Annotated in this window: 46 protein-coding genes (1 of these 46 running past the window's edge); 34 read left to right on the forward strand and 12 right to left on the reverse strand. The window is 35.8% G+C overall.

What is annotated here, in order from left to right:
- Positions 1–342: 342 nt before the first annotated feature.
- The gene (locus tag CWS31_RS13745) at positions 343–963 is read left to right on the forward strand and encodes a transglycosylase SLT domain-containing protein (RefSeq protein ID WP_101343627.1); all 621 of its coding nucleotides are present in this window, start codon (positions 343–345) and stop codon (positions 961–963) included.
- 585 nt (positions 964–1,548) lie between these two features.
- Here the strand turns inward: CWS31_RS13745 and CWS31_RS13750 are convergent.
- From CWS31_RS13750 to CWS31_RS13760, 3 genes are all read right to left on the reverse strand, one after another.
- A complete protein-coding gene (locus tag CWS31_RS13750; RefSeq protein ID WP_101343628.1) occupies positions 1,549–2,835 on the reverse strand; it encodes an HlyC/CorC family transporter in 1,287 nt (428 codons plus the stop codon).
- 140 nt (positions 2,836–2,975) lie between these two features.
- The gene (locus CWS31_RS13755; protein WP_101343629.1) at positions 2,976–3,761 is read right to left on the reverse strand and encodes a cytochrome C assembly family protein; all 786 of its coding nucleotides are present in this window, start codon (positions 3,759–3,761) and stop codon (positions 2,976–2,978) included.
- Between the two features lie 266 nt (positions 3,762–4,027).
- The gene (locus CWS31_RS13760) at positions 4,028–5,260 is read right to left on the reverse strand and encodes an SO_0444 family Cu/Zn efflux transporter (RefSeq protein WP_101343630.1); all 1,233 of its coding nucleotides are present in this window, start codon (positions 5,258–5,260) and stop codon (positions 4,028–4,030) included.
- Positions 5,261–5,582: 322 nt separating this feature from the next.
- On the opposite strand from CWS31_RS13760, the gene ffh reads away from it, so the two are divergent.
- The 8 genes from ffh (at position 5,583) to CWS31_RS13800 (ending at position 13,468) form a co-directional block, all read left to right on the forward strand.
- On the forward strand, positions 5,583–6,965 hold the full coding sequence (ffh, locus tag CWS31_RS13765; protein ID WP_101343631.1) for a signal recognition particle protein: 1,383 nt from the start codon (positions 5,583–5,585) through the stop codon (positions 6,963–6,965).
- 397 nt (positions 6,966–7,362) lie between these two features.
- Complete coding sequence (locus CWS31_RS13770) at positions 7,363–8,115, forward strand: sterol desaturase family protein (RefSeq protein ID WP_342780243.1); 753 nt, start codon at positions 7,363–7,365, stop codon at positions 8,113–8,115.
- 363 nt (positions 8,116–8,478) lie between these two features.
- Positions 8,479–10,104, forward strand: coding sequence for a putative bifunctional diguanylate cyclase/phosphodiesterase (locus tag CWS31_RS13775; protein ID WP_101343633.1), 1,626 nt, complete (start codon positions 8,479–8,481; stop codon positions 10,102–10,104).
- A 279-nt stretch (positions 10,105–10,383) separates the two neighbouring features.
- On the forward strand, positions 10,384–10,629 hold the full coding sequence (gene rpsP / locus CWS31_RS13780; protein WP_101343634.1) for a 30S ribosomal protein S16: 246 nt from the start codon (positions 10,384–10,386) through the stop codon (positions 10,627–10,629).
- Positions 10,630–10,656: 27 nt separating this feature from the next.
- Positions 10,657–11,184: a ribosome maturation factor RimM gene (gene rimM, locus CWS31_RS13785; RefSeq protein WP_101343635.1), complete on the forward strand. Its 528-nt coding sequence runs from the start codon at positions 10,657–10,659 to the stop codon at positions 11,182–11,184.
- A gap of 39 nt (positions 11,185–11,223) precedes the next feature.
- Positions 11,224–12,006, forward strand: coding sequence for a tRNA (guanosine(37)-N1)-methyltransferase TrmD (gene trmD / locus CWS31_RS13790; RefSeq protein WP_101343636.1), 783 nt, complete (start codon positions 11,224–11,226; stop codon positions 12,004–12,006).
- 34 nt (positions 12,007–12,040) lie between these two features.
- The gene (gene rplS, locus CWS31_RS13795; protein WP_101343637.1) at positions 12,041–12,394 is read left to right on the forward strand and encodes a 50S ribosomal protein L19; all 354 of its coding nucleotides are present in this window, start codon (positions 12,041–12,043) and stop codon (positions 12,392–12,394) included.
- 450 nt (positions 12,395–12,844) lie between these two features.
- A complete protein-coding gene (locus tag CWS31_RS13800) occupies positions 12,845–13,468 on the forward strand; it encodes a PEP-CTERM sorting domain-containing protein (protein ID WP_101343638.1) in 624 nt (207 codons plus the stop codon).
- Positions 13,469–13,636: 168 nt separating this feature from the next.
- Here the strand turns inward: CWS31_RS13800 and CWS31_RS13805 are convergent, their stop codons facing one another.
- From CWS31_RS13805 to CWS31_RS13820, 4 genes are all read right to left on the reverse strand, one after another.
- Positions 13,637–14,953 (reverse strand): O-antigen ligase family protein, encoded by a 1,317-nt coding sequence (locus CWS31_RS13805; RefSeq protein WP_101343639.1) that lies wholly within the window; start codon positions 14,951–14,953, stop codon positions 13,637–13,639.
- A gap of 115 nt (positions 14,954–15,068) precedes the next feature.
- Positions 15,069–15,569 carry a hypothetical protein gene (locus CWS31_RS13810; protein WP_101343640.1) on the reverse strand — a complete coding sequence of 167 codons (501 nt, stop codon included), beginning with the start codon at positions 15,567–15,569 and terminating at the stop codon, positions 15,069–15,071.
- A gap of 97 nt (positions 15,570–15,666) precedes the next feature.
- Positions 15,667–17,730: a bifunctional diguanylate cyclase/phosphodiesterase gene (locus tag CWS31_RS13815; RefSeq protein ID WP_101343641.1), complete on the reverse strand. Its 2,064-nt coding sequence runs from the start codon at positions 17,728–17,730 to the stop codon at positions 15,667–15,669.
- A gap of 1,141 nt (positions 17,731–18,871) precedes the next feature.
- Positions 18,872–19,537 carry a transglutaminase-like cysteine peptidase gene (locus CWS31_RS13820; RefSeq protein WP_101343643.1) on the reverse strand — a complete coding sequence of 222 codons (666 nt, stop codon included), beginning with the start codon at positions 19,535–19,537 and terminating at the stop codon, positions 18,872–18,874.
- 615 nt (positions 19,538–20,152) lie between these two features.
- On the opposite strand from CWS31_RS13820, the gene CWS31_RS13825 reads away from it, so the two are divergent.
- The 19 genes from CWS31_RS13825 (at position 20,153) to CWS31_RS13915 (ending at position 41,537) form a co-directional block, all read left to right on the forward strand.
- Entirely contained in the window at positions 20,153–21,556 is a 1,404-nt protein-coding gene (locus tag CWS31_RS13825) for an undecaprenyl-phosphate glucose phosphotransferase (RefSeq protein WP_101343644.1), read from the forward strand.
- 68 nt (positions 21,557–21,624) lie between these two features.
- Complete coding sequence (locus tag CWS31_RS13830; RefSeq protein ID WP_101343645.1) at positions 21,625–22,806, forward strand: nucleotide sugar dehydrogenase; 1,182 nt, start codon at positions 21,625–21,627, stop codon at positions 22,804–22,806.
- Positions 22,807–22,840: 34 nt separating this feature from the next.
- On the forward strand, positions 22,841–23,284 hold the full coding sequence (locus CWS31_RS13835; protein ID WP_170252882.1) for a glycosyltransferase family protein: 444 nt from the start codon (positions 22,841–22,843) through the stop codon (positions 23,282–23,284).
- On the forward strand, positions 23,281–23,772 hold the full coding sequence (locus tag CWS31_RS13840; protein ID WP_170252883.1) for a glycosyltransferase: 492 nt from the start codon (positions 23,281–23,283) through the stop codon (positions 23,770–23,772). Before CWS31_RS13835 ends, CWS31_RS13840 begins: the two co-directional genes overlap by 4 nt.
- A 156-nt stretch (positions 23,773–23,928) precedes the next feature.
- Positions 23,929–24,969, forward strand: coding sequence for an acyltransferase family protein (locus tag CWS31_RS13845; RefSeq protein WP_101343648.1), 1,041 nt, complete (start codon positions 23,929–23,931; stop codon positions 24,967–24,969).
- A 91-nt stretch (positions 24,970–25,060) separates the two neighbouring features.
- A complete protein-coding gene (locus CWS31_RS13850; RefSeq protein ID WP_101343649.1) occupies positions 25,061–26,986 on the forward strand; it encodes an acyltransferase family protein in 1,926 nt (641 codons plus the stop codon).
- Positions 26,987–27,073: 87 nt separating this feature from the next.
- Positions 27,074–28,162, forward strand: a complete 1,089-nt coding sequence (locus tag CWS31_RS13855) for an acyltransferase family protein (RefSeq protein ID WP_101343650.1) — start codon at positions 27,074–27,076, stop codon at positions 28,160–28,162.
- A 638-nt stretch (positions 28,163–28,800) separates the two neighbouring features.
- Positions 28,801–29,778 (forward strand): O-antigen ligase family protein, encoded by a 978-nt coding sequence (locus CWS31_RS13860; protein WP_101343651.1) that lies wholly within the window; start codon positions 28,801–28,803, stop codon positions 29,776–29,778.
- Entirely contained in the window at positions 29,768–31,090 is a 1,323-nt protein-coding gene (locus CWS31_RS13865; protein WP_101343652.1) for a flippase, read from the forward strand. The genes CWS31_RS13860 and CWS31_RS13865 overlap by 11 nt, the downstream gene beginning before the upstream one ends.
- On the forward strand, positions 31,090–32,046 hold the full coding sequence (locus CWS31_RS13870; RefSeq protein WP_101343653.1) for a glycosyltransferase family 2 protein: 957 nt from the start codon (positions 31,090–31,092) through the stop codon (positions 32,044–32,046). Before CWS31_RS13865 ends, CWS31_RS13870 begins: the two co-directional genes overlap by 1 nt.
- Position 32,047: 1 nt before the next feature.
- Positions 32,048–33,196, forward strand: a complete 1,149-nt coding sequence (locus CWS31_RS13875; protein ID WP_101343654.1) for a glycosyltransferase — start codon at positions 32,048–32,050, stop codon at positions 33,194–33,196.
- Entirely contained in the window at positions 33,186–33,746 is a 561-nt protein-coding gene (locus tag CWS31_RS13880) for a serine O-acetyltransferase (RefSeq protein ID WP_101343655.1), read from the forward strand. Before CWS31_RS13875 ends, CWS31_RS13880 begins: the two co-directional genes overlap by 11 nt.
- The gene (locus CWS31_RS13885; RefSeq protein ID WP_101343656.1) at positions 33,743–34,777 is read left to right on the forward strand and encodes a glycosyltransferase family 4 protein; all 1,035 of its coding nucleotides are present in this window, start codon (positions 33,743–33,745) and stop codon (positions 34,775–34,777) included. The genes CWS31_RS13880 and CWS31_RS13885 overlap by 4 nt, the downstream gene beginning before the upstream one ends.
- Positions 34,755–35,531: a heparin lyase I family protein gene (locus CWS31_RS13890; protein WP_170252885.1), complete on the forward strand. Its 777-nt coding sequence runs from the start codon at positions 34,755–34,757 to the stop codon at positions 35,529–35,531. The genes CWS31_RS13885 and CWS31_RS13890 overlap by 23 nt, the downstream gene beginning before the upstream one ends.
- A gap of 451 nt (positions 35,532–35,982) precedes the next feature.
- On the forward strand, positions 35,983–37,188 hold the full coding sequence (locus tag CWS31_RS13895) for an outer membrane beta-barrel protein (protein WP_101343658.1): 1,206 nt from the start codon (positions 35,983–35,985) through the stop codon (positions 37,186–37,188).
- A gap of 9 nt (positions 37,189–37,197) precedes the next feature.
- Entirely contained in the window at positions 37,198–37,722 is a 525-nt protein-coding gene (locus tag CWS31_RS13900; protein ID WP_101343659.1) for a polysaccharide biosynthesis/export family protein, read from the forward strand.
- Positions 37,723–37,766: 44 nt separating this feature from the next.
- Positions 37,767–40,067, forward strand: coding sequence for a GumC family protein (locus tag CWS31_RS13905; protein ID WP_101343660.1), 2,301 nt, complete (start codon positions 37,767–37,769; stop codon positions 40,065–40,067).
- Complete coding sequence (locus CWS31_RS13910) at positions 40,064–40,792, forward strand: tyrosine-protein phosphatase (RefSeq protein ID WP_101343661.1); 729 nt, start codon at positions 40,064–40,066, stop codon at positions 40,790–40,792. The genes CWS31_RS13905 and CWS31_RS13910 overlap by 4 nt, the downstream gene beginning before the upstream one ends.
- Before the next feature lie 13 nt (positions 40,793–40,805).
- Positions 40,806–41,537, forward strand: coding sequence for a VpsP family polysaccharide biosynthesis protein (locus CWS31_RS13915; RefSeq protein WP_148747771.1), 732 nt, complete (start codon positions 40,806–40,808; stop codon positions 41,535–41,537).
- A 38-nt stretch (positions 41,538–41,575) separates the two neighbouring features.
- Here the strand turns inward: CWS31_RS13915 and CWS31_RS13920 are convergent, their stop codons facing one another.
- Positions 41,576–41,992 (reverse strand): 3-phosphoshikimate 1-carboxyvinyltransferase, encoded by a 417-nt coding sequence (locus CWS31_RS13920; protein WP_101343663.1) that lies wholly within the window; start codon positions 41,990–41,992, stop codon positions 41,576–41,578.
- A gap of 399 nt (positions 41,993–42,391) precedes the next feature.
- On the opposite strand from CWS31_RS13920, the gene CWS31_RS13925 reads away from it, so the two are divergent.
- Both CWS31_RS13925 and CWS31_RS13930 read left to right on the forward strand, forming a co-directional pair.
- A complete protein-coding gene (locus CWS31_RS13925; protein WP_101343664.1) occupies positions 42,392–43,816 on the forward strand; it encodes a mannose-1-phosphate guanylyltransferase/mannose-6-phosphate isomerase in 1,425 nt (474 codons plus the stop codon).
- 97 nt (positions 43,817–43,913) lie between these two features.
- On the forward strand, positions 43,914–45,374 hold the full coding sequence (locus CWS31_RS13930; protein WP_101343665.1) for a phosphomannomutase: 1,461 nt from the start codon (positions 43,914–43,916) through the stop codon (positions 45,372–45,374).
- Positions 45,375–45,593: 219 nt separating this feature from the next.
- Here the strand turns inward: CWS31_RS13930 and CWS31_RS13935 are convergent, their stop codons facing one another.
- Positions 45,594–46,331 (reverse strand): dienelactone hydrolase family protein, encoded by a 738-nt coding sequence (locus tag CWS31_RS13935; RefSeq protein WP_101343666.1) that lies wholly within the window; start codon positions 46,329–46,331, stop codon positions 45,594–45,596.
- Between the two features lie 268 nt (positions 46,332–46,599).
- Between CWS31_RS13935 and arfA the strand changes: the two genes are divergently transcribed.
- Complete coding sequence (arfA, locus tag CWS31_RS13940; protein WP_101343667.1) at positions 46,600–46,815, forward strand: alternative ribosome rescue factor ArfA; 216 nt, start codon at positions 46,600–46,602, stop codon at positions 46,813–46,815.
- Positions 46,816–48,072: 1,257 nt separating this feature from the next.
- On the opposite strand, the gene hemF is transcribed toward arfA, so the two are convergent.
- The gene (gene hemF / locus CWS31_RS13945) at positions 48,073–49,023 is read right to left on the reverse strand and encodes an oxygen-dependent coproporphyrinogen oxidase (protein ID WP_101343668.1); all 951 of its coding nucleotides are present in this window, start codon (positions 49,021–49,023) and stop codon (positions 48,073–48,075) included.
- Between the two features lie 366 nt (positions 49,024–49,389).
- On the opposite strand from hemF, the gene CWS31_RS13950 reads away from it, so the two are divergent.
- Positions 49,390–50,706, forward strand: a complete 1,317-nt coding sequence (locus CWS31_RS13950) for an ammonium transporter (protein WP_101343669.1) — start codon at positions 49,390–49,392, stop codon at positions 50,704–50,706.
- A gap of 33 nt (positions 50,707–50,739) precedes the next feature.
- Here the strand turns inward: CWS31_RS13950 and CWS31_RS17590 are convergent, their stop codons facing one another.
- Positions 50,740–50,904, reverse strand: a complete 165-nt coding sequence (locus tag CWS31_RS17590; RefSeq protein WP_170252887.1) for a hypothetical protein — start codon at positions 50,902–50,904, stop codon at positions 50,740–50,742.
- Between the two features lie 129 nt (positions 50,905–51,033).
- On the opposite strand from CWS31_RS17590, the gene CWS31_RS13955 reads away from it, so the two are divergent.
- Together CWS31_RS13955 and CWS31_RS13960 are read left to right on the forward strand one after the other, a co-directional pair.
- A complete protein-coding gene (locus tag CWS31_RS13955; RefSeq protein ID WP_101343670.1) occupies positions 51,034–53,883 on the forward strand; it encodes a hypothetical protein in 2,850 nt (949 codons plus the stop codon).
- A gap of 124 nt (positions 53,884–54,007) precedes the next feature.
- Positions 54,008–56,698, forward strand: a complete 2,691-nt coding sequence (locus CWS31_RS13960) for a TonB-dependent receptor domain-containing protein (protein ID WP_101343671.1) — start codon at positions 54,008–54,010, stop codon at positions 56,696–56,698.
- A gap of 144 nt (positions 56,699–56,842) precedes the next feature.
- Here CWS31_RS13960 and pdsS read toward each other — a convergent pair whose 3' ends face one another.
- On the reverse strand, positions 56,843–57,671 hold the final stretch of the coding sequence (pdsS, locus tag CWS31_RS13965) for a proteobacterial dedicated sortase system histidine kinase (RefSeq protein ID WP_101343672.1). The gene runs 1,559 nt beyond the window's last position; the window shows 829 of its 2,388 coding nt (coding positions 1,560–2,388); the start codon falls outside the window, past its right edge — the gene reads right to left on this strand; it ends in the stop codon at positions 56,843–56,845.

The raw sequence follows: 57,671 nt of genomic DNA on the forward strand, positions 1-57,671 counted from the left end.
TACATATTTTCTATATAAATGGCTAAATGGCTAAATGACTTATAATTCTGATATTAAAGAAATTTAAGGAAAAAAAAAGCGCTCAACTAAAAATAGAGAGCGCAATAAACAACATAAAACTTATAACATCAGGGAATAATATTACTATTAAGTAAGAGTGTGCTTTTTCTATTTAGTTCACTTTATTTTAATTTTTGTTAGTCATTAGATAAATTAAATGATCTGATGAGGCAATTATATTGTTGTAATGGCTATAACTATCATTAAATTCCTTTATTAATCACTGCCATTAATTAGTGGATTCTGGCATTATAAAAAGCAAATATAACAATCATTATTTCTATGCCTTCATGTAAAACTATATTGTTAACATTGGCAAGCGTATTCTTGCTTACAAGTTGTGCTACGCCTCCACCGAAAAACCCTGAAAATATTTGTGAAATATTCCGCGAACATCATGATTGGTACTTCGACGCTAAAGATGTACGCGAGCGTTGGGGTGTGCCTATTCATGTACCCATGAGTATGATGTATCAAGAAAGTTCATTTCGACATAATGCTGCGCCGCCAATGGACTATCTATTTGGTTTTATCCCCTGGGGACGCGTAAGCACTGCATACGGTTATTCACAAGCTAAAACCATGACCTGGAAAGATTACATTAAAGAAACAGGTAACTCTGGTGCCGACCGTGATGACTTTGCTGATGCAATCGACTTTATGGGTTGGTTTATTTATAAAACTCAAAAAGTGAACGGTGTTTCTAAGTGGGATGCGTACAATCAATATTTAAACTACCACGAAGGTTGGGGTGGGTTTAGAAAAAAAACTTACTTAAAGAAACCTTGGTTAATAAAAGTGGCTAGAAAAGTTGATGATCGTGCTCGCCGATATAGTAGCCAATTAAAAAGTTGTGAAGAAGAATTGAACCATGGTTGGTTATGGCGATTATTCTTTGGTTAGCGATAATACTAGATTCTAGAACTTAGATTCTAGGAACTAGGTAGCTAGGGTTTAAGAAATAGGCTTTAGGATCTAAGTTTTAGAAGCTAGGAGTTTAGATATTAGAAATCTAACTGCTAGGGTTAGGTTAGGTATATTAGGGGGCGGCTTTTGTGCAATGCATTGCTGTTTCCCCCTTTACGCTAGCAAAGTGAAAGTGTAAAAAATCTGCTGATACAGATGCTTTAATAAACGCTATCAATAGTGCGCTGTTTAAGCGTTCCAGATCATCACTAGAGACATTTTTTATCCTACCAAGTTTACTGATTAATAAAAAAACACTCGCATAAATCTTGCCAAGATGCTCTTTTTACGACAAAAATGCGGCCAAGCTAGCTAGGATAATAGCTCCAGAAATAGCTAGTTAATTTATCAAATTCAGATGAAAAAAAGTCAGTTTATTTAGTAAATAAATGTTGAAATAGCAAAATGCTGCTGCTGATAGGGGTAGCAATTGTTATCCACAGAAATTGTGGAAAGTTGATAAGGTTATTGGTAAACCTCTATCTGTGGATAACTTTGTGATTAACTATTAAGGAAAATAAATTAGTCTTCTTCTACTTTTTCGCCAATGAAATGTTCAGGCATAACGCGTACCGATTTTATCATATTGCCGGCCACATCAATTATTTCGACAGGGTAACCAGAGATACGTAAACTAATATTACTTTCTGGTATCTCTTCTAAATATTCAATAATTAAGCCGTTCAGGGTTTTAGGGCCATCTGTTGGCAATTCCCATGACATTTCTTTATTAATATCTCTAATATTCGCACTACCATCAACCAAGTAACTGCCATCTGACTGCAAGGTAACAGTATCACTTGTTGTCGGTGCCATAGTTGTTGTGAAATCGCCAACAATCTCCTCAAGAATATCTTCTAAGGTCACTAAACCTTGAATATCACCATATTCATCAACAACAAGACCTAGACGCTCTTTTGCATGCTGAAATTTAATTAATTGAATATTAAGCGGCGTACCTTCGGGAATAAAATATAATTCACGTACTGAACGCAATAGGGTTTCTTTAGTGAATTCTTTCTTAGACAATAGTCTTAACGCATCACGTACATGAATATAACCAACTACATCATCAATAGTGTCGCGGTATAGTAGTACACGTGTGTGATTGGCTTGGGTAAGTTGCTTTTGAATCTTCTTCCAATCATTATTGATATCAATACCCACTAGTTCACTACGTGGGATCATAATATCTTCAACTGACACTTTTTCTAAGTCTAAGATACTAACTAACATATCTTGATCGCGAGGTTGCAATAATGCGCCTGATTCATTCACTACAGTTCTTAACTCTTCACTACTTAGACTATGTTGCTCTCGTTGATCAGCATTAATACCTAATAGCATTAAAAAGCCGTTGGTGATCCAGTTGACAATAACAACCAATGGGAAAAGTATTTTAAGCAATATAATTAATAATATTGAACTAGGAAAGGCTATTTTTTCAGGATATAAAGCCGCCAATGTTTTTGGCGTTACTTCCGCAAAAATAAGAATAATTAAGGTTAAAGCTACAGTGGCGATTAAAATCCCCATATCACCGAATAAACGTAAACCTATAACGGTAGCAATAGCAGAGGCGGCTATGTTAACTAGGTTGTTACCAATAAGAATTAAACCGATAAGACGATCTGGGCGGGCAAGCAGCTTACTTACCCGTTTAGCACCTTTGTGCTTTTCTTTTTCTAAGTGGCGTAAGCGATATCTATTTAAAGACATCATGCCTGTTTCTGAGCCTGAAAAATAAGCAGACATAAGTATTAAGATGCCAAGAATAGTAAAAAGCATCTGGGTGGATATACTGTCCAAAAAGGATATTTCCTATATTAGTTACCATTTAAACACTATTAAAATGACAACAAAAACTAAAATTTAATTAACCGTGTTGCATTATACATACAGGGTTATAAACATAATAAGGTTAAAAAAAAATTTTTAAAGTACTGTCTTTATAAAATGAACTCTTTAACCAAACGACTACCAAAGTAAGCTAGGGTTAGTAAACCGCTTGCAGTTAACATCAGTACTAAAACTCGATGACCGCGCCAGCCTTTTACAAAATGCCCCCAAAGGATAACACTATAAATTGATAAGGCGAGTAGGGATAATAAAGTTTTATGAGCATTAGCTTTTGCTAGAAAGCCATCTAAAAAAGCAAAACCAATAACTTCACTAATAAATAATATTACGGTACCCAGCGTTAAAATTTTAAATAATTGTGTTTCAACTTGCATTAGCGGAGGTAAATGCGCAACTGCAGCCAAATTTTTACTCTTCAGCTTTACGTTGATATAAGTCACTTGAAAAGCAAATAAAGTGGCGATAATTAAAATTGAATAAGCAACTAAAGCAAGACTTATGTGGCTAAGCAAAACAAATTTACTGTTTACTAAGGGGATTGAATCTATTGGAGGTAGGAAGATAATAACTAATTGCCATAATCCGGTAAAACCGTAAATAACAGGTAATAACAGGTTCACTTTAAATTTCAACGCTACTAGGGTTACGACAATAGTAATGGTTAAACTCACTAGCGAAACAACATGAGGTAAATTAAAGTTTAGCGTTTGCTGTGAAAATAATAAAGCCGCATGAACTAAAATTGCAGCACAAGCCAAACCTAAAACGAGTTTATTATTAGGACCTTCGGGGTGAAATAAGCGTGTAACAACGGCTAACGTTGCAAGCAAATATAATAAAAAATCTAAACTTGATCCTATAACCAAAAAATCCACTAACAACCCCTAACGCAACAGAAAAAGAACAGTAAAAAATTGATTCTATCAGATAAAATCTTTAGTGCTATGTGAATAGCGCAAAGTATTGACTTAAATTAAAAGTATTGACTTAAATTAAAAGTATTGACTTAAATTAACAATACTTTTATTAACTTATATATTAACTTATATATTAACTTATATATTAACTTTCGATATTAACTTAAACCCTCAGGCTAATTAATCAGTTTTCCATCAAGTACATTAATAGAGAACTAAAGTCGCTACTTTATCAATAAGCGTCTTAATGGTTTGATCGATAAAAAGACAATAAGCCCTGCACAGCCTAGCCCAAACCATTGTGGTAACATTTCATGACTATGCGCCATTTGCTCGGTAATATTAATGTCATAAAACTCAAGTCCAAAATCAAGCAATAAAGCAAAGCCGATAGCGCTTACTGAAACGCCGAGTAAATAACGAATTAATACTGCGCTGCCCATTTCATTACGAATAACCCCTAAAGTTGAAATGTTAGTTGCAGGGCCTGCCATCATAAATACTAACGCTGTACCAGGTGATAACCCGGCCATAATGAAACCTGCGGCAATAGGCGTTGAAGCTGTAGCACAAATATACATAGGAATTGAGATAACAATCATCAATAACATAGCAGGTAAACCACTACCGTAACTTAATAAAAACTCTTCAGGTAAAAAGGTACGGATTAATGAAGCAAAAACGAGGCCTATTAATAACCAGACAATAATATCGTCTATAAGTTTGGTTGATGCGTAATAAACACCTTGCTTTGTTTTACTGATAAAATCTTGTTTATCTTTAGCGGCAGATTTTTTTTCACTGGGGCAACACGATGAACTTGTCTTTTCTGATCCTGAGTGCGTATGAGTATCGCTTGTTGCTTTAGCAACTTCATTATTGCTACTACAGCAAGACTCTTTTATCAGTGGCTTTTCATCAGAGAGAACTTTTTTAGTACCACAGCACGATTCTTTAACCGTAGGCTCTTCAGCAGGAACAGTTTTCTTACTGCCACAACAAGAAGCTGCTTCAGTGAGCTTATGTGCATGAGGCGATTTTACATCTTGCTCTTTTATTGTCGCTACTAATAAACCAGTGATAATAGCTGACATAATTGCGGCAATAGGGCGGTAAATAGCAAAAATAGGGCCTAATAAAGCATAAGATACTGATACAGAGTCGATACCTGTTTCTGGAGTAGCTACTAAAAATGATGAAGTAGCAGAGGCTGAAGCACCGCTTCGTCTTAACTCTGCGGCAACAGGAATTACACCACATGAACATAATGGTAGTGGTGCACCAATTAGCGCGGCTTTAACTATGGCTGATTTACCACTACCTAAATGTTTAGTGAGCATTTTACTTGGTACCCAAGCTTTCATTAAGCCGGCGATAAGTAGGCCTAATAATAACCAAGGGCTTGCTTCTGCGCTAAGATCTAAAAAATTTATAGCTAAAGCGGATAACTGTTCCATTTATAATTTACCTATAGTTAAAACTGTATTTATCAATATGTTTACTAGAACTTTTACGTGAACAGATACGAAGTAATTATTCTTGAAGAATAAAAGCATACTCTTACTTTTACTTATTTCGTACTCAGGTTACTTAGTATCTGCATCATTAAAATCAACCTTACTATAGCATGGCAATCTTTTTCATCGCACGATTAGTTAACCTAGAAAGCCAATTTTCTAACGACTAAATTGTATGTAAGAGTATCTGCTGTCGCATCTTCTATATATTTGCGTATAATAGCAGCATTAAATTTTCCAATATTAGCTGTTAGAGTATTTCATGTTTGACAATCTTTCCGAACGCTTAAGTAAAACGCTTAAAAATATTAGTGGCCGTGGCCGTTTAACCGAAGACAATATCAAAGATACTTTACGTGAAGTACGCATGGCATTGCTTGAAGCTGACGTAGCTTTACCGGTAATTCGAGAATTTGTAGCCAAAGTTAAAGAGCAAGCCGTTGGCACCGACGTTTCTAAAAGCCTTACTCCTGGGCAAGTTTTTGTAAAAATAGTACAAAAAGAACTTGAATCAGCGATGGGTGAAATCAACGAAGGTCTTGATTTAAGAGCCGCACCACCTGCTGTTGTATTAATGGCGGGTTTACAAGGTGCAGGTAAAACTACCTCCGTTGCTAAGCTAGCTAAATTTTTAACTGAGCGTGAGAAGAAAAAAGTATTGGTGGTGAGTGCCGATGTTTATCGTCCAGCGGCTATTAAACAACTTGAAACCTTAGCAAATGAAATTAATGTCGGCTTTTTTCCAAGTGACATAAAACAAAAACCTATTGATATTGCTAATGCGGCAATTGATCACGCTAAGAAAAATCATTATGACGTATTAATTGTTGATACCGCGGGTCGCTTACATATTGATGCAGATATGATGAGTGAGATTCAACAACTTCATGCGGCAATCAACCCGATAGAAACATTATTTACTGTTGATGCAATGACGGGTCAAGATGCGGCAAATACCGCTAAAGCCTTTAATGATGCATTACCACTTACCGGTGTAATATTAACTAAAACTGATGGTGATGCTCGCGGTGGTGCGGCGTTATCAATTCGTCATATTACTGGCAAACCTATTAAATTTATGGGTGTTGGTGAGAAAATAGAAGCACTTGAGCCGTTCCACCCAGACCGTATAGCCTCACGTATCTTAGGTATGGGTGATGTACTATCACTTGTTGAAGAAATAGAACAAAAAGTTGATAAACAACAAGCTGAAAAACTTGCCAAGAAAATGCAAAGCGGTAAAGGTTTTAGCTTAGAAGATTTCCGTGATCAACTCGTGCAAATGAAAAGCATGGGCGGCATGATGGGCATGATGGACAAATTACCAGGTATGGGTAATATGGCTGATAAAGTTAAAGACGGCATGGGCGATAAAGTTACTGTACAAATGGAAGCCATCATTAATTCGATGACACCAGGTGAGCGTGAACGTCCTGATATTATTAAAGGCTCTCGTAAACGCCGTATTGCGCTAGGCTCAGGTACGCAAATTCAAGACGTAAACAAGTTACTTAAACAGTTTACGCAAATGCAAAAAATGATGAAAAAAATGTCAGCTAAAGGCGGCATGAAAAAAATGATGCGTGGCATGCAAGGTATGATGCCACCAGGTATGGGCGGCGGTGGCGGTATGTTCGGTCGTTAATCTCCGTTGACATAATATCTTATTTTAAAGGCTGCACTTGCAGCCTTTTTGAACAACAGACTAAAATATTGTTAACGACTGCAAGTAATCTACTATTCATTAGACTCACGTTAACTAGGCTCTAAATAAAGCCAACACAAACATAAAGTTTAATTATTTTGTTATTGTTTTGTTACACCTTTAAATTTTTCTATCAAGTAATTTAACAGAGCTCAGTAACTATTTTTTTGATGCAAACAAACGCATCTATTTTGTTTATTTACTCTCTGCACTGTTATTAACCTTACCTGTATTTATAGCACAGAGTTCTGGGTATTCTTTCTCAGCCTTTCTACGCTTTTTGTTTCCTAAAGGCACTTATAACCACCAATCAGCCAAATTTGATTACGCCTTGTTAGTGATTAATAAGTTAATTAAATCAGCACTTTTTCCATTAATTGTTATTTCAATGGCTCCAATTGCCATAGCAATATCGTCGGGTATTGAATCTATTTTTGGTTACTTAAAACCTTTAGTTTTACCGCATGGCGTTATCATCGCCATTTTCACTTTAGTTTTATTTGTGTTTGACGATCTTACTCGCTTTCTTTTACATTATTTATTACACAAGTTACCGGCGCTGTGGGAGTTTCACAAAGTACATCATTCAGCATTAGTACTAACACCATTCACTATTTACCGAAGTCATCCGGTTGAAAGTCTATTGTATGCTTTTAGAATGGTATTAACTCAAGGGGTAGTGGTCGGCGTTTGTTATTATTTTTTTGGCCCTACATTAAAAATGTATGATATTTTGGGAGCTAACGCCTTTGTTTTTGCTTTTAATGTATTAGGATCCAATATACGCCATAGTCATATCTGGTTGAGTTGGGGTAATAAAATAGAAAACTATTTTATTAGTCCTGCACAACATCAAATTCATCATAGCGATCAAGCAAAACACTTCGACAAAAACTTTGGTTCGGCACTCGCTATTTGGGATAGATTATTTGCTTGTCATATCAAAGCGTCAACGATAAAAGTAAAACAAGGCGAAAAGATAACTTACGGCATCAGTGTTAATCACCAAGGGCATAACAGTTTAGCTCAACTTTATTTTGAACCGTTCAAAAAAGCTTATCAAAGTATATTCAGCAAACCAAAAGAATAGCGGTGTTGATCAGGCTTAGCCGTTATTAATCTTAACTTCGGTTATTATGTTCAGCACTTTTTCATAGCCTAGCTATACTTATACCAGTTGAAATAATAAATTAATCATCTTCAAAGATATAAATAATCAATTTCTGCGTTGCGCTCAATCCCAATAGCCAACTATTACTCAATTATGCGCTTTGAACTTGACTATTTATCCTTATCGAATTTTGGGCAATTTTTTTAATTCCGTTGCTATTAAAAAACAGTCGATGGCTAATTGTGCTTTAATGAGACTGGTTTATTGATATTAGTTTTATAAGATTGGTATAAGCGATTGATTGTGTTTTAAGTATTAAAATGTAGTGTGGAGTATTGAATAATGGCGAACAACAAAGTTAATGGTGCTAAATCAACAGAGCAATCAGAGCATGAAGGTTTTTTGAAACGTTTTCCTCTATTTATAGAAAGCTTTTGTATCGTCCTTGTTAGCGCGACCATCATATACGCAATCGGCTTTGTAGATATAGAAACTAGTGTTTCCGATCTATTTACCAATCAGCTAAATTGGTCTTTGCCTAAAACCATGGTTATTGTCAGTATTACAATGATAGCTGTTGTGCTGTTGTTGATTCGTTTTATTATGTCATTACGCAATAACATCAAGCAGCAAGTCATTAAAGCAGAGCAAATAAAAGCGTTTGCTTTTTATGATCAGCTTACCAATTTACCCAACCAAGCATTGGCTCATGATCGCCTTGATCGAGCCATCACTCAAGCAGAACTAAAACACAGTCCTATTGCCATATTATACATTAGTATTAATGACATTAAGGCGGTAAACAATCAACAAGGACACCGAGGCGGCGATACACTACTAAAAGAAGTAGCAAAACGCCTAACTAAAGAACTTAGCCCAGAAGACACGCTAGCGAGAATAACCGGTGGGGAGTTTATTATTATTGTTGAATCGTTAACGACTCAAGATAATATAAATAAAACCACTAAAAGCTTACTCACTAAACTCGTGAAACCTTATAAAATAGCGCAACAACAAGTTCGTATTACCAGTAATATTGGTGTTGCAATATACCCGAATGATGGTCGACACAGTAAAGAGTTGATAAACAATGCTGATAAAGCAATGCGTATTGCGCAACAAGACAAAAACAAGTTGGAGTTTTTCTCAAAAGAGATTCAAGAGCAAGTAAACACCAAGAAGAAAATAGCAGAGCAATTACGTGGAGCTTTAAATCGCAATGAACTTGAACTGCATTATCAACCCATTGTTAATAGTCGCAATCATGAAATTATAGGTGTTGAAGCTTTATTGCGTTGGAATCATGAAAAACTAGGAGAATTATCGCCAGAAGTTTTTATTCCAATTGCTGAAGAAATAGGCATTATTAATCAGCTTGGGGATTGGGTTCTCACCCAGGCTTGTAAGCAAAACAAAGCTTGGCAAGAGCAAGGCTTAGCAAAAATTGTTATGTCTATTAATCTTTCGGTAATGCAATTAGCTCTGGATGATTATGCACAAACCGTGGCAACGTCACTTGATGCAACTCATCTTGAATCGCAATATTTAGAATTAGAAATTACCGAAGAAACCTTGATGAAAGATGTTAAACAATCGATGAACCAAGTGAGGTTATTAAGTGCATTAGATGTAAGTGTAGCTATTGATGACTTTGGCACAGGCTATTCCTCAATGAAATACTTGCCTAAATTTGGTGTGAAAAAAATAAAAATAGATCGCATGTTTACTAAAGGGCTCCCCGCAAATGAAATAGATAGTAAAACTATTAGAGCTATAGCTGCGCTTGCCAAGCAACTCGACTTACTTGTTACCGCTGAAGGGGTTGAGACCTCTGAACAATGTAAGTTTATTGAAAATTGTAATATAAATGCAATGCAAGGTTATTATTTTAGTAAAGCGATAACGGCGACAGAATTTACCGCATTATTGGAAATGCCAACATGGCTTGAAAGTAAAACAGCCTCTTAGCAAATTAGAATGCTAACAATCTCTAATAAATAACTAAACATAAACAAAATATAAACTGAGCACAGCCCACTGTTTAGCGACTTTACCATTAAAGAACGCTAAACTTACCTGCTAATTTTGCCAATAATCCCCCTCCGTACCTAAATCAAAATAGCTCATTGATTATAAATAAAGCTTGTAAAAATCTGTCAAAAGCGTAGAATACGCGAGCTTTTCTGTCGCTTGAAGACGGAAAGTGTCTGGAAAATCCGTTTAACACTTAACATAATAGAGGACGATATGGTTACCATTCGTTTAGCTCGTGGCGGCGCTAAAAAGCGTCCATTCTATCAGGTTGTTGTTGCAGATAGCCGTAACTCTCGCGATGGTCGTTTCATCGAGAAAGTTGGTTTCTTCAACCCAACAGCACAAGGTCAAGCTGAGAAATTACGCTTAGATCTAGACCGTATTACCCACTGGGTAGGTCAAGGTGCTGGTGTATCTGATCGTGTGGCTAAGTTAATTAAAGACGCATCTGCGGCTTAATAGCTTAGTAGGTAGTAGGAGAATTTTGTGAGTCAAGAAGAACAAATCATCTTAGGTAAAGTAGGCGCTGTTTACGGAATCAAAGGTTGGTTAAAAATTCATTCATTCACTGATGAAACTGATGCCATACTTGACTATTTCCCTTGGTCATTAAAATTAGGGAATAATACACAAACAGTTGAAATAACTGATTGGCGCAAGCATAACAAAGTTCTTATTGTGAAAGTGGCAGGTATTGATGACCGTGATGATGCGCAAGCATTTGTTGGTTCAGATATATTAACCAATGTCACATCGTTGCCAAAATTGTCGCAAGACGATTATTACTGGCGCGATTTAATAGGAATGTCTGTTGTAACGAATACAGGTTACGACCTGGGAGTCGTTGCAGACATGATGGAAACTGGCGCTAACGACGTACTGGTTGTTAAAGCTAACTTAAATGATGGGTTTGGTAAAAAAGAACGATTAATTCCGTATCTTTTTGAACAAGTTGTTGAGTCCGTTAGTATTGAAAATAAACAAATTTGTGTTGACTGGGATCCAGGTTTTTAACTTGTGACTAGCACTGCCTCTATTAAAGAGACTAACAAAATGTGGATTGGGGTAATAAGCCTTTTTCCCGAAATGTTTAATGCTATCACGGAGTATGGGGTAACAGGTCGAGCGATTCGTAATGGGTTAATTGAGTTTCATTCATGGAACCCAAGAGACTTTACCCATGATAAGCATCGTACCGTTGATGATCGTCCTTATGGCGGTGGTCCGGGCATGTTAATGATGGTGCAACCATTGCGTGATGCTATACATGCCGCTAAAGAAGCTGCGCGTAAAGCTGCGTTAGATACTGGTGATCTTGATAGTAATGTCAAGGTTATATACTTGTCTCCGCAAGGAAGAAAGCTTGATCAACAAGGCGTAAGTGAATTAGCACAACATAACCGACTGATATTTATAGCAGGACGTTATGAAGGCATTGATGAGCGATTAATCGCGTCAGACATTGACGAAGAATGGTCGGTTGGCGATTACATTTTAAGTGGTGGTGAACTCCCCGCAATGAATGTAATAGATGCTGTAGCACGCTTAGTGCCAGGCGTATTAGGACACACTGAATCAGCAGAGCAGGACTCCTTCTCTAATGGTTTATTAGACTGTCCTCATTACACTCGGCCAGAAGTAATGACTACTCCCTCGGGAGAAGAAATGTCAGTACCAAAAGTATTGCTTAGTGGTAATCATGAACACATACGCTTATGGCGACAAGAGCAATCTTTGCTTAGAACGTGGACTAGAAGACCAGAACTATTAAATAACCTAGCTCTGACAGCTGAGCAGGAAAAATTACTTGTCTCAATTAAAAAGCAAGTTAAATAACCACTTAGACTGTGCATACTAGGAAGAAGGTATTATGAGTAAAATTATTGAAATGCTCGAACAAGAGCAAATGAAAAAAGACCTACCAGCATACGCTCCGGGCGACACTGTTGTAGTTCAAGTAAAAGTTACTGAAGGTGATAAATCACGTCTTCAAGCGTTTGAAGGTGTTGTTATCGCTATTAAAAACCGCGGCTTACATTCAGCTTTCACTGTTCGTAAAATTTCGAACGGCGTAGGCGTTGAACGTGTATTCCAGACACATAGCCCAATTGTTGACTCAATTGAAGTTAAACGTCGTGGTGATGTTCGTCAATCTAAACTTTACTACTTGCGCGAGCTATCTGGCCGTAAAGCACGTATTAAAGAGAAATTGGCTAAAAGATAGTAATATCTTTTACAGAAATTTCTGTGTAGAAAGATTGAAAAAAGGCCTGAGCAAGCAATTGTTCAGGCCTTTTTGTTATTCAAAATAATACCAATTCGATTAATACCAATTTGGTATAAGCTGCAATAATATTAGGCTTATAGCGAAACAATGAAAATAAAAGCTTCGTTAAATCAAAGGTTTTTGTTAATGCTGTGTAACTTCAGGGATGATAGAAATGGGCTTTTAGTGTCAGTTTTTTTTACACTTATGTTGTGTGTAAATTGGAATAAAGTCCTATTTAGTTGAAATAAGAGTAATTACTCTTATTGGATCGATTATTGCATTTATTCTAGTGTATGGATAAAAAAGTCACCAGTCACTTTGGTTTACAAAAAGTTAACAAGGTAGTGGTGCAGAGATTCTATAGAAGAATTAATTTTTCTCAGTTGTAATTAATAGGAAATAAATATGAAGTTTAAGTTTTTAAAAGCCGCATTTACGGGATTAATTCTTATCAGCAGTGGTATGGTTAATGCAGGCATAGTGAATCAATGGGATGTTGATTTTACTGCTTTAAATGAAGCAGATGCATTTCATGTTTTTGATCTTAAGCCGACTACGTCTATCGATGTTGTCGGAGGCACTCTTACTCTAAATCATAATTCATGGTATTACTTTAACCTGAGAGATGTGACCGGAGATTACTCACTTGATTTTAATAATACAATTTTATCGTTTGACTTTATGACAACAGGAACACCTGATATTGGAGGTGTTCAAACATCAAGAAGTCAAGGTCCAGATAGAGGGAATATTTTTAACCTTATTGGTACTCAACAAGATTGGGGGCTTACAACTTATAGTTACGATGATATAAATGAGTGGGTTCACTTTGAAATTAACTTAGGTCAATATCTTGATGGTGTTTTTTCAAGACTGATGTTTATTAATGACTGTGATGGTTGTGTAAGTACTAATACTGCTAGTTTTAAAAATATGACTATTACTCAAGTTCCTGAGCCAACAACAGTTGCAATTTTTGCATTCGCTGTATTAGGTTTAGCTTCACGTAAACTTAACAAAAATGCTTAGTAGTTATATCAGCTAATTACAGTAATAACTTGCAAGTGTGTATCATTAGTTGTTTCTGATTGTTTCAAATAAAAACCCGTTATTTATAACGGGTTTTTTTATGGCTAAATGTTATATGTTATTAATATCGAAGTGGATGTTGAACAAGAACAGAGCCGTATATATTAATTATCGTTTCAGTTTTGCACAAATCAAACAGAGCGACAATATACTAATAAATAGTAGCGCTATAGCAGGTGATTGTAGTGAAAAATCAACAGTTGAATGTAACAGCATATGCACTATAGCTGCGGCACAACCAAACGACACTCCTTGGTATAAAGGAGTTTTGCGTTTAACCATTGTCTTAAGTGAAATAAACAAACAGTAAAGCACCATAGCACCTAATAACAAAGTAATTGGTAAGCCAAGCTCGACTGAAAATTGAATATAATCATTATGAGCATGATCATAAAAACCCGAATAAGGGCCTGTTTGATATTGTGGGAAGCTAGAATAAAAACTACCACCGCCGCTACCAAAAACAGGGTAGTCTAATATCATAGGAATAGCATCACGCACTACTTCATCCCTTGTTTCAGAAGCTAAGCTTGTTTCTAATAAACGTTCTTTTACTTTTTCAACGCCAAAAATAGTGCCAACTAAAATTAAATCAAGGATAAAAAAACTCAATATTAATAAACGTAAATTCTTAGGTTTACGGTTATAGAAGAAAAAAGAAAAAAGACTAATTGCGGCTAAAGCAAAGAAAAAAGCAGAATTACCCATTCGCGAACGGGTTAAAATTAAAGCAATGATCATAATGATCAAGCTTAATCGCATTAATATTTTACTACTTAATAATACTTGAAATATATCACGTACTTTATGACGAACTTGTACACTTGAACCATTTACTGAAAGTTGGCTAATCAATACACCAATACCAATGGCTAAGCAAAGTGCTAAATAATTAGCTAATTGATTTTTATAAATAAAACTACCAACAGCAGCGGTCGAGTATGGGATATCAAATATAAGTGATGGCATATCTAGGTTTAAGTTAAGCCAACTTGCGTACAATGCTTGTAATAATCCTGATAGCATAATAGATAGAGAAAATTTATAAACCAAATCCCTAGTATTCACGTAGTAAAATACTAACCAGGCAAAGAGAGTTAAAGCGAGCGTCTTTAACAGCATAATATGGGTAAGTGAAGGATCAAAAGATAACGTTGAAAATGGTCGCTCTAAAATAGATCCTATACCGGGGGTAATTTGTAGCACTAGCCATGCTGCTGTTATGCCTAAAGGGATAATGACAGGAATAGCGTCGGAGTTAGGAAAAATATTTTGTCTCTTGCTTAAGCTAGCCATTAAATGCCCAAAAAAGAGTAAAAAAACAAAAAATTCAATGGATGAGCTTGCCCAAATTCTATTCGCACCTAAAGGTATAGGAGCGTAAATAATAAGGCTACACAGACAATAAAAGAAGAATTTATTCAACGAGCATACAACTAAGGTTTGTTATTAATAGCGAGAATAATACATAAAAAGCAAGCAGAAAACTAAAAAAGATCCCGAAGGACCTTTTTATATTTATTCAACTAGCAATGATAACTTATTGGTTTGGAGAAATTCCGCCACCACCACCACCTGCTCCAGTACCAGAGGCTGAACGATTACTTGAAGCAGTAAAATTGTTATTAGTACCAACAGAGCTGCCTGATGCTGTCGCATCAGATGCAATGGTAGCATCAACGCCACTAGCAATAGCTATTCCGATTACTGTATCACTATCAATACCAGCACTTGATGCAATAGCTAATATATTAGGGATTAGGGGAGAGTCAGCACCCACTGCAGTTATCGCAGCGGCAATCAAATCGCCTGCAGAATCACTATCTGGACCAACTGCAGCAATAGCTGCCGCTAGAAGTGACTCTGTCATTTCAGGATTATTTGTTGCAGCTGTAATGAATACTTCTTGTATATCACTACCATTGTTAGCTGCAGTATCAATAATATTTTGAGCAGCAGGGTCTATTTCTGCGGCATGTATAGGTAGTATTGCAAGGCTTAATGACAATAATAACGCAGTGGTTAAAGTATTTTTATTCATCAAATTTTCCATTGTAGGCAAAAGGTTTTTTATATTCTTGTTCATGACGTTTTTGTTCATGTTAACGCACTCCCTAGTGTACATGCTCTAATAATAATTATATTACCGTAATTGGTGAATAAACGCACCCTATATCTGTATCTTTTTTCATCAAAGGTAATGTTTTTTGAATGTAATTACCCTGTAGGCCATCACAATCAAGTTCAGATAACAGCTGCATGGTTTTTATACTTTCAACATGACTCGTTAATATTTTTATACCAACACCATGGCCTATTTGTGTTACTGCTTGAATAAAGTGTTTATTTTCATGGTGATTATCAAGTTCATGAATATAAGCCCCATCAATTTTTAAGTAATCTACATCTAAACCTTTAAGGTATTTAAATGAAGTAAAACTTGCTCCGAAGCGATCAATGCACACTTCAATATCTAAGGTTTTGATCAGTTGAATAAAACGAATACTAGAGGTAATGTCAGCTAGTATTGCCTCTTCATTAATCTCAAACACTAACTTAGGTAAACTCTTTTTATTCTTTTCAATAAAACTAACTAACCATTGTCCAAAATCAACACTGTGTAATGATTGATGTGTTAAATTAATAGCAATTGTACTGTTTAATGAAAAATTAGATAACGTAGCTAATTTATTGAGTACAAGCTTGTCTAATTCTTGAGATTTATTGGTACGTTCAGCCATAGAGTAAAGTTGGTTGTTAGCCACCACTTCATCATTATTTAAAAACTGACTAAACAATTCGTAATATAAAACATTGGCATTAATTGATGAGTTTTCATGTTTAATTAAATCAGTAGCCGCAGAGTCGGTAAAAATTATCTCAGATCTACTTGATATAACAGGTTGAAAGGTAAATTCAATATGATTAGTTGCAACTAGCTCATCAATGGTTTTCGACCATTCGCGCAACCCACGAGGTGTTTTAAGCGTTTCATCGTTATATACATCCCCATTAGAGGTGGCCGAAATCTCTTGTGTTAGCAAGGTATCTAATGAAGAGAGCAATCCACTAAGCGCTATACCATTGCTAAATGTTGTTGCGACTAGTTTACCAAAGCCATCTTCATAATAATTTGAATTTAAAGCAGAAAAGTTATTATTAATTTGTTTACAAAGAGCGGCAACATCTTCGCCAACGTTATTAAGAGTAAAAAAGAAAGTACCGCCACTTACTCTATATACTTTAGCACCAGCATAAGATTTTAGTTTTTCGGTTAGCAGTACAGCTGCTTGGCAAACATACTCGTCACCAGCTTTATAACCTAATTTAGTATTTATATTTTGTAGTGAATGTAATTGCACTAATCCTAATGTCGCAGAATCGTTAGTTTGCATATCATTCACTAGTATTTGAAATTGACTCTCAAATGCACGGCGATTACCTAATTGTGTTAAATCATCAATAAATAACTCGTTAGTTAATTTATTGGCCTGCTTAGTAACTAAGTCAAAAGAAGATTGAGTATTACTTACCATGGTATTCATGGCATTAATCACCGCTTTAAGCTCACGAGTCATCGGCAGTTTTTTAATAAAAGTAAAGTCTTTCTTACTTACTGCTATTGCTTGTGCTTCTACTTGAGATAATGGGTTTAACACCGCACGTAAAATAAAGTGGGCAATTAAAAATGCAAATAGCGCAACCAGTAATGATGAATAAAAGTTACTTACCGCGTGTTGCCATAATTTTTCATAAGAAGCACCAACATGGCTTTGAAAACTAAGTACACCAGCAATATTCCAACCATTGTTTACTTCGCTACTCATTATTGGCGGATTTAACTCAAAAAAGTTGATGAACCAAGTGGGGACGCCTGAAACGGCTTTATTATTTTCATGAGATATAATGACTTTACCGTCAACATCAGTAAGGGTTACTTGTTGATAATAACCTGAATCGAAAATGGCAAGGATCATAGTTTCAACAATAATAGGATCTTCTCCATCCATATAAGGTGAAATAGATAAACCTACACTGGTTGCGGTATCTTGAGCGTGACTAGCCATTTGCTCATCTAAATAAGCTCGAGTTGTATCAACACTAACCCAAGTTGAACCAATAAAAGTAATTAGCGTTATGGCAATTAATAAACCATAAAGCTGTGTTCTTAAACTTACGCCAGTTTTAAGTGCTACAGTCATATGTACTCTTCCTATAAATTAATTTACATGCCTATGCACTTAGCTTAAGCATGTCATCCCCGAGTTGTCTTGTCGGGGATCCAGTTTGCTTTTAAGCGTCATCCCCGAATTGTCTTGTCGGGAATCCAGTTTGCTTTAAAGCGTCATCCCCTAATTGTCTTGTCGAGATTCCAATTGCCTTTGAAACGTCATCCCCGAGTTGTCTTGTCGGGGATCCAGTTGTTTTTAAAGCGTCACCCTCCGAAATGTCTTGTCGAGATTCCAGTTTGCTTTGAAACGTCATCCCCGAAATGTCTTGTCGGGGATCCAGTTGCCTTTAAAGCGTCATCCCCGAAATGTCTTGTCGGGGAGCCAGTTGCTTTAAAGTGTCATCCCCGAGTTGTCTTGTCGTGATTCCCGTTTGCTTTAAAACGTCATCCCCGAAATGTCTTGTCGGGGATCCAGTTGTTTTTAAAGCGTCATCCCCGAGTTGTCTTGTCGGAGATGCAGTCGTTTCTAAAGCGTCATCCCCGAAATGTCTTGTCGGGGATCCAGTTGCCTTTAAAGCGTCATCCCCGAGTTGTCTTGTCGTGATTCCCGTTTGATTTAAAGCGTCATCCCCGAATTGTCTTGTCGGGGATCCTGTTTGCTTTTAAGCGTCATCCCCGAAATGTCTTGTCGGGGATCCAGTTGCCTTTAAAGCGTCATCCCCGAAATGTCTTGTCGGGGAGCCAGTTGCTTTAAAGTGTCATCCCCGAGTTGTCTTGTCGTGATTCCCGTTTGCTTTAAAGCGTCATCCTCGAGTTGTCTTGTCGGGGATCCAGTTGCCTTTAAAACGTCATCCCCGAAATGTCTTGTCGGGGATCCAGTTGTTTTAAAGCGTCCCCCCCGAATTGTCTTGTCAAGATTCCAGTTTGCTTTAAAGCGTCCCCCCGAAATGTCTTGTCGGGGATCCAGTTGTTTTTAAAGCGTCATCCCCGAAATGTCTTGTCGGGGATCCAGTTGTTTTTAAAGCGTCATCCCCGAATTGTCTTGTCGGGGATCCAGTTGTTTCCATGTCATGACTAGATATTTCGAACGATGATGTTTCCAATATTTACCTATTTTAACTGCATATGCATATTAGTTTGTATATTTTTAAGTTTATTCAGCTCACCAATAATCAATTAAAAGTGTGCATTTCGCCTTGTTCAATGCGCTGAACTAAATTGTTCCAAGCAGAAACCCCTTTACTATTTTTTACTTTAGTACCTAAGCCTTTAGCTTTAGCCAACCACAGCCCTTGAGCGTTAAAACTATATATAGGTTTTAAATCTGGTCTTTTGCTGGCCGGTAATACCTTAGCGTTGTAATTGTCTAAAACAAAAGGAGATTGTTTAGGAGATTCAAAATAGATCAAAACCATATGAGGTTGATTTAAGGTTAACTGGCGAACATACATTAAGCGCAGCTTATTCGGATCTATCCCTAAAGAAATTAAACTGAAATATTTAGCAATAGCGAAGTCTTCACAATCGCCTTTGCCACGCCCAACTGTTTCAACAGGAGAAGCCCAGTAATCTTTCTTTCCCCATAACGACAAGTCATCCTCATAACGGATCATATTATTAAAAAAATAATTAATTTTATTGATTTTTGACCAATCATTGTCAGTTTGATTATCAATTATTACCTCATGCCATTTAACAGCACGTTTTTTTGCCTTTTCACCATAAACACTGGTTAATTTTTGGTAAAAATCAGCAGAAAAAAAATCATCTAACGTGCTAGAAGAAGGATAGGCGATAATAAGGAAAATAAGTCCTAGTAGGGTATAAATGTGTTTCAAAATACTCCTACAAATATTTAATTAGTGAGCGAATGTGTTAATGATAAATCATTAAATAATGTTAATGGGGATAAATCAATAGAAAGTTCGATTGTAAATAAATTTAGGAATATTAAAGCTTCGAACAATAAAAAAATAAACAGTTGTCCGCTATTGCTAGCTAAAATAATAGTTAAATAAACAATTAGTAGAGAGGAATTATATACAAATTGCATTTAAATGTATTTAGAGTATTATATCTAAAAACAGTAATAAAATTACATTTTTATACAGCTATATTTATGCTGCTATATTAAACAGTCAATATACAGCTGTTAAAATAGTTCGCTGCATGTGCGTTATTTATTCACAGGGTAGTTTAAATATCACCATAAAAAACCTTAAGTGAATGTATTTGCAGTGTTTATTGTATTATTTTTTTTGAAGTATATCATTTGAAAGTCATATAACTGTCATCTTTTTGTTTTACTCTTAAAGTAACAGTAGCTAAATAGTATGTAGGTAACTTACTTACATTTTAAATCTATATTATTGATAGTTCATCTGAATAAATTTAAAAAAGCTGTACATTGCAAGTTACATTTTCTAAATGCATTAATAAGGACGTATTGTTATATGTTAAGTAGTGATGGTTTCATTAAGAACAACATTAATAAGTTTGCAACATTTTACCGCTTAGTTGACGTAGCCATTATTCAACTTTCATTGTTTATTTCAATCTCTTTATATAACATTACTTTTAGTAAAGACCTGTTTTTATTGTCGTTAATTGCCATAATTGGTTTCTCTTTTTTTGCTGAAATGTTTGCCTTATATCGCTCTTGGCGTGATGGTTTTTTTAAAGAAATAATCTTCAATGCGACACTTTCTTGGACCGTCGCATTTAGCTTAATACTAATATATATATTCTTCAGTCAAGCTAGCCTTGAGTACTCTCGCGTTGTTATTGCTATTTGGTTTGTATTAACGTGTTTTTTATTGTTTGCTTGGCGCTTGGGTTTCGGCTTGTTTTTGCGAAAAATTCGTCGAAAAGGTTTAAATACTCGCTCTGTTGCAATTATAGGTGTAACTAAAGAAGGGCAAAGGCTGGCTAAGCAAATATTAGAGCACCCTGAAACTGGATTTCGTTTAAAGGCTGTATTTGATGACAGAGAAGAGTCTCGTTTACCTGAAGTTTTTCATGGAGATTTACAAGGTAAGGTTAGCGATGGCGTAGAAAGAGCACGCTTAAATGAGTTTGATGTGGTTTATATTGCCCTACCATTAACAGCTGAAAAACGTATCACTGAAATATTGCATTCACTTGGCAACACAACAGTAAACGTACAACTTGTTCCTAACTTATTTATGTACAGCATGATGAGCGCATCAATGGCACAAATAGGCGATATTCAAACCATCAGTGTTTATTGCAACCCAATGAGAGGCACGTACGCATTAATTAAACGCATTGAAGATGTCGTCTTGTCTAGCATTATTCTTACTATTATTGCTATTCCGCTTATGATTATTGCGGTTGCAGTAAAAGTTACCTCAAAAGGACCTGTTATTTTCAAACAAGACAGATATGGGTTGAATGGTAAGAGTATTAAAGTGTGGAAGTTTCGTTCAATGACAGTTACTGAAAATACAGATGTAGTTACTCAAGCGACCAAAAATGATGCACGTATTACCCCATTAGGCGCTTTTTTACGTCGAACTTCTCTTGATGAATTGCCACAATTTATCAATGTATTACAAGGTCGTATGTCTGTTGTAGGGCCTAGACCACATGCGGTTGCGCACAACGAACAATATCGCAAAGCCGTTGACTATTACATGCTTCGTCACAAAATCAAACCTGGTATTACTGGCTGGGCACAAATTAACGGGTGGCGCGGCGAAACCGATACCATCGAAAAAATGGAAATGCGAATCAAGTATGATCTTGATTATATTCGTCGTTGGTCACTTTGGTTTGATGTGAAAATTGTGTTTTACACCATTTTTAGATCTTTTACTGATAAGAATGCTTATTAAGTAAAACTGCAACTTTAAACACATAAGTAAGAATCCATACAACTTATAAAGTAATACAAGGAAAGATGATGAAAATCACTGTTGTCGGTACAGGTTATGTAGGTCTATCTAACGCTATGTTATTAGCACAGCACAATGAAGTTGTTGCCTTAGATATTGATGAAATAAAAATACAACAATTAAACAATGGGCAATCACCTATTGCTGATGTTGAACTTGAAGCATGTTTAAAAGATAAACAGCTTGCCGGTAACTCTTTAAACTTCACTGCCACGTTAGATAAAGAGTCTGCATATAAAGATACAGACTTTGTTATTGTTGCAACACCTACTGATTATGATCCTGAAACCAACTATTTCAACACAAAGTCTGTTGAAGCGGTAATTAATGATGTTTTAACGTATGCACCTAAAGCAACAATCATCATTAAGTCTACAGTACCTGTTGGTTACACTAAGCAGTTGGCAGAATCATTAAATTGCGACCATTTATTCTTTTCACCTGAATTCTTACGTGAAGGTAAAGCACTTTTTGATAACCTTCACCCATCACGTATTATTGTTGGTGCGCAAACCGAACAAGCGAAAGTCTTTGCCAAATTATTAGCGCAAGGTGCAATTAAAGAAAACATAGAAATACTGCATACAGACTCAACCGAAGCTGAAGCGGTAAAACTTTTCTCTAACACATATCTTGCCATGCGCGTAGCTTACTTTAACGAGCTTGATTCTTATGCTGAAAGCCATGGTTTAAACTCTAAGCACATTATTGAAGGCGTTGGCTTAGACCCTCGCATTGGTAGCCATTATAACAACCCTTCATTTGGTTACGGTGGTTACTGTTTACCTAAAGACACCAAACAATTATTGGCTAACTACCAAAACGTACCAAATAACATGATTCGCGCCATTGTTGATTCTAACACTACGCGTAAAGACTTTATTGCAAATGCAATTGTCCAAAAGAATCCTAAAGTGGTTGGTATATATCGTTTAATCATGAAAACAGGCTCAGACAACTTTAGAGCTTCAGCGATTCAAGGCATCATGAAGCGTATTAAAGCGAAAGGTATTGAAGTGGTGTTATTTGAGCCTGAACTACAAGAAACTGAGTTTTTTAATTCAAAAGTGTTTACAGACTTAAATGAATTTAAAGCAATATCTGATGTGATTGTAGCGAACCGAATGACAGACTGTTTAGACGACGTATTAGCTAAAGTTTATACCCGCGACTTGTTTGGTAATGATTAATTGTATTAACTCAACAAACCTCATAGGAAAAAATATGAAAAAAGTATTAGCAATAGCATCAGGAGGAGGTCATTGGAAGCAATTAATGCTGTTAAAGCCTGCTTATGATTCACAAACTGTTAAATATGTAACAACTATTAAAGGTTTGCCAGAGCAAAACAATATTAATAACTTTGCAATAGTATGTGACTCAAATAAAAATGAAAAACTACGTGCAATTTATTCTTTTATCCAAATGATAGTTATCTTTATCCGTTTCTGGCCAGATGTAGTTATTACTACTGGTGCTGCACCAGGATTGCTAGGTCTTATCTTAGGGAAATTATGTTTTAAAAAAACAATATGGGTAGATAGTGTAGCTAATGCAGAGCAACTTTCTTTGTGTGGAAAAATTAGTAAAAAATTTGCTGATGTTGTGCTTACTCAGTGGGAACAACTCGCAGATGATTCAACTCAATATAAGGGGTCTGTATTTTGAAAAAACCATTAATTTTTGTAACTACAGGCACTCAACTTCCTTTTGACAGATTAATTACTCAAATTAACAATTGGGCATCAAAAGACAAGCAAGTAAATGTCATTGCACAAACAGCAAATTCAAATGGAGATTATCATTCTATTAAAACGGTTGATTTTTTGACGCCGAGTGAATACGACGAATATACATCTGAAGCTACAGTAATTGTTGGTCATGCAGGTATGGGGACTATTATCACTGGTTTTGAAAAAAACAAACCTTTAATACTTATGGCTAGAAAATTTCAATTTGGCGAGCATAGAAATGACCACCAACAATCTACAACCAGTAAGTTTGATGGGGTTAAAGGTGTCTACATAGCAAATGATGAACAGGAGCTACAAGCGTTACTTTCACGTTATGACCAACTAGAACCGGCAAGTGATGAAAGTAGTCCAAATCGGAATAAATTAATTGATTACTTAAGTACTGTTATTGAAAACTGCTAATTTATATTAAAAGGGACATTGATAGCCTTTTCTATAAGGCAAAAGAGTTACTGCTATTAAACGTTATATTACCTTAGCTTAGGTGATTTTTTCATTATCTCAATGAAATCTTTCATCAATAAATATAAATATCGTATCAAATTTTAGGAGTTCTGAGTGTTTTTAAATTCATTTAACCATTTTCGAGCTATAGCTATAATTTTTATTGTGGCAGGGCATAGTATGGGGCTTGTAAATATCCCACTTGAAAGTACATTTGAAAAAACACTAGTAAATATAATTTCTGGAGGGACATTTTTATTTGTTTTTATTTCAGGTTTTTTGTTTTATTACGTCTTTTATAAAAAATTTCAATATCGAAAATTCATAGTAAAAAAAATAAGGAATATATTTATACCTTATATTCTATTAGGTATAGCACCAGTCTTTTTCTATGTGTTTTTAAAAAAAGATATATATGAAGGGTATTTCTTGCCAACAACCGATGGTTTTTTGGCGGAATATTTAGTTCCTGTATTAAAATACTACTGGACAGGAGCATTCTTCAATGCGTATTGGTATATCACTTTTATTATGATTACGTTTATATGCTCCCCTTTGCATATAGCGTTCATTCGTAGTAGTAAATACGTACAGTTGACAATCATTATAATATTAAGTTTTATATCTGTATTTATACAGAGGCCTGTAAATAATTTATTGGTTTTTCAGTCTTTTGTGTTTTTTACTCCTGTTTACCTTATTGGAATATATTGTTCGATCAACAGAGAGAGTATATATAAATTTTTTAAGAATAAAGAAGTATATCTTTTTTTTACTGTAGTTTTTATTGCATATTTGCAAGCACATTCTAGTACTCTAGGGAGTTATCATAAGCCTCCATTTATATACGGTAGTATTGACCTAATGTTCCTACAAAAAATAATTTTTTGTTTGTTTTTTATGGTGTGGTTACACCGTTTTGAGCATATTAATAATAGAGTTGTACATACCGTTGCAGCAACGAGCTTTGCTATATATTTCATACACCCCTATCTTCTTTGGGGAATGAATAAGTTTAATTATGTTTTACAAACCAGTCACCCTTGGTTTGTATATATAGCACTAGTTGGAAGTGTTGTTGTTTGTTGTATATGTGTTGCGCTTGTAATGAAAAAAGTAACACCTAAGTTTAGCCGTTATATTATAGGTTATTAAAAATAATGATTTTAAAGCTCATGTTACTTGAATTTACTCAACGGATAGCTTAGTAAAAGTCCCTTTCAAAATTATTATAGAGGAATTTAATTTGAAATTTAGAAAAGATATAAATGGTCTTAGAGCTATTGCTGTTATAGCTGTAGTCTTATTCCATTTTAATCCAGCATGGATGCCTGGTGGGTTTGCTGGTGTAGATGTCTTTTTTGTTATCTCGGGCTTTTTGATGACAAGTATAATATTTAGAGGGATAGAACAAGAAAACTTTTCAATTTTAAAGTTTTATGTTGCAAGAGCCAATAGAATTATTCCTGCATTAGCATTACTTTGTTTCGTTATGCTTATTTTTGGCTGGTTTTATCTCACATCACTTGATTATGAGTCACTAGGCAAACATGTCACTAGTAGTATATTATTTTTCTCTAATATTGTTTATTGGCAAGAGTCAGGTTATTTTAGTCCTGCATCAAATGAAAAGTGGCTTTTACATACTTGGTCATTATCTGTTGAATGGCAATTTTATATAATATATCCATTATTGCTTGTCATAATGAAAAAATTTATGGCTGTCCGTTTGATGAAAGGTTTAGTCTTAATTTGCGCGATATTAGGGTTTGTTTATTGTGTTATAGCCACCTTTAAATGGCCAAATTCTTCCTATTATTTATTAACAACTAGGGCATGGGAGATGATGATAGGAGGTGTTGCTTGCCTTTATCCTATATCCCTTCGAGAAAACAGAAAAAAACTAGTAGAGTGGACCGGTATGATTTTAGTCGTGCTGTCTTATATTTATATCTCTAAAGAGGATGCTTGGCCTGGTTATTTAGCTTTATTTCCAGTCTTAGGGGCATTTTTAATAATTCAAGCAAATCGAAGTAATAGCATAATTACTAATAACCGTGTGTTTCAATGTCTAGGAGCGTGGTCTTATTCTATTTATCTGTGGCATTGGCCATTTGTTGTCGCTATTTATAGTTTTTCGCTGAGTGAAACATTTGTTTACCTGGGCATCACATTGTCTATAATATTTGGTTACTTGAGTAACAGATATATTGAAAAAGCAAATTTTAGGAAAGACTTTTCAAACATACATCATATTATAAAATGCAAACCTATAATCTTTCTACTTATTGTTAGCTCGTTAGGTGGTTATATTTACTACCAGTCAGGTATTGATACATCAATACGAAGAGGTGCCTCAACCCCTCAAGCTAAGTTTTTAACTACTTATACTATTGCAAGCTCTGAGAAGGGTAGATTTGATTCATATTGGTTGAAATGTAATAGCTACACCTCATTGACTCATAATAACGATTTGAATATAGCCCCTATTTGCCTAACTTCTAAAGGTGAAGGAGGCGTGTTTTTATGGGGCGATTCTCATGCTGAGGCGCTTTCGCTTGGGCTTAGAACATTATTAAAACCAATGGGCATCCCCTTTTATCAGAAAACGTCTGCGGGGTGCAAGCCATCTTTGAATGACTCAAAAATGAAAATGGCTGTATTTAGGAAGTCTTGTATACATTCAAATAAACTAGCCTTAGAAAGCATTTACAAACTAAAACCGCAATTGGTTATTCTTGCTCAAAGTATGGCTCATGATGAAACACAGTGGGTTGAAATAGTTACAAAAATAAAATCAGCTGGAGTAAAATCTGTTTTATTAATAGGACCTCTTCCTCAGTGGCAGCCATCTTTACCAAAAGTAATGATTAAACCTATTCACTGGACTAGTAATGAAAATTTTATTAATGATGCAGGATTAGATGTAACACTCATTGAATTGGATTCAATAATGAAAAATAGATTTGCAGACGCGAAATTAGAATATATTTCATTAATAGATGAGCTATGCAGACTTAATACTGGCAAGTATTATTGCCGAGTCAAAGTTAACAGTGGCAAGCTATTCCAAGTAGATTATGGACACTTATCAGATGAAGGTTCGCTATTTGTCGTGAATGAAATTTTAGCGGATAAAGTAATTGGTTTACTAACAAACACGAACAATTAAAATATTATTATCAATGAAAATATTTTAATGATTACTCTGAAGAGTAAATACAATAAGCATTTTTAGTTTTTAGTTTTGGTGTTTAATATGAATAAAAGATTTGAGGCATTAGATGCTTTTAGGGGATTATGTGCTTTATGTGTAGTGATACTTCACATGCGGTTTGTGGGGACATTTACAGAGCTTAACTTCTTTAGAGGAAGCGGTATTTTCGTTGAGTTCTTTTTTGTATTAAGTGGCTTTGTGCTTGCTCATAGCTATGGTTTCAGAAAAAACCTGAACTTTAAGTCTTATATGAAAGCAAGGTTCTTCAGGATTTATCCTCTACATTTTACGATGTTTATTTTTGTATTTGTCTTTCAACTTGCTAAGTTTTTAATTTATAAATATACATCTATAAACTTTGATGGTGAGCCTTTAGCACATCAGTTTGCTATAGGAGAAATTTTACCTAATTTAATGTTAATTCATGCTTGGACTCCATACACGGAGCTTTATAGCTTTAATGGGCCTTCATGGAGTATTAGTATTGAATTTTATATGTATGCTTTATTGTTCGTTAGCATTGTTGCGTTTAAATCGAATAAGGTAATAAGCTGGTTGGTAATTTCAATGATGGCTTTCTTATTAATGTACTTTGACTCACATATATTAGTAGGGAGTGTACTTAGAGGGCTTTCTGCCTTTTTTGGAGGAGCTGTAATTTATGTTGTTTATTGTAAGATTTCACACCTCAAAGTACCGTATATATTAGGAGGTTTTATTGAGGTATTACTGATTTTATTAATAATACTTATCGTACAGTCGGATCTAGAATACCGCTCTATATTAGCCACCATATTATTTATAGTGACGGTATTGTGTTTTGCCTTTGAATGCGGAGCAGTTTCCAAAATTTTAAAAGTTAATGTATTCCAGTATGCCGGAAAGCTATCTTATTCCATATACCTTACTCATTTTGTGTTGCTTATGTATATTTCCGGTATATTAAAAGTACTATCTAAATTAACAAACACTGAAATGGTATTAAGAATTAATGATTCGTACTTTATGAATTTAGGCAGCGTACCAGTAAATACTTTTTTTGCTATTTTAATCATTCTCATAACAATTTATATCTCAAACATAACTTATAAATACATTGAACTTAAAGGTCAAAAATTAAACAGAAAGTGATTGGGCCCCATTTGTTGTGTATTGACTTACTTAGATCGTTATAAGGTTATACCGAGTGAGTAATTTGTAGGATTCAATAATCTTAAAAAGATAAAGCGTTATTATTACACGGGCACTTATGCAGGTTGATTTATTAGAGATCTTGCTAGATTTTTTATAATAACAGGTTACTCTTTTGCTGTTTTCGCAGTGACTTGCGTACTAACGGCTAAAATAATGAAAGTTATTTTAGCCGAATATAGTCGTTTGATTATTGGCTATTAAATAAATATTAACACCAAAAATGCTGACATTTTAAATCACATTTTTAAATTGTACTAATTAGAAAATATAAAGTAATTGTCTAATTTTGTTAATTTGAACAATAAAAGCTAATGGCTAACAGGCGTATTTATGAACCACTTATTTTTGGCAGAAAAATGAATTACCTAATCGATATAAATTCATGGAAGCGCAGGGCTCTCGTTGCCTATCTATATGCAATAGTTTCGATTATGATATTTGTTTTATTAGGCAGCCGTTCAATTTGGTTGTTATCAGTCATGTTTTTATTACCTTTTTGCTATAACAACATCACATCGCTATGTCTAAGGTTCGGTAAATCTAATATCGTTCTTTTGATTTTAGCCTGGTGTTTTATGTCAAGTTATTGGTCTAATTGGGCTGGTCTTGTAAGACTTGAAACGCTATTTCAATGTTTTATATTCTTTACCGCATTATTGATATCGGAGATATATTCCCCAAATACAATATTTCGAGTATTACGAGATGTTGCTTTATTATGTGTTGTATTAGTGTTTATTTCATTAATATTATCCCCGAGTAGTAACCTCTCTAGTTTTGTTGCCATTTATCATCATAAAAACACGACAGGTCAATTTTTAGGTTTGTGTACAATAATATTGCTATTTTCAAAAGATGTCCTTAGGTTCAAAAAAATATTTATATTATTGTCACTATCTTTATTGCTACTAACAAACTCAACAACTTCAATAATCGCTTTTATATTAGCTATATCCGCAGGATATTTAACTATATCAATAACTGATAGCACACGAGCATGGCTTCATTTTACGTTAAGTCGAGTTGGTTATTGGGCTTTACTGTTTTTATTTATCCAGATCTATATTTTTCATATTGATATCTTAGATTTTATTTATAATAACTTATCCGATGAGGCTATCACTGGGCGAGGCATACTTTGGAAAACAATGCTTTATCATGCAGAAGAAAAAATTGTTATGGGCTTCGGTTATGCATCAGTGTGGTGGCACGACGACTATTCTGAGATCTACTTTACAGACCTAGCACGAACAAATTTAAATTGGGTAGAGAAATTATCTGGCTCAGATGGGGGGTTTGTTGATGTTGTTCTGTCGTTGGGTCTTATTGGTTTATTTATGTTTATTACTTTTCTATATACGATACTCTTGAACTTATTAAAAATGGATGATCGTAATCAACGCTCAATTTTAATTTCACTATTCTGCCTTATAACCACCTTTGGCATAACGGAGAGCATTTTTCTGGTTCCGCAAAACGCATTCTGGTTTTTTCTACTTTTAATATTCTGTATGAGTATCCCTATAAAGAATAAGAATAATTATGTCTGTTAAATACAATTTAAAAAAAGGGGCTTGGTACGCGGTTGAAAACGTAACCATGATAATGTTTGGCTTGCTAAGCGTTATATTAGTGGCCCGAATATTTGGCCCAGAAAGTTTAGGTAAGCTGAGTTTAGTTCAAGCTATTACAGCCATGTTGCTTTTTACAGTTGTTTTAGGTTTAGACCATATTATTGTACGTGATATTGCCCGTACTCCAAAAGACAGCCGCTATATTTCAACAGTGTTTATTCTGCAAGCCTTAGCTTGGAGTGTCCATTCTGTCATAGTTTTTTTTGTGTTGTGGTGGTTGAGTGATAATGGCATCGAAAAAGATGTAATCATTATATTTTTAGCGGTAATAGCGGGTACATATTTTAGCCGAGCTACTGTGCTTAAACTGTATTTTCAAGCGATAAATCAACCAAAAAAAATAGGCACCTCGGCAGTATATTCTAGGTTATTAGGTTTACTTTACTTAGCTTGGGCGCTGTTAAATGATTATAACTATGAATACATAATACTTTTTATTCCAGTGCAAACATTTTTTCATTTTTTAATGTTATTACGTTTTTATTTAAAAGAGCAAACAGAGCCATTCAAGTTAGACTTTGATCTAACGCTAGTAAAGAAGCTACTTACCGAAGCATTACCCCTATTAGCCGCTGCAGCGTTATTTCCTGTTTTTATGCAGGCAGATATCTTGTTAATTGCTAAATTATTAGGTGAGTATGAAGTAGGTATTTATAGCGCCTCAAGCCGTTTAATAACTCAGCTTGTGTTTTTAGGGCATATAATTACTATGACTTTTTATTTGGCTTTATCTAAAAGAATAGATAATAACAGTACTGATGAAGTTATATTCACAAAAGGTCTTATTAAAATATTGTTTATTTTTGGCTTTGTCATGAGTTTAGCAGTGTCAGTTATGGCCGATTTTATTATAGAGTTACTGTATGGTGAAAGCTTTAAAGGAGCTGGAGACGTACTTGCTATTATCGCATGGAAGTGGGTTTTTATATTTCCAGCGGCATTATTTTCTCGGTTATTAATTTTAAAAGGATTAATGCGATACGAACTGATTAAATCGTTAGTGGTAGCTGCTTTTAGTTTAACGGCTAACTATTTACTCATTCCTGTTGTAGGTATTACAGGTGCGGCGGTTATCTCGGTGTTATCTTACTTTATTGCCGACTATTTAATTTATAGCGCTTTTAAACCTACCCGTGACATATTTAAAATAGCAAGTGTGTCAGTATTTGAAGTGTTTTTTAAGCCTCGCCAAACCGTATTAGATATTCGTCACACCTTAGGGAGTAAATAATGAGGATAACGTTATCACTAATAATTCCCATTTATAATGCCAAAGATTTTATTGTTGAAACAATACAATCAGTACTTTATGAAATACCAAATAACGTTGAAGTTATACTTGTTAATGATGGTTCAACAGACAATAGCGTTGAAATTATTAAGCAGAACTTTGCCTCACAATTAACCTCAGAACAGCTTATTTTAATTGAGCAAACCAACGCTGGCGTTAGTGTTGCTCGTAATACCGGCATAGAGCAAAGTAAGGGTGAATACATTTCATTTGTAGATGCAGATGATTTATTATTTAATAATTATTATGAGTCTGTTTTTTCTATAATTAATTCACAATCACCTGATATTATCGATATTGGTTTTAGGCAGTTTTCAGTCAATGCCGATCTAAGTAAAAACCCTGATATGTTTACTTATAATAATTTTGGGCTGTTAAATACTGATGATGTTATTAGTAATATATTCGCTAAATCTGTTTTTTATTCTTGGGCAAGAATAACGAAAAGAACAGTGTTAGGTGATTTACGTTTTCCTGCCGGGGTAAATTTTTGTGAAGATATGATTTTTTTGTATCAGTTATATCAGCAAAGTGAGCGTATTTATCATATAGATAAAGCGTTATATGCCTATCGTGATAATGCCGCTGGCGCTACTCGAAATATGAAGCCTGATTATATAAAGTCTATGTTAATGCTATATAACCAAATACTTAATGATAATCGACCAGAAATTAGCTATTTAAAAATCAATGTGTTTTATGTTATTTACCGCTGTCACTGTGAGTTAAATAAACGAATATCAATACCTTTTGCGGTTTTTATTGATACTAAAAAACTTGCCGTCCGCTCTTGTTTTGATAAAAAAATCCCATTACGCAAGAAAATGATCTTAGCCATACCAAATATACATAGGCATTTAGTCAAGCTAAAAAACTATTGTAAATCGAGAACTTAAAATGAAAATAATATTTAGGATATCAAAGCTTGGCTTTGGCGGCGCTGAGCAAGTTTTTATTTCAGTGGCTCGCGAGTTAAGTAAAACGCACCCTATTACCATTATTTTTGCTGTTGATAGTGAACAAGGCGATAACGTTACTCATGTTAAATCGCTAGGATTTGAAGTGGTTTCTTTAAATGCCTCACGAACTCTTAACTCGATAGTGCCATTAGCAAAACTAATTACTAAAGAAAAGCCAGATGTAGTTATTTCAGCGTATACCGATACTAATGCTGCATGTTTATTATCAAAAGTGATAGCAAGATATAAAGTGCCAGTTATTGTAAGTGAACATGCTGCACTGAATGAACATTGGCAATTTAAATCGAACTCAAAAAAGAAAGTTTTAAGGTTTTATGTCGGTTGGGTTTATAAGCTGGCTGACAAGGTATTGTGTGTATCAAAAGGTCTTGAGCAGCAGGTTAACCTTTTATTGAAACAACCCTCGAAAACGTTAACCATTTATAATCCTGTTCGTTTTAATGGCTCCTTTAATAAAGGACTTAAAAATGAAAATGATGAAAAAAATGAAACGCAAGTAATTAAAAATATTGAAAGTGCTAGGGTTTTGAGACTGGTTGCTGTTGGCAGAGTTGTCCCGCAAAAAGATTACTCAACCTTGATTAAGGCTATATCAATAATTAAACAACAACAGAATGTACATCTTAATATCGTTGGTGGCACCACAGATAAAAAAGAATTTAATAAAGTTAAGTCTTTAGTGGCAGAGTATGGCTTAGAAAAGACTATTGAATTTGTTGGTTATAGTGATGCCGTTGAAACCTATTATAAAAAAGCTGATGTTTTTGTTTTATCTTCCGCTTGGGAAGGGTTTGGTAATGTTATTGTGGAAGCTATGTCATTTGGTCTACCTATAGTATCTACTAATTGCAATTACGGGCCTGCAGAAATTTTAATTGATGGTAAGTATGGTCGTTTGGCTGAAGTAGGAGATAGTGAATCTTTGGCAAAGATCATCATAAAAGAAGCACTTGACCCTTTAGTTACTGGAGAAACCCTAATAAAGAGATCTAAAGACTTTTCAGAGGAAATTATTGCCTCCCAATATTATGAATTAATCAATGAGGTAATTAAACATGACTCTTAAATTTAGTGAGCTTATTAAATCAGATTTATATAGGTACCATGGTAATATTACTATAGGTTTATTTATAAAAAGCTTACTATTTAACAAAGGGTTTAAGTTTTCATTTTGGATGCGACTTGCCAAACATTATGATAGCAATCCTCTGTTACGCTTTTTTCCTAAATTTATGTTTAGTTATTACAAAAGAGTCTTTGTCTCAGATATAAATTATCGAGCAGATATTGGAGAAGCTTTTTGCATACGGCATGTATTTGCGACAACGTTTGGTGAAAATGTCGTCATTGGGCGAAATTTTACAATAGTTCATTCTGTTACGATTGCAGGTAAAAATGGTCATTTCCCTGTTATTGGAGACAATGTTTATTTAGGCGCAGGTTCCTGTGTCTTAGGTGGTATAACTATTGGTAACAATGTAGTCGTGGGTGCTAATGCAGTGGTAACAAAAGATATTCCAGATAACGCTGTTGTGGTTGGTAATCCAAGTAAGATAATTTCGTATAAAGGCTCTAGTAATTCCATAGAAAACAAATATGAAGGAACTGATTTGTGAAACATATAGTTACATTAGGTACTTGTAGTAAGGGCGGGATAGATTCTGTTATACAGGGTTATATAGACAATGGCTTATTTGCAGATAAGAAACATACTCGCATTAAGTCGCACCAGGGGGCTGGGAAAGTAGGTGATTTATTTTTATTTTTAAAGGCAAGCTTGCAACTCATCTGGTTGTCTATAAAGGAAAAAGAACTGATTTTACATTGTCATATGTCATACAAAGGGAGTTTTTGGCGAAAACTAACTTTTGTTTCAATCGCAAAATTATTCAATAATCGCACTATCATACATTTGCACGGTTCTGAATTTAAAGATTATTTTGAATCTAGATCAAAGTTTACTCAAACTCTTTTGCTTTGGTTAATTAAAAATGTAGATGAATTCGTCGTATTATCTGATAGTTGGTTTGATTATCTAAAGTCGATATCTGGTCGAAGTGTTGCTGTTATAAATAATTATGTTGATATAGATAAAGTCCACGCAACTCGACGTAAAGGACATATTTTATTTCTGGGCGCTTTTATAAAGCGTAAAGGCATTTATGATTTAATTCATGCGGTTGCAAAACTTGATATAGATTATCATTTACATTTATGTGGAAGCGGTGAAAATGATAAGGTTCATGAGTTAGTAGATAAGCTAGAGTTAAATGACTCTATAACCTTTCATGGTTGGATAAATACAGAGCAAAAGCAACAGCTTTTAAGCGATTGTGAATTAATGATTTTACCAACATATAATGAAGGTTTACCTATGGTTATTATTGAGGCGATGGCTTGTGAAATTCCAATAATTTCTACACCCGTTGGTGCTATTCCTGAAGTGATTATTGAAGGAGAGACAGGATATTTATTTAATCAAGGGGATGTAGAAGAAATGTACTACAAGTTAACTCGTGTATTGAATAATGATAAAGAAAATGAATATGTTTGTCATAATGCTAAAGCATTTTATGCAGATAACTTTACATCACATGTTGTTTTACCAAAGTGGAATAAACTATATGAGAAAGTATCAACCTCTTAGGGGGCCTATTAGTTTTATAACTATATTGGTATTACTTTTTGCTTGCACCTCATCTGAGCAGAATAAGCCAAATGAAAAAGGATGGTTTGCTTTAGTTAACGATGCTAATTTTCTAGCTGAAGTATCTGCAGCTTTATCAGCTTCAAAACTACAGCCTTTTATGCACTTAGAGGCTCCACTAGATAATGTGGATGTTGGTAACGATAGTGTTACTTTTACTTTAACTCCAGAACAAGAAAAAATATTTGGTGGTATTCGTTCGGAGCTAGCTGTCAACTTTCCTTATGTTGTAGGAGATAAAATAACGTATCGTTTTGATATGTTAATCCCTGATGATTTTTTGGCTGATAAAGGGAAAAACAGATGGTGGCTTTTTGCTCAATGGCATGACCAACCAAATCCTCAATTAGGTGAGACGTGGTCTGGTTTTCCAAAAAACTCTCCTCCTATAGGATTGTTTCTTGAAGAGAAAGATAATCAATTTGGGATGACAATTCATTATTTAGGCAATAAAAAGTTTTGGTTTCCTGTTAATAAAGGAAAATGGAATCGTTACGCTTTTAATATTACTTGGAGTAATGATAGTGATGGCGAGTTAATATTTAGTCTAAATGATGATGCACTAAAAACTTTTAATGGGAAGAATATGCTAAATAATTACCAGCACTATCTTAAAATTGGCATGTATCGTAATCCTAATATCAACTCATTAAATCATGTTGAATTTAAAGAGTTAATTATTGTGAATGAATAATTAACTTATAGTTAAAAAAGGGGTGAAAAAAATTCAATTATCAAGTTAAAGTGTATATGCGATAATGGGAAGGTTCTTTTTTTATCAGTGCTTATCCTTTTATTAATTGAGGAAATTCACTCACTTATGTCTATCTATAAAGTTTCACACTTGTTAAACTTACACTTAAATATAATTAAGTTAACAAATTGAAAATAAAGGGCATTAGCTTAGTTTTCATACCAGTTAATTTGTAATATACAAGTCTTATAGTATTAATTATTTACGACCATATTTGTTAGATTACGCTTATACCCCGTAAGTTTACGGATGTTGATATTTAATAAAGTGGCTCATTTTATATTTTAGAAAATTAGACCAACCTAAACTTTTAAAGCGTCGAGAACTTTCTAAAGCCATATTTCGGTAATAAAAACTAGTTAAAATTAATGTTATTTTAAAAGGGATAGTTATGAAAAATAAAATTATTTTGTGTCTTTTTTCGGGCGCAGTATTTAGTAGCGACGTTACTGCTGTGCAACCTGAAGCTTATACAACAGATTCAGGTATCGCTATTACTCCAATAATTAACACTGGATATAAATATAATAACAATATTTTTAGTCAAAGCAGTAACACAACGGGAAGTGGTATTTATACCTTAGCTCCAGCAGCTAGCTTTCTATTAGATGATGGTATAAATAATTATAAATTTGATTTAGGGGGGGAGTCAGGCACATATGTAGATAGTTCTGATGATGATTATCTTACCGGTTACATAGGATTTAAAACCCATCTTGAGGCAGGATCACGTAATCGTTTTGATGTGGCGCTCAAACTTGATAGTCAAGTCGAACCTCGTGGTACCGGTATTACAGAAGGCTTAGGTGATATTGTTGATGCTCCCATACAATATACTGGACAATTTGGTCAGTTAATATACGGATATGGAAGCCTTGCATCCAGTGCTCGTATAGACTTTTTAGGTAGTTATTACAGTAAAAGATATACTAATTTTACAGAATATACTGAATACCGTAGTTATGATGAGTCTACTTTGGGGTCAACACTTTTCTATACTACCAATGCTAATACAGACGCATTCTTTCGTATTAAAGGAAGTACAATTCGTTACGATAAAAACCAGTTAGTTTCAAGAGATTCCGATGTTTACTTTGTGTTACTTGGGGTGAAATGGGAGGCTACGGCTTTAACTTCAGGTAGTTTTGAAATTGGTCAAGAACAGAAAAAGTTTGTTGATTCCAACCGTGAAGATTTTAAAGGGGTTAGTTGGGAAGGTCATGTTGATTGGAAACCTTTAACATATACTGCTTTATCATTGGTTACATCGAGAGCAGCAAAAGACCCCGATGGGCGTGGAGATTATATAATTGAAAGTATTTATGGTGCAAGCTGGAAGCATGAGTGGAATGAAAAAGTTACCACTAATATGAATTACAGTTTTATTAATGATGATTATTCAGGGTATTTAGATACTGATTACTCAGGTAACGGGCGAGATGATAAAACCAATAATATTTATGTGGATGTTATTTATGAACTTCAACGCTGGGTTGATGTAACCTTATTTGTTGAGTATACAGATAATGACTCTACTGATGAAATTATGATTTATGATACGAGTATCGTAGGTTTAGACTTCACTTTTTCTTTGTAAGAGGTTTTTGTGAATAATCTTTATGTAAAAATTAATTTAGTACTGTTATTAATATTATCATTTACTTCGTTTGCACAAGAATCTTATATATTAGGTCCTGGCGATAAGGTATCTATTCAGGTGTTTGGTCAAGATGACTTAACTATTGAAACCTTGCTGGGTAATAGTGGTAAAATAAATTACCCTTTTTTAGGGGAAATATCTATTGCAGGTTTGACGGTAACACAAGTTGAGCAGTTTATTGAAAATGGGTTGAAGGGGGGGTATTTAGTTAGTCCTAATGTTTATGCTCAAGTAGTTGAATATAGGCCTTTCTATATTCATGGAGAAGTAAAAAAGCCTGGGGGGTACCCATACCAACCAGGTATGGCCATTAATCAAGCAGTAGCTCTTGCTGGGGGATTAACTGAGCGTGCGGATGATAATAAGATTTCATTGTTTAAAGAGGGAGATAAGAGTAAAAAACAAAAAGCTTCACTTGACGATAATGTTAATGCTGGTGATACCATAACTATTGGACAAAGATTTTTTTAAATTTCATCCATTTCATTTTTGTTTATTTATTTTGAGTTCTTACTATGATTAACGCAGATAAAGATTTACCTAATACATCTTCAGGTTTAAGCAATTCATCATTGGATTTAACTAAGTCAACTTCTGAAGAAGTTATTGATTTACGGCATTATTTTTCGGTGATCAATAAAAATAAATGGCGCATTATTTTTTTGGCTTTAGCAGTATCAATATTTGCAGCTATTGTCGCTTTAAATATTACGCCAATTTACAGAGCTACAGCAACATTACTGATTGAAGCTGATCAAGTTAAAGCTGTTTCGTTCGAAGAGATTTATGGTCTTGACTCAAACAGGAAGGAATATTACCTAACTCAATTTGAAGTTTTAAAATCAAGAAAAATAGCTCAAGCTGTTGTAGAAAAATTAGATTTAATAAATCACCCCGACTTCATTGGGAAACCTTCGGCTATTAGAGAGTTTATTAAAGATGTAAAAAGTAATATCCCTTTCTTGCCTCAAAAAAAAGAAGTAGTTTTAGATGGGGAGGAAGAAAGTGATATGGTGCTGCAACTGTTAGTTAAGAGCTTTTTAAGTCGATTGACCATCAGTCCTGTGCGTAAAACGCAATTAGTAAATATTACGTTTGAAAGTAGTGATCCTCAATTGGCTGCTTTAGTTGCTAATACAGTAGGTGAGGTTTATATTGACCAAAATCTTGCAGCAAAAATAGGTATGACAGAGACAGCAGCAGGTTGGTTAACTACAAGGTTATCTGGTTTACGAATGAGACTTGATGAGTCGGAAACTAAACTTCAGGAATACCGCGAACGTGAAAACCTAATTGATGTGTCGAACATGTCCGGGGTGTCGGGTGTTGTAGGGTTAATATCAAATGAGTTAGAGCAAACTTCTAAGCAATTAGTTATTGAAAGGCATGTTAGAAACAAATTATTAAGTATAGTACGCGTAATTAATGAATATGGGCGTGATAACTTAGATATGTTAGGAACGATTACTGAAATAACCTCTCATAATACAATTCAAAATGTCAAAAAAGAATTAGTGATTGTAGGGCGGAAAGTATCAGAGTTAAGTCAAGTATACGGTCCGAAACACCCTAAAATGATTGCGGCTCAGGCTGAATTAATCACAGTTAATGATAATTTGTCTAATCAAGTTCATAAGTTGATTACGGGGGTTGAAAAGCAGCTGACTACTAGTGAGCGTAATATCAATGCACTTGAAGAAGAGCTTGTTCGAATCAAAGCACAATATCAAACTGTAACATCGAAAGAATATGAATATAGGAAACTTTCACGTGAGGTAGAAACCAATAGAAAAATTTATGATACTTTTTTCTCTCGTGCAAAAGAAACAGAGGTAACAAGTGACTTTAATTCTGCTGTTGCTCGTTTTACTGATCGTGCTTTTAGACCTGCTTACCCTACAACGCCTAATAAACCACTTATTGTAATACTCGCTTTTATTGTTACTCTTGGTTTTGGTGTTGTGATCGCTTTTGTGGTTGATGCCTTAAATGACACCTTCAAAGATGCACATGATGTAGAGAATAAATTATCGCAACGTATGTTAGGGTTGTTACCGTTAATACACTTTAAGAAAAAAGTAGGCTTTATGTTGCATTATTTCTTTGATGAAAGTGGTAAAAAATTCGCAGAGTCGGTGCGAACAATGCGAACTAGCTTTGTGCTTACTCAGCTTGATAAGGAATGTAAAACCATAGAGGTAACTTCATCGGTACCGGGAGAGGGGAAAACAACAACAGCGATTAATCTTGCTTTTGCTTTAGCACAGGTTGAACGGACTATTTTAATTGATGCAGATATGCGCAAACCTAGCGTTTGTAAACGCTTTGATATTCCTCCTTATCAGCCAGGTTTAGCTAATTTAATTGCAGGTACTGAAAAATTTAGTGAGTGTATTTTTCATGATGAAGTTTCTGGCCTAACAGTTATGCCTTGTGGGCAACGCCCTCCTAATCCGTTAGAGTTATTATCCTCACCTAAATTTTCAGAGTTATTAGCAGAATTAAAGTTATCCTATGATCGTATTATTATTGATACGCCACCAGTTCAGTCGGTGAGTGATGCCTTGGTTATTGCGCAACAAGCAGATGCAGTTATTTACGTTGTGAAAAGTGATGATACCCGTATTGGTGTAGCACAAGAAGGTATAGGACGTTTAGTCCGAGCTAGTGCTAAAATTGCCGGTGTAGTATTAAATAAGGTAGATACTCGCAAAACCTCACAATCTGACTCTTATCATGGTTATTACAATGAATACTCTTATGGCGATGAACTTACACCAGTAAATGACACGCGGACTTTAAATAAAAACGGATGATAGATATACATTGCCATATTTTGCCCGGTATTGATGATGGCGCAAAAGATATGGATGAAGCGTTAGCGTTAATTAAATTAGCGGCCGATGATGGGGTGTCACGTATTGTGCTTACTCCACATTTGCATCTGGGCCGATTTGAAAATACATTACCTGTTATTGACACTGCTTTTAATATTTTAAAAGCAGAAGTCAAAAAGTTAGGTATTGATATCGCATTAGCTTTTGCTGCAGAAGTAAGGCTTGATTCTGAAATTTTAACTCTGTTAGCAAAAAAACAACTACCTATGTATGGCCAATATAATGGTCAACAATTTATGTTACTTGAGTTTCCACATAGTCATATTCCTGCAGGAAGTGATATGTTGGTTAAATACCTTAAAAAGAATAATATCACTCCGGTTATTGCTCACCCAGAAAGAAATCGGGACTTACTAAAAGCACCTCATAAAATTAAATCTTTTGTACAATTAGGTTGTTGGTTTCAAGTGACCGCAAGTTCAATTACTGGACACTTTGGTGAAGAATGCCAAGCGTTAGCGCTTAATTATATTGAACAAGACTTGATTCAGATTATTGCCAGTGATGCGCATAACCTTAAACGTAGACCGCCAGTGCTAAGCCAAGCAAGAAGCAAAATTACAGCTTTATTTGGTGAAGAAAAAGCGCACCAACTATTTTTTGCAAACCCTTACAATATTACCGCTAGCTTGTTTGAAAGTTAATCATTGAGTTTTTATGCACACATCCGCAACATCATCACACTATATCTTTAATAATAAGTCGATACATTATGTCGTTTTGAGCTTATTACTTTTAGTGACTTTATATGGTTTAACGTATTCCTTTACTCGTGGTGTAGCTAATGCTTGGTACTTTAATGCAGAGTTTTCATTGAATGATTGGGCAGGTGAAAAAAGCATTAGAAACCTTGAAGAATACAAGCATGGTTTAAATTCTATAGAAAAGGCACATTCGTTAGACCCCACTCATCCTCATTACGTCCATATGTTAGGACGAATAAAGCATTGGGGTGTTGATATGGGGTTTGAGGATAAAGAGCAATTACAAGACATTCATCAGTGGTATTTGTTAGCGACAGAGTTGCGATCAATATGGCCAGATCCTTGGGTTGATCTATTACGCTTAAATAACTATTTGTATGGTTATAATGCTGATACTAAATATTACATACAACAAGCGCTTGTTGTAGGGCCTTATATTGATTTAGTAACACAAGGCACTATACAAGTATGGTTATTAAATTGGGATAAATTATCAGGTAAAGAAAGGGCTGCATTATTCAAGCAGTTTGAAATAGCAACTAAGCAATATTTTGTATTAGAGCATGTACTTAAGTCAGCTAAAGCTATTAACAGAGAGAATTTGTTGTGTAGCCAACTTAAATATAATCCCGATTATGAGAATATAAAGTCATCACATTTATATCGAAAATATTGTTTGAAATAGGCTGTTTTTTTAACAAAGCTAAAAAGTTAGTTTGCTAGTTACTCAAATGCACTTTTAAACCAACTCCAAATGCCCAATGAAAAATTAGGAAGTATGTCGATTCCTAGTGCTGATTTCAGGAGATAGAGTATGAGGATACCCATACAGGTTGAAATTAATAAAAATACGCTCACCACAACCCCTTTAGTGACTAACGATAATTCTTTTTCCTTTCTTGATAAATCTCGATGATTTCGACCTGTTAGAAATACATAATAAAATCGCCATTTGTACAAAGGAATTTTAAAAGTACCTCTTAAATCAATTGTATGCTTCCCCCAACTTCGAGAACATAAGATCGTAAATAAATGCGTGAGTTGTTCATCGTTAAAACTCTCTGCAACATGCGGAGGCATTTTTTCTAATAAGCCTTTAATGGTTTGCTCATCGCGAATTTTTTTTGGGGATTGTGACAAAGTTAAACCCTTGTAGATTGTTTGTGTCTTAAAGTATTATACCAACCCAAAAGATTAAGTGATCTTTTAAAATGGCTTAAATATCCAATAACATTATTGCTTTCTATTTCAATGGTTGGTTATTTTTTAATCAAGCGTCTTGTTCTTGAACAATTATCCTCATTAAAAATTGCTCACTTAATTAATCCTGTTGGTATTACATTATGATATTGCACTAATGAATACAGTGTATTCATGTGACATTTCAAACTCTTGCTAAAGTTAAAGTAAAACGCCATGTACTACCATATTTTTTAACAATATTATTAGAAATAACAAAGAAAGCTTGCTTAATAAATTCGCTGCTCAGTGTTACAATCACGATAATATTCCTCGTAATAGAATAAACGGAACTTTACAATGATATTACCCGTAATTATGGCTGGTGGCTCAGGCTCTCGTTTGTGGCCCTTATCTCGTCAACTTTTTCCAAAGCAGTTCTTAACGTTAACAGGTGAACATTCTATGTTACAGACAACCGCTTTGCGTTTGTCTGGTATAGAGCATCAAGCGCCAGTTGTTATTTGTAATGAAGAACATCGTTTTTCAGTAGCTGAACAGTTTCGTGCGAATAACATTAAAAATAGCGGTATTATTTTAGAGCCAGTTGGCCGCAATACTGCACCGGCTATTGCTTTAGCTGCCTTAAATGCAGTTAAAGGTGGTGAAGATCCTTTATTACTTGTATTAGCTGCTGATCATGTCATTAAAGATGAAGCCGCTTTTTGTGCTTCAGTAGAGAAAGCCGCAGCACATGCTGCAAGTGGTAAGCTAGTAACCTTTGGTATTGTACCTACAGCGCCTGAAACCGGCTACGGCTATATTAAACGTGGCGATACGGTAACCGCTAATAACGGGGCTGAATCTGGCTTTGTAGTAAATGAATTTGTTGAAAAGCCTGATTTAGCAACTGCTGAAAAGTATTTAGCCAGTGGCGAGTTTTATTGGAATAGCGGTATGTTTTTGTTTAAAGCATCTAGCTATTTAGCTGAATTAAAATCTCATAGTCCTGACATATATGCAGCATGTGAAAAAGCTATGGCTGAAATCCATCCTGATCAAGATTTTATTCGAGTAGATAAAGAAGCTTTTGAAGCCTGTCCTGACGATTCTGTAGATTACGCGGTAATGGAAAAAACATCTTCAGCTGTTGTTGTTCCTATGGATTGTGGTTGGAGTGATGTTGGTAGTTGGTCTGCACTTTGGGATATTGAAGATAAAGACAGTGATGGCAATGTATTTAAAGGTGATGTGTTAAGTACTAATAGTAAGAATACTTATGTAAATGCTCAAGAAAAGCTAGTTGCTATTGTAGGTCTTGACGATGTGGTAGTAGTGGAAACTAAAGATGCAATTTTAGTGGCTAAAAAGTCGCAAGTGCAAGATGTTAAAACTATTGTTAATCAGCTTAAAGCTGAAGAGCGACCAGAGTTTCAAATTCATCGTGAAGTATATCGCCCTTGGGGTAAATATGACTCTGTAGATAATGGTGAGCGCTTCCAGGTTAAACGTATTACTGTTAAACCAGGGGCAAAATTGTCGGTGCAAATGCATCATCATCGCGCCGAACATTGGATTGTAGTGTCTGGTACTGCTCTGGTTCAAAACGGTGATAAAGAAATATTACTTACAGAAAACCAATCTACATATATTCCTATTGGTGTTGTTCATGCACTTGAAAACCCAGGGAAACTTGATCTTGAATTAATCGAGGTTCAGTCAGGTAGTTACTTAGGCGAAGATGATATTGTACGCTTTGAAGATCGCTACGGTAGAGTTAAATAGAGCATTACTTACTTATAACCTTGTTTGCTAATTTAATTGGCAAGGTTTAATTAGTCGAATCGTAACACCAAAAAATTAAGTAAATGGAAGAGTAAATATGACCGAATTAGCTAGTACGCAATTAACTACCAATGAAGTACTTGCACAGAGCGGCGTTGCTTTTGGCACCAGTGGTGCTAGAGGCTTGGTTGAGCAATTCACCCCTGATGTTTGTGCCGCATTTGCGGTTGCTTTTGTTGAGGCAATTAAAAACGAATTTAGTTTTACTACATTAGCGATTGCTGTGGATAATCGTCCAAGTAGTTACAACATGGCACAAGCTTGTAGTGCAGCCCTTAATAAATTGGGTATTACAACTCTTTATTATGGCGTTATTCCAACACCTGCATTAGCTTATGCCGCTATGCAACGTGAAATCCCTTGTATTATGGTAACGGGAAGTCATATTCCGTTCGACCGTAATGGTTTAAAGTTTTATCGACCTGATGGCGAAATCACTAAACTAGATGAACAAGCTATTTTAAATAGCACTGCTAGTTTTGAATCTTTATCTGTAGCAAATGAACCTGCTATTTTGACTAAGTTAATCACTGATAAAGCCGCAGAAGAAGAGTATTTAAACCGTTATTTATCACTATTTGAACAACCATTTTTAACCGGTAAACATATCGGTATTTATGAGCATTCAAGTGCTGGTCGGGATTTATATCAACCGCTGTTTGAAAAACTTGGTGCAACTGTTACATCACTTGAGCGTAGCGATGTTTTCGTTCCTATTGATACTGAAGCTGTGTCAGATGAAGACAAAGCCAAAGCCAAAGCGTGGTCTGCACAATATAAATTTGATGCAATATTTTCTACCGACGGTGATGGCGACAGACCGTTAATTGCCGATGAAAAAGGTAATTGGTTACGCGGTGATATTTTAGGTTTGTTATGCGCGAAAGCTTTAGGTGTAGACGCCTTAGCGGTGCCTGTAAGTTCAAATACATCAATAGAGTTATCGAATGCTTTTAAACAAGTCGACCGTACTCGTATCGGCTCACCATATGTAATTGCAGAGTTTGCACGTTTAGCTAAAAGTTTTAATTCAGTTGCTGGCTTTGAAGCCAACGGTGGATTTTTACTAGGCTCAGATACAGTTATTAACGGTAAAGAATTAAAAGCATTACCAACTCGTGATGCAGTATTACCAGCCATTATGTTATTGGCAGCAAGTATTGAGGCAGGTAACATTTCTAGCTTAGTTGAAGCTTGTTCATTACGCTTTTCAGCGAGTGATAGAATACAAAACTTCGCAACTGAAAAAAGCCAATCGTATATCGCCGCTTATAGTAAAGCGCCTTATGCATTAATCAAATTGCTAGGTTTTGATGAGATCAGTGTACTTAAAACAGATGTTACCGATGGCTTAAGAATTACCCTATCGAATAACGACATTATTCATTTACGCCCGTCAGGTAATGCCCCTGAGTTACGTTGTTATGCTGAGTCGGATAATGAAGCAACTGCACAAGCATTAGTGGTTAAAGTATTAGCTAAAATCAGCACGCTATAGGTTTTTTGCTTTTTTAGGCACTAATATTAAGCGTTAGTATTAGGAGTTAATAACAGCTATTTTTGTTGTTGATATTTTGCCCCAGTGGTGACTGAACCCAGAAGGATGCTACATCGGGCATCCTTCTGGGCTTTCGGATCTGTTACTCAAGTGTTCCCCTAATTCATGGTGATACTTAAGAAGTACAACACCAAGCTTGAACTCATTACTGTTAATAATTTATTTTAATGTACGGTTAAACAACTCAACTGCCATGCCATAAACTCTTAGTGCAAGTTGCGGATCATACCGCTCACCTTCATCACGCATAAAGGCATGTGAGGCATTAAACTCATGCCATGAAAACACGTTACCTGAAACTAATAAATTGTTGTGCACTAACATACGCCAAGCATCAGGAATATGCGGATCTTGTTTACCCCAAATCATTAATAATTCGGCTTTTATATCTTTGGTGCGAGTTAAAGAATCATTACCTTCATCACTTGGTAAATCACCTGAATGAATGTCAGTTGCGTATAAACAAGCAGCCGCTAGAATATTTGAGTTTAATGCTGCTCTATAAGCAAGATGCCCCCCAATACAAACCCCCATGGTGCCTATGCTATCAGTACAATAGTCTTGTTGCCCAATAAAGCTAACTAAAGCTTGGGTGTCGCTGTCGTGATGCTCTAATGGCTTAGTCCATTTGTCTTGATTGCCTTTATCTTTGCCAGCGTCATCATATCCGAGTACTGTGCCAATAGGGTTTAGCTCATGAAATACTTCAGGCACAAGCACTACAAATCCATGACCTGCCATTATCGCTGCACTTCTTGCTATAGGTGCGGTTTGTTGAAAAATTTCAGAGTAGAAAATAATAGCAGGGTAGTTACCATCAGCTTGAGGACGATAAACGTAAGTACGCATAGTACCTGTTGGGGTTTCTATATCTTGGCTGTGCTGTTGAATTATCATGTTGAGAATAGTCCTTGTGGAATGCTGGTTGAAAATAAAATAAGGAAGTGACTGTTTGCTTTTAATCAGTTTACCCTTAGCCATTAAATAAAAAAAGTATTGTTATAGAGGATAGGTATTAAAGAGGGTTGTAGGTCTTTGATTTTATGTTGTTTATATTTCTATTACTTTCGTTAATAAAGCGTATAATCCGCAGTTAATAACCCATAGCGGTTTAAAAACATACAATTGTTAATAACCGGATTCATAATTTAGTAAAGGAAAAGTAATGAGTAATAAGAAAAAACCAACTGCAACAACAGACTTAGGCAGAGGTGAAATTAAAAATAACTTTTTAGCCGCTTTAGTGACTTCAAAGGTTTACAAAATGCAGGTAGTTAAAGCAAAAAAAGGCAAAGGTTCGTATCAACGTAAAGCAAAAAACAATGCAAAGGCTAGTTTTAAAAATGGAAGAGGAGGAGAGTCTTATTTAATGGTAGCTTAGTGTATATTTACTTAGCTTTTATTAAATAAGGTTTTCCGAGCCATTTGGAAGCACTTAGATGAAAAACCTGTGGATTCCCGCCAAAACAACGCGGGAATGACGGAATTCTTTTGATACTCATTAACAGCACGCTAAATCAAAATTAAAGCAAGAAGTCGAAGTAAAAAGCGAAGCAAGCTAAACCAAGACAAGCCAAGACAATACAAGCCAAGCACCGTCATTCCCGAAGTTGCTTGTCGGGAATCCAGTTTTGAATTGATACCTTACGTCAAAAGCTTTACTTTAAAGCATTCAGCCAATATTTCGGGCTTAAATGAGCTTCGTCATTCGTGAAAAACCTGTGGATTCCCGCCAAAACAACGCGGGAATGACGGGATTCGTTTGATACTCATTGACCAGACCACAAAGCACGCTAAACTAAAAAGCGAAGTAAGCTAAACTAAAAAAGCGAAGCAAGCTAAACTAAGACAAGCCAAGCACCGTCATTTCCGAAGTTGCTTGTCGGGAATCCAGTTTTTAATTGGTACCCTACGCAGTTTTTGAATTGATACCTTACGTCAAAAGCTTTACTTTAAAGCATTCAGCCAATATTTCGGGCTTAAATGAGCTTCGTCATTCGTGAAAAAACTGTGGATTCCCGCCAAATCAACGCGGGAATGACGGGATTGGTTTGATACTCATTGACCAGACCACAAAGCACGCTAAACTAAAAAGCGAAGTAAGCTAAACTAAAAAAGGGAAGTAAGCTAAAGTAAAAAAGCGAAGCAAGCTAAACTAAGACAAGCCAAGCACCGTCATTCCCGAAGTTACTTGTCGGGAATCCAGTTTTGAATTGATATCCTACGCAGTTTTTGAATTGATACCTTACGTCAAAAGCTTTACTTTAAAACATCCAGCCAATCTTTCGGGCTTAAATGAGCTTCGTCATTCGTGAAAAAACTGTGGATTCCCGCCAAAACAACGCGGGAATGACGGAACTTGTTTGAGACTTATTAACCAGATCACAAAGCACGCTAAAGTAAACCGAAAAACATGTGGATTCCCGCCAAAACAACGCGGGAATGACGGAACTCGTTTGATACTCATTAACCATGTCACAAGCACGCTAAAGTAAAAAAGCAAGAAGGCGAAGTAAAAAGCGAATCAAGCTAAACTAAAACAAGCCAAGCTTCGTCATTCCCGAAGTTACTTGTTGGGAATCCAGTTTTGAATTGATATCCTACGCAGTTTTTGAATTGATACCTTACGTCAAAAGCTTTACTTTAAAACATCCAGCCAATCTTTCGGGCTTAAATAATTAGCTAGCTTAGCTTCTGCACTCCCTTCATCAGCTTGGAAGTTATATTCCCATCGCGCTAATGGTGGCATCGACATTAAGATTGATTCGGTTCTGCCGCCTGATTGCAAGCCAAACAAAGTGCCTCGGTCAAACACTAAGTTAAACTCTACATAGCGTCCACGTCGATATAGTTGAAATTGACGTTCTGCTTCACCATATTCAATATCTTTACCGCGTTGCATAATAGGTACGTAGGCATCTATAAAACCTTGGCCAACTGCTTTAACATAGTCAAAGCAGGTGTCAAAATCCCACTGGTTTAAATCATCAAAGAATAAACCACCAACGCCACGGGTTTCATCACGGTGTTTTAAATAAAAGTATTCATCACACCATTTTTTATGATCGTTATACACGTTTTCACCAAACGGTTGGCATAAATCAAATGCGGTTTGATGCCAGTGTTTAATATCATCATCGTTAGGGTAAAAAGGAGTTAAATCAAAACCACCGCCAAACCACCAAACAGGTGCTTCACCTTCTTTTTCTGCAATAAAAAAACGTACGTTAGCGTGTGAGGTTGGAATGTGCGGGTTTTTAGGGTGAATAACTAAAGATACACCACAGGCTTGCCATGTTCTGCCTGCTAACTCTGGACGATGTGCAGTAGCTGAGGGCGGTAACTTATCCCCCGACACAACGGAAAAGTTTACTCCACCTTGCTCTATAATTGTGCCGTTAGTCATAACACGTGTTCTGCCACCACCACCTTCTGCTCGTTTCCAGTTATCTTCAATAAATTCGCCTGAGCCGTCAGCATCAGTTAACGCCGAACAGATCTTATCCTGTAGGCTTTTAAAAAACTCTATAATTGGTGCTATTTCGATAGGTGTTGTTGAGGGGGTAGATGAGTTTACTTGTGAGTTCATATATTACCAATATTTATCAGAGATTAGCCATTAACGTTATGTTGCCATTGTAGGTAATGGCGATCACAGAGGCAAGTCTCTTCTATTTACTTATGTTATTAACTGTAGTTATTACCTTGTTCTATCTTTAATGGAGTTGAACAAGATCAAAATTCATTGTACTTATTTTGTACTTATTTTGTGCTTTATTTTTGGTGGATGCACCGGTTGTGTGCTTTACTTTGCATGCGTTGTTGTTTTTTGGTGCAATAAAGCACTTTTTTAATGCCTTGGTTTTCTAGTTGACTGAAAACTAAAGGGTTATATTTTGGCGTATTTATTGCTTTGCTTAGCGCAATTGTTGAATGAATTATGATGGAAATGATTATGAATAGAGCAGTGGTTTTGTGTTTAACGTTAATAAGTTTACTTATGTCAGGTGGAGCTTGGGCTGACGAGATGCAACTTAATGGGGCGCAACTCAATGGTGCCAATACTGGTTGGATTTTAACTTCTACCGCATTGGTTTTATTAATGACTTTACCAGGCTTAGCACTTTTTTATGGTGGCTTGGTACGTAAAAAGAATGTGCTATCGGTATTAATGCAATGTTTTGCAATCGGCTCTATTTCGTCGGTTTTATGGCTAGTCGTTGGTTATAGTTTAGCTTTTGGTGAAGGTAACGGCTTCATTGGTGACTTTAGCAAAATGATGATGCATGGCATTACTAAAGATGCGTTATCGGGGGATATTCCAGAAAGCTTATTTATGTTGTTTCAAATGACATTTGCGGTAATTACCCCGGCGCTAATTATTGGTGGTTTTGCCGAGCGAATGAAATTTTCTGCTGTTTTATTATTTTGTGCTTTTTGGTTGTTAGCTGTTTATGTGCCTGTTACTCACTGGGTATGGGGCGGTGGTTGGTTAGCACAAATGGGTGTTTATGACTTTGCTGGCGGTATTGTGGTACATATTACCGCAGGTACAGCGGCTTTAGTTGCTGCATTGGTTGTTGGCCCACGTCGAGGATTTCCTAAAACTCCTATGGTGCCACATAACTTAACAATGACAGTTACTGGTGCTGGTATGCTATGGGTAGGTTGGTTTGGTTTTAATGGTGGTAGTGCATTAACCGCTAGTGGTGATGCATCAATGGCGATGCTGGTTACTCATATTTCAGCCGCTGCAGGTACGCTTACTTGGGCTGCTATTGAATGGAAAAAATTTGGTAAAGCCAGTGTGTTAGGTGCGGTTACGGGTATGGTTGCAGGCTTAGGTACTATTACTCCTGCATCTGGTTTTGTTGGTCCTGGTGGCGCATTAGTTATTGGTATTAGTGCGGGCTTTGTTTGTTTTTATGCAACGCTTTATATTAAGCATAAATTGCATATTGATGATTCATTAGATGTTTTTCCTGTGCATGGCGTAGGTGGTATTTTAGGTACTTTATTAGCGGGTGTTTTCTCAGCAACTACGCTTGGTATGTTTAGTGGTTATGGTTTTTCCGAAGGCATTAGCACTATGGGAGAGCAAGTAGGTGTTCAGCTTGTTGGTATATTCTCTACCTTTATTTACACCGCTATTGTTACTTATATTCTACTTAAACTCGTTGGCTTAATGACCAGTGGTTTACGTGTAACAGAAGAGCAAGAAGTTAACGGTTTAGATCAATCTGAACATGAAGAAACTGGTTACAACTTATAATTTATAACTTGTTATGAAAGTGTAACTATATTCTTAGGTTTTCAAAAAGCATTTAACTTTTATAAGCTTAAAAATTTCATCACTTCCTTTTAAATAAAGCGCTTCGGCGCTTTTTTTGTACCCACCACCAAATTCACTGTCATCTATTTGAAATATTACTGACATTAAACGGTAATATTTTTTCACTATTTCTGTCATTTATTCGCATTAGTATGTAGTCAAATTTATTTATATGAACAATTGTTACCCATTAATACTGAGCTTAACAAAAGCAGGTGTTGAGTAAGTAACATTTAATCTTTCATTAATTGCTGCGGAGCAAATTAAATGCAAACTACAAAATTATTTAAACACAGTGTTATAGCAACAGCGTTAACTTTAGGCCTAGCAGCCTGCGGTGGCGACATTAATTTATCATCAGACAACTCAGTTGGTGATACACATGTGACTAATCCTGATACAGGTACGGGCACAGGCACTGGTGGCGATACAACAGCATTACCAGGTAAGGCTAATACAGCGTTAAGTACGCAAGTATCAAATAGTCTTGGTTATGATGTTCAAGTTCAAGTACTTGATGGTCAAATTGAAGAAAGCACAACACTTGTAGCAAGCCTTAGTGGCAAGCCTGTAATGTACGCAGTAAGTGGTGCACTTGAAGTGGGTGGCTCAGTTGCTGCAACGCAAACACGTTCAACATTAAAAGCACGTGATGCAGCAAACGATGTGGTATTAACAATTGAGCCAGGTGCTGTTTTATTTGGTCAATCAGGTAGCGATTACGTTGTTATACACCGTGATGCAAAAATCATGGCTGAAGGTACTAAAGCTAACCCAATTATTATGACATCACTTCAAGATGTTACAGGTGAAGCAACTAGTGCTGGTCAATGGGGTGGTTTAGTTATTTTAGGTAATGCACCATCAAACAAATGTCCTAGCGACGGTAGTGATTGTTCTTTACAAGTTGAAGGTACTACTGAAGGTGCTGTATTTGGCGGTACTGATTGGGAAGATGATTCAGGTATTTTAAAATACGTTGTTGTTAAATATGCAGGTTTTGAAATTGCTCCAGATAACGAATTAAACGGTATTACGTTTGGTGGTGTTGGTTCAGGTACAACAGTTGATTACATTCAAGTACATGCTAATGCTGATGATGGTGTTGAGTTCTTTGGTGGTGCAGTAAATGCTAAGCATTTAGTATTAACAGGCAACAAAGATGACAGTGTTGACTGGGATAACGGCTACAAAGGTATGCTTCAACATGTATACATTGCACACGCTGACAATGCTGGTGAAGCTAACCGCGCAATAGAAGCTGATAATGACGGTAGTAACCCAGGTAAAGAACCACAATCTAGCCCTACTATTTCAAACATGACCATTATTGGTAATAACTTCGATACACCAGATAAAGCGTCTGAAGGTATTTACTTACGTGAAGGTACAGCAGCTAAAATCTTTAATACAGTAATTACTGGTTCAGGTGAAATGGGCGAGTGTTTAGAGCTTGAAGGTGGTGATACTTCTTCGGTTACTGTTGATAACGCCAATAACGGTAAAACAGTTATGCAAAGCGTTATTATGGCATGTACCAACGATGAAAACTTTAAAGATGCAAAAGCGGCAGACGGTAGTGTTTTACTTGATTTAGAAACATGGTTTACGGCTGAACCGTCAAACCAAGTACTTAGCTCTATATTAATCGGCTCTACAGGTATCCCTGATGCTAACTCTCCATTAATTGGCGCTGGTCAAGATGCTTCTGCACAAAATGCATTCTTTGATGTAACTGATTATGTTGGTGCTTTAGATGGCAGTGATGATTGGCGTGATGGTTGGGCATTTGGTTTTGGTGGCGGTGTTGTAACTGCACCAGCTGAAGATGAAACTGAAGGTTGTCCAACAGGTACTGCGGCTATTACTTCTGTTGATGGTGTTAAAACAACCTGTCAATTAAGCGGTACAATTACAAGTGACTTAACGCTTACCGCGGGTAACTTATACGCATTAAATGGTGCGGTATTTATTGGTAATGATAAAGCTGACAGTGCAACATTAACGATTGAACCAGGTACAACTATCTACGGTCGTTCAGGTGAGGATTATTTAGTAATTAGCCGTGACTCAAAAATTGAGGCGGACGGTACTCAAGCGGCGCCAATTACTTTTACTTCTAGTCAAGACCTTACTGGTGCTGAAACAGGCTCTGGTCAGTGGGGTGGTATCGTATTATTAGGTAATGGTGTATCTAATAAGTGTCCTACTGATGACAGTGCATGTGCTCTACAAGTTGAGGGTGTTGAAGAAGGTGCTGTGTTCGGTGGTACAGATGATACAGACAACTCAGGTACATTACGTTATGTAGTTGTTAAACATGCAGGTTATGAAATTGCCCCTGATAACGAACTTAACGGTATTACGTTTGGTGCTGTTGGCTCAGGTACAACAGTTGAATACATTCAAGTACATGAAAACGCTGATGATGGTGTTGAGTTCTTCGGTGGTGCTGTAAATGCTAAATACGTAGTACTTACTGGTAACAAAGATGACAGTGTTGATTGGGATAACGGCTACACAGGTAAAATGCAGTATGTTTTAGTTAAACATGCAGAAAATGACGGTGAAGCTAACCGCGCAATTGAAGCTGATAATGACGGTTCAACGCCTAATAAAGTTAAACAATCAAACCCAACCATTGCTAACATGACTATTATTGGTAACGGTTTTACTGCAACAGATAAAGACTCTGAAGGTGTTTATTTACGCGAAGGTACTAAAGCACAATTACATAACTTTGTTGTAACTGGCGGTACTGGCATGGGTGAATGTTTTGAAATTGAAGGTGGTGCATCTTCAGTAACGGTTGACCAAGCAATTGCTGGCGAAACAGTTATTTCAAACTCAGTATTTGCTTGTGAAGAAAACTTCAAGAGTGCTAAAGATGCTGGCGGTACAGAAATATTAGACACTCAAGATTGGGTACTAAACCAAAACTCTGATAACAGCACAGCAGCAGGAATGAGCGCGGTACTTGACGGTATCTACACTATAGATACTACAACACCGAAAGACTTTGCGGGTGATGCATTCTTTGATAATGCTGACCACATAGGTGCCGTTTCTGAAGATAATGATTGGACTAAAAACTGGACTGTAGGGTTAGAAGACTAACACTTACCGACCAAGCCGCTACTAACAATTACCTAAAAGGTTAAACGTTAGTAGCGGTATTTTTTTATTCTATCTCTCTTCCTTATATCTAATACTCAGTAAAATCTTCGTTAATGAGGTCAACATGAAAACAACGTTGAAACGTTTAAGTCTTGCCATTGCAGCAAGTTTAGCAATCAGCCCAGTTTATGCCGCTACATCGGCAGAAACAGATGCTGCAGATGATGCAGCCATAGAAGAAGTGATTGTTAAGGCAAGTCGCTTAAAAGGTACAGCGAGTGCCGTAATGCAAGAGCGTCGTGATCAAGCTTTTATCGCCGACATTATTGGTGCAGAGCAAATATCACGTACCGGTGACTCTGATGCAGCAGCGGCATTACGACGAGTAACAGGTGTTACTTTGGTTGATGGTAAATATATTTATATTCGTGGTTTAGGTGAGCGCTATTCAAGCACACAATTAAACGGCGCAGCGGTACCAAGCCCAGACCCAACTAGAACGGTTATCCCGCTTGATTTATTTCCATCGTCTATTGTTGAATCATTAGCAGTACAAAAATCTTACTCAGTTAACCTGCCAGCGCATTTTGGTGGTGGTAACATTGATATACGTTTGAAAAGTATTCCAAGTGATTTTGTGTTTACCATGCAAGGTAAGCTTGGTGGCAATACTAACAACTTTGATGGTGGCTTAACCTACGATGGTGGCAGCGATGATTGGTACGGTAAAGATGACGGTACTCGCGCAGCACCTGCACCATTGAAAGAATTGTGGGGAAATTACGAATCACTTAATGATTTGTCACAACAAGATAACCGTGAAATTGCGGCGCAAATGAACCGCAATTATGAACCACAAGAAACAAGCATTAATCCAAACACTGGCTTTAATGTCACTTTGGGTGATAGATACGACTTTGATGACTTTAGTATAGGTTTTTTAAGTGCCGTTTCTTATGATAATAAATGGCTTGTACAAGAAATGTATGAAGGCCAAGACTTTACTTTCCAAGAAGGCAAAGACGGCGAAGACGATAGTTGGACTATGGTACGTGGTTATGATCAAATTGATTCAACAACCAATAATGTACGCTTCTCTGGTATGTTCAATTTTGGTTTAGAAATTTTAAAAGATCACCGTTTAGAATTTAACTCGTTGATTTTACATGATACAAATGACCAAATTCTCGACAAAGTAGGTAACAGTAACAACGTAACTGTTAGTGATGGTTTACGTTTACGCGACAGTGTGGTTATTTACGAAGAACGTGAAATGATTTCTAACCAAGTTCGTGGTACACATAACTTTTCTCAGTTCTGGAACTTAGGTTTTGATTGGTTCTACTCTGATGCACGCTCTAACCGTTATGCGCCAGGTAATATTTCAACACGTTATATTTTAGCTGATGGAGCAAACGGTCAACCAGAAGATGGAATATTTGACCCTATTAACGAAAGCTCATTACGAAATGCTAATACAGCGTCTCGTTATAGCTACCAAAACTTAGATGATAATGTTGAAAACTACGGCTTTAATTTTTCATTACCATTTCACTTTAGCGACGTAGAGTTAGAAATTACCGCGGGTGGTAATTTTACTCAAAAAACACGTGATGCTACAGCAAGACGTATTGATATTAATACTCTTGCTTTTGACGGCCTTGATTTAACTGGCTATCAAATGAATGAGATATTAACTGAAGATGTGATGCTAAATCAGCCGTTATCAGGTAACGATTCTATTGCCCGTGATACTTCAATTGCAGGTGATGATTATTACTCAGGCCAAATGGTTGATGCTTATTACATTGATACCGACTTCTTTATCGCCCAAAAATGGCGTATTGATTTAGGTTTACGTTATGAAACATTTAGCCAAGTTGTTGCCCCATTAGACCCAGCAACAGGTCAGTTTGATTTACCTTCAGCACCAACAGATGAAGATTTATTAGCACTAACTTATAAAGATGACGATGTATTTGGTGCAATAGCTTTAACGTATGTAATGAGCGAAACCATGCAATTTCGTGGTTCATTTGCGCAAACAACTATTCGCCCAGATATTCGCGAAGTAGCGCCAGCAACTTACATTGATCCATTAACGGGTTTCCCAGTTGGTGGTACGCCAAGCGTAACTAACACAGCAATTGATAACTATGACCTTCGTTGGGAATGGTACTTACAAAGCGGTGATAACTTATCGGTTGGTTTATTCTATAAAGACATGCTTAACCCTATTGAAGCGGTTCAATCGCCAGCACAAGATGGTCCACCATTAATCAGAATTGCTAACGCTGAAGACGGTTATTTATATGGTATTGAAGTTGAATTCTTAAAAGACTTTAACTTCTTAGGTAGCTTTGCGGGTATGCATGGTTCAGACTTCTTCTTATCGGGTAACTTCACGGTAAGTGAATCTGAAATCAATATCGATACGCAAAGTGTTGTAGACCAAACAGGCGTGTCTACTACAATCACGAATCCAACAAGAGCGATGACAGGTCACTCACCTTGGGTAGTGAATATGAACTTAGGTTGGGATGCACCAAATGGAAATCACAGTGCGACACTTGCTTACAACGTGTTTGCTGAGCGTATTATCATTGCCGGTATTGATGGCAAAGGTGATGCCTATGAAGAACCATTTAACTCACTAGATTTAGTGTATACCTACTACCCAACATTCTCGTCTAAGCTGAACTTTAAAGTGCAAAACATTTTAGATCAAACTAAACGACTTGAATTTGACGATACTTTAATGCGTAGTGCTACTCGTGGGGTTACCTTTGAAGTATCTTATGAATATGACTTCTAAGTTGAGTTAACTAAAATTAAGTTGATTTAGTTATTAGCTGATATATTAATCGCTAATTATTATTACTGAAAAACTGAAAAACTGAAAAACTGAAAACGCTTACCGTAATGTAAGCGTTTTTTTATGGGCGTTTTTTATGCGCTTTTACTTAACCGTAGGAATTGTCACTATTGCATCAACACCAGTTGCACTTTCATTATTAATAATCTCAATTTTACCCTGATGAAATTGTGCAATTAATTGCGCTATATATAAGCCTAATCCCAAATGAGGCTGTTGTTGCGGGCTCATTTCGTTATGCTTAGTGGTAGAAAATGATTGGTTGTTTTTGCGCACCGACACCATAGAATCAAATAAACGCTCTTGCATCGCTTCAGGTAATAATTCACCAATATTACTTATCGTTAAAATATACAGATCATTTTTACGACTTAACCTTATATCTATGATGGTATTTTCAGCGGCAAACTCAACTGCGTTAGCGAGCAATTTATCAAGCAGTTGGGCGAGTAATTCTGGGCCGCCGTTAACCCAATTTTTTCGTTTAATTGTTTTTGTTGTAGCATCAATAGAACTTGTTGAAAGATTGGGATTTACCGTTTTCTCTACTTCCTTTCGATCAAATGAATCAATTACCAAATCAATAACTAAATCAAATTCTTGTTGTGGTTGGGTTAATTGATAACCTTGCACGCAACCACGCACAACTTCGTCGATAGAGTAGTCAATTCGCTCACTGTTTTGTAAACTTTGCTCTAATCGGGTTGCTTCGCTCATTAAGGTTAAAATAGTTGATAAACGATTAACGCCTTCTTTAGCTCTGTGCATGTATACGTTGTCTTGGCTGGCGGGTAAATCAAGCTCTAATGATTCTAAAGATGATTTTACCACGGCAACAGGGGTTCTTAATTCGTGCGATAAACTCGCCGACATCCCTTGCAAATATTGTGTATATTGTCCTAAGCGTTGCACC

It is taken from the genome of Colwellia echini (assembly GCF_002843355.2).
GTDB lineage: Bacteria > Pseudomonadota > Gammaproteobacteria > Enterobacterales > Alteromonadaceae > Colwellia > Colwellia echini.

Coding starts and splice junctions, on each gene's coding strand:
- CWS31_RS13815 (WP_101343641.1), bottom strand. CDS start 17,730: ATGACTGTAGCACTTAAAACTGGCGTAAGTTTAAGAACACAGCTTTAT.
- CWS31_RS13875 (WP_101343654.1), top strand. CDS start 32,048: ATGAAAATAATATTTAGGATATCAAAGCTTGGCTTTGGCGGCGCTGAG.
- CWS31_RS13930 (WP_101343665.1), top strand. CDS start 43,914: ATGACCGAATTAGCTAGTACGCAATTAACTACCAATGAAGTACTTGCA.
- CWS31_RS13760 (WP_101343630.1), bottom strand. CDS start 5,260: ATGGAACAGTTATCCGCTTTAGCTATAAATTTTTTAGATCTTAGCGCA.
- CWS31_RS13925 (WP_101343664.1), top strand. CDS start 42,392: ATGATATTACCCGTAATTATGGCTGGTGGCTCAGGCTCTCGTTTGTGG.
- CWS31_RS13905 (WP_101343660.1), top strand. CDS start 37,767: ATGATTAACGCAGATAAAGATTTACCTAATACATCTTCAGGTTTAAGC.
- CWS31_RS13830 (WP_101343645.1), top strand. CDS start 21,625: ATGAAAATCACTGTTGTCGGTACAGGTTATGTAGGTCTATCTAACGCT.
- CWS31_RS13915 (WP_148747771.1), top strand. CDS start 40,806: ATGCACACATCCGCAACATCATCACACTATATCTTTAATAATAAGTCG.
- CWS31_RS13955 (WP_101343670.1), top strand. CDS start 51,034: ATGCAAACTACAAAATTATTTAAACACAGTGTTATAGCAACAGCGTTA.
- CWS31_RS13825 (WP_101343644.1), top strand. CDS start 20,153: ATGTTAAGTAGTGATGGTTTCATTAAGAACAACATTAATAAGTTTGCA.
- CWS31_RS17590 (WP_170252887.1), bottom strand. CDS start 50,904: ATGACAGAAATAGTGAAAAAATATTACCGTTTAATGTCAGTAATATTT.
- CWS31_RS13775 (WP_101343633.1), top strand. CDS start 8,479: ATGGCGAACAACAAAGTTAATGGTGCTAAATCAACAGAGCAATCAGAG.
- CWS31_RS13745 (WP_101343627.1), top strand. CDS start 343: ATGCCTTCATGTAAAACTATATTGTTAACATTGGCAAGCGTATTCTTG.
- trmD (WP_101343636.1), top strand. CDS start 11,224: ATGTGGATTGGGGTAATAAGCCTTTTTCCCGAAATGTTTAATGCTATC.
- CWS31_RS13810 (WP_101343640.1), bottom strand. CDS start 15,569: ATGAATAAAAATACTTTAACCACTGCGTTATTATTGTCATTAAGCCTT.
- CWS31_RS13895 (WP_101343658.1), top strand. CDS start 35,983: ATGAAAAATAAAATTATTTTGTGTCTTTTTTCGGGCGCAGTATTTAGT.
- CWS31_RS13800 (WP_101343638.1), top strand. CDS start 12,845: ATGAAGTTTAAGTTTTTAAAAGCCGCATTTACGGGATTAATTCTTATC.
- CWS31_RS13860 (WP_101343651.1), top strand. CDS start 28,801: ATGTCAAGTTATTGGTCTAATTGGGCTGGTCTTGTAAGACTTGAAACG.
- CWS31_RS13960 (WP_101343671.1), top strand. CDS start 54,008: ATGAAAACAACGTTGAAACGTTTAAGTCTTGCCATTGCAGCAAGTTTA.
- CWS31_RS13870 (WP_101343653.1), top strand. CDS start 31,090: ATGAGGATAACGTTATCACTAATAATTCCCATTTATAATGCCAAAGAT.
- arfA (WP_101343667.1), top strand. CDS start 46,600: ATGAGTAATAAGAAAAAACCAACTGCAACAACAGACTTAGGCAGAGGT.
- CWS31_RS13865 (WP_101343652.1), top strand. CDS start 29,768: ATGTCTGTTAAATACAATTTAAAAAAAGGGGCTTGGTACGCGGTTGAA.
- rpsP (WP_101343634.1), top strand. CDS start 10,384: ATGGTTACCATTCGTTTAGCTCGTGGCGGCGCTAAAAAGCGTCCATTC.
- CWS31_RS13835 (WP_170252882.1), top strand. CDS start 22,841: ATGAAAAAAGTATTAGCAATAGCATCAGGAGGAGGTCATTGGAAGCAA.
- CWS31_RS13880 (WP_101343655.1), top strand. CDS start 33,186: ATGACTCTTAAATTTAGTGAGCTTATTAAATCAGATTTATATAGGTAC.
- CWS31_RS13910 (WP_101343661.1), top strand. CDS start 40,064: ATGATAGATATACATTGCCATATTTTGCCCGGTATTGATGATGGCGCA.
- CWS31_RS13935 (WP_101343666.1), bottom strand. CDS start 46,331: ATGATAATTCAACAGCACAGCCAAGATATAGAAACCCCAACAGGTACT.
- CWS31_RS13950 (WP_101343669.1), top strand. CDS start 49,390: ATGAATAGAGCAGTGGTTTTGTGTTTAACGTTAATAAGTTTACTTATG.
- CWS31_RS13890 (WP_170252885.1), top strand. CDS start 34,755: ATGAGAAAGTATCAACCTCTTAGGGGGCCTATTAGTTTTATAACTATA.
- rplS (WP_101343637.1), top strand. CDS start 12,041: ATGAGTAAAATTATTGAAATGCTCGAACAAGAGCAAATGAAAAAAGAC.
- CWS31_RS13855 (WP_101343650.1), top strand. CDS start 27,074: ATGAATAAAAGATTTGAGGCATTAGATGCTTTTAGGGGATTATGTGCT.
- hemF (WP_101343668.1), bottom strand. CDS start 49,023: ATGAACTCACAAGTAAACTCATCTACCCCCTCAACAACACCTATCGAA.
- ffh (WP_101343631.1), top strand. CDS start 5,583: ATGTTTGACAATCTTTCCGAACGCTTAAGTAAAACGCTTAAAAATATT.